Annotated in this window: 48 protein-coding genes and 2 tRNA genes (2 of these 50 only partly in view); 23 read left to right on the forward strand and 27 right to left on the reverse strand. The window is 71.8% G+C overall.

Features of this window, described 5'->3' with window-relative positions; translation table 11 throughout:
* From H297_RS0130175 to H297_RS0130190, 4 genes are all read left to right on the forward strand, one after another.
* Positions 1 to 1,576: the 3' portion of a pyruvate dehydrogenase gene (locus H297_RS0130175; RefSeq protein ID WP_027740097.1), read on the forward strand. 167 nt of this gene lie to the left of the window's left edge; 1,576 of the gene's 1,743 nt are visible here — the last part of the coding sequence; its start codon lies off the left edge, out of view; the stop codon is at positions 1,574 to 1,576.
* A gap of 133 nt (positions 1,577 to 1,709) precedes the next feature.
* Positions 1,710 to 3,623, forward strand: coding sequence for a DNA primase (gene dnaG / locus H297_RS0130180; protein WP_027740098.1), 1,914 nt, complete (start codon positions 1,710 to 1,712; stop codon positions 3,621 to 3,623).
* A gap of 176 nt (positions 3,624 to 3,799) precedes the next feature.
* Positions 3,800 to 5,056: an RNA polymerase sigma factor gene (locus tag H297_RS0130185; RefSeq protein ID WP_027740099.1), complete on the forward strand. Its 1,257-nt coding sequence runs from the start codon at positions 3,800 to 3,802 to the stop codon at positions 5,054 to 5,056.
* Positions 5,057 to 5,250: 194 nt separating this feature from the next.
* Complete coding sequence (locus tag H297_RS0130190) at positions 5,251 to 6,069, forward strand: serine protease (RefSeq protein WP_027740100.1); 819 nt, start codon at positions 5,251 to 5,253, stop codon at positions 6,067 to 6,069.
* Positions 6,070 to 6,127: 58 nt separating this feature from the next.
* Here H297_RS0130190 and H297_RS0130195 read toward each other — a convergent pair whose 3' ends face one another.
* The 3 genes from H297_RS0130195 to H297_RS0130205 all read right to left on the reverse strand — a co-directional run bounded on the left by H297_RS0130195 (position 6,128) and on the right by H297_RS0130205 (position 11,617).
* Entirely contained in the window at positions 6,128 to 8,044 is a 1,917-nt protein-coding gene (locus H297_RS0130195) for an ABC transporter ATP-binding protein (protein ID WP_027740101.1), read from the reverse strand.
* On the reverse strand, positions 8,044 to 9,777 hold the full coding sequence (locus H297_RS0130200; RefSeq protein WP_027740102.1) for an ABC transporter ATP-binding protein: 1,734 nt from the start codon (positions 9,775 to 9,777) through the stop codon (positions 8,044 to 8,046). The genes H297_RS0130195 and H297_RS0130200 overlap by 1 nt, the downstream gene beginning before the upstream one ends.
* Before the next feature lie 433 nt (positions 9,778 to 10,210).
* The gene (locus H297_RS0130205; protein WP_027740103.1) at positions 10,211 to 11,617 is read right to left on the reverse strand and encodes an FGGY family carbohydrate kinase; all 1,407 of its coding nucleotides are present in this window, start codon (positions 11,615 to 11,617) and stop codon (positions 10,211 to 10,213) included.
* Positions 11,618 to 11,932: 315 nt separating this feature from the next.
* Here H297_RS0130205 and H297_RS0130210 point away from each other — a divergent pair, with 315 nt between their 5' ends.
* Positions 11,933 to 13,021 (forward strand): aminotransferase class I/II-fold pyridoxal phosphate-dependent enzyme, encoded by a 1,089-nt coding sequence (locus H297_RS0130210; protein ID WP_078514879.1) that lies wholly within the window; start codon positions 11,933 to 11,935, stop codon positions 13,019 to 13,021.
* Positions 13,022 to 13,160: 139 nt separating this feature from the next.
* On the opposite strand, the gene H297_RS39215 is transcribed toward H297_RS0130210, so the two are convergent.
* The 6 genes from H297_RS39215 to H297_RS0130240 form a co-directional block, all read right to left on the reverse strand.
* Complete coding sequence (locus H297_RS39215; protein WP_027740105.1) at positions 13,161 to 13,694, reverse strand: hypothetical protein; 534 nt, start codon at positions 13,692 to 13,694, stop codon at positions 13,161 to 13,163.
* Positions 13,695 to 13,857: 163 nt separating this feature from the next.
* Positions 13,858 to 14,391 (reverse strand): hypothetical protein, encoded by a 534-nt coding sequence (locus H297_RS0130220; protein WP_051352294.1) that lies wholly within the window; start codon positions 14,389 to 14,391, stop codon positions 13,858 to 13,860.
* Between the two features lie 244 nt (positions 14,392 to 14,635).
* Positions 14,636 to 15,232, reverse strand: a complete 597-nt coding sequence (locus H297_RS0130225) for a Clp protease N-terminal domain-containing protein (protein ID WP_027740107.1) — start codon at positions 15,230 to 15,232, stop codon at positions 14,636 to 14,638.
* A gap of 5 nt (positions 15,233 to 15,237) precedes the next feature.
* Positions 15,238 to 15,471 carry a hypothetical protein gene (locus H297_RS0130230; protein WP_027740108.1) on the reverse strand — a complete coding sequence of 78 codons (234 nt, stop codon included), beginning with the start codon at positions 15,469 to 15,471 and terminating at the stop codon, positions 15,238 to 15,240.
* Positions 15,472 to 15,761: 290 nt separating this feature from the next.
* Positions 15,762 to 15,835, reverse strand: a tRNA-Ile gene (locus tag H297_RS0130235).
* A 281-nt stretch (positions 15,836 to 16,116) separates the two neighbouring features.
* Positions 16,117 to 16,189, reverse strand: a tRNA-Asn gene (locus H297_RS0130240).
* A gap of 211 nt (positions 16,190 to 16,400) precedes the next feature.
* On the opposite strand from H297_RS0130240, the gene H297_RS0130245 reads away from it, so the two are divergent.
* Positions 16,401 to 16,688 (forward strand): hypothetical protein, encoded by a 288-nt coding sequence (locus tag H297_RS0130245; RefSeq protein WP_027740109.1) that lies wholly within the window; start codon positions 16,401 to 16,403, stop codon positions 16,686 to 16,688.
* 162 nt (positions 16,689 to 16,850) lie between these two features.
* Here H297_RS0130245 and ligD read toward each other — a convergent pair whose 3' ends face one another.
* Positions 16,851 to 17,819 (reverse strand): non-homologous end-joining DNA ligase, encoded by a 969-nt coding sequence (ligD, locus tag H297_RS0130250; protein WP_027740110.1) that lies wholly within the window; start codon positions 17,817 to 17,819, stop codon positions 16,851 to 16,853.
* A 30-nt stretch (positions 17,820 to 17,849) separates the two neighbouring features.
* Between ligD and ku the strand changes: the two genes are divergently transcribed.
* The gene (ku, locus tag H297_RS0130255) at positions 17,850 to 18,941 is read left to right on the forward strand and encodes a non-homologous end joining protein Ku (RefSeq protein ID WP_027740111.1); all 1,092 of its coding nucleotides are present in this window, start codon (positions 17,850 to 17,852) and stop codon (positions 18,939 to 18,941) included.
* 44 nt (positions 18,942 to 18,985) lie between these two features.
* Here the strand turns inward: ku and H297_RS0130260 are convergent, their stop codons facing one another.
* Entirely contained in the window at positions 18,986 to 19,516 is a 531-nt protein-coding gene (locus H297_RS0130260) for a MarR family transcriptional regulator (protein WP_078514826.1), read from the reverse strand.
* An 88-nt stretch (positions 19,517 to 19,604) separates the two neighbouring features.
* Here H297_RS0130260 and H297_RS0130265 point away from each other — a divergent pair, with 88 nt between their 5' ends.
* The gene (locus tag H297_RS0130265; protein WP_027740113.1) at positions 19,605 to 20,654 is read left to right on the forward strand and encodes an MDR family NADP-dependent oxidoreductase; all 1,050 of its coding nucleotides are present in this window, start codon (positions 19,605 to 19,607) and stop codon (positions 20,652 to 20,654) included.
* A gap of 119 nt (positions 20,655 to 20,773) precedes the next feature.
* The gene (locus H297_RS0130270; RefSeq protein WP_027740114.1) at positions 20,774 to 21,202 is read left to right on the forward strand and encodes an organic hydroperoxide resistance protein; all 429 of its coding nucleotides are present in this window, start codon (positions 20,774 to 20,776) and stop codon (positions 21,200 to 21,202) included.
* 418 nt (positions 21,203 to 21,620) lie between these two features.
* Here the strand turns inward: H297_RS0130270 and H297_RS0130275 are convergent, their stop codons facing one another.
* On the reverse strand, positions 21,621 to 22,610 hold the full coding sequence (locus H297_RS0130275; RefSeq protein WP_027740115.1) for an SGNH/GDSL hydrolase family protein: 990 nt from the start codon (positions 22,608 to 22,610) through the stop codon (positions 21,621 to 21,623).
* A 305-nt stretch (positions 22,611 to 22,915) separates the two neighbouring features.
* Here H297_RS0130275 and H297_RS0130280 point away from each other — a divergent pair, with 305 nt between their 5' ends.
* Together H297_RS0130280 and H297_RS0130285 are read left to right on the forward strand one after the other, a co-directional pair.
* On the forward strand, positions 22,916 to 23,410 hold the full coding sequence (locus H297_RS0130280) for a DUF3145 domain-containing protein (RefSeq protein WP_027740116.1): 495 nt from the start codon (positions 22,916 to 22,918) through the stop codon (positions 23,408 to 23,410).
* A gap of 140 nt (positions 23,411 to 23,550) precedes the next feature.
* Positions 23,551 to 24,468, forward strand: coding sequence for an NAD(P)-dependent oxidoreductase (locus tag H297_RS0130285; protein ID WP_027740117.1), 918 nt, complete (start codon positions 23,551 to 23,553; stop codon positions 24,466 to 24,468).
* A 161-nt stretch (positions 24,469 to 24,629) separates the two neighbouring features.
* On the opposite strand, the gene H297_RS0130290 is transcribed toward H297_RS0130285, so the two are convergent.
* From H297_RS0130290 to H297_RS0130310, 5 genes are all read right to left on the reverse strand, one after another.
* Positions 24,630 to 25,895, reverse strand: coding sequence for a beta-ketoacyl-[acyl-carrier-protein] synthase family protein (locus H297_RS0130290; protein ID WP_027740118.1), 1,266 nt, complete (start codon positions 25,893 to 25,895; stop codon positions 24,630 to 24,632).
* A 185-nt stretch (positions 25,896 to 26,080) separates the two neighbouring features.
* Positions 26,081 to 26,329 (reverse strand): acyl carrier protein, encoded by a 249-nt coding sequence (locus H297_RS0130295; protein WP_027740119.1) that lies wholly within the window; start codon positions 26,327 to 26,329, stop codon positions 26,081 to 26,083.
* A gap of 72 nt (positions 26,330 to 26,401) precedes the next feature.
* On the reverse strand, positions 26,402 to 27,436 hold the full coding sequence (locus H297_RS0130300) for a ketoacyl-ACP synthase III (protein WP_027740120.1): 1,035 nt from the start codon (positions 27,434 to 27,436) through the stop codon (positions 26,402 to 26,404).
* A 22-nt stretch (positions 27,437 to 27,458) separates the two neighbouring features.
* Entirely contained in the window at positions 27,459 to 28,406 is a 948-nt protein-coding gene (locus H297_RS0130305) for an ACP S-malonyltransferase (RefSeq protein ID WP_027740121.1), read from the reverse strand.
* A 100-nt stretch (positions 28,407 to 28,506) separates the two neighbouring features.
* Positions 28,507 to 29,691, reverse strand: a complete 1,185-nt coding sequence (locus tag H297_RS0130310) for a helix-turn-helix domain-containing protein (protein WP_027740122.1) — start codon at positions 29,689 to 29,691, stop codon at positions 28,507 to 28,509.
* 113 nt (positions 29,692 to 29,804) lie between these two features.
* Here H297_RS0130310 and H297_RS0130315 point away from each other — a divergent pair, with 113 nt between their 5' ends.
* Positions 29,805 to 30,518 carry a pirin family protein gene (locus H297_RS0130315; protein WP_027740123.1) on the forward strand — a complete coding sequence of 238 codons (714 nt, stop codon included), beginning with the start codon at positions 29,805 to 29,807 and terminating at the stop codon, positions 30,516 to 30,518.
* Between the two features lie 24 nt (positions 30,519 to 30,542).
* On the opposite strand, the gene H297_RS0130320 is transcribed toward H297_RS0130315, so the two are convergent.
* Entirely contained in the window at positions 30,543 to 31,358 is an 816-nt protein-coding gene (locus H297_RS0130320; protein WP_027740124.1) for a serine hydrolase domain-containing protein, read from the reverse strand.
* Between the two features lie 121 nt (positions 31,359 to 31,479).
* On the opposite strand from H297_RS0130320, the gene H297_RS39220 reads away from it, so the two are divergent.
* On the forward strand, positions 31,480 to 32,055 hold the full coding sequence (locus tag H297_RS39220) for a MerR family transcriptional regulator (protein WP_051352317.1): 576 nt from the start codon (positions 31,480 to 31,482) through the stop codon (positions 32,053 to 32,055).
* Here the strand turns inward: H297_RS39220 and H297_RS0130330 are convergent.
* The 7 genes from H297_RS0130330 to H297_RS0130360 all read right to left on the reverse strand — a co-directional run bounded on the left by H297_RS0130330 (position 32,034) and on the right by H297_RS0130360 (position 40,462).
* Entirely contained in the window at positions 32,034 to 33,266 is a 1,233-nt protein-coding gene (locus H297_RS0130330; protein ID WP_027740125.1) for an acyltransferase family protein, read from the reverse strand. The two genes, H297_RS39220 and H297_RS0130330, sit on opposite strands and share 22 nt — an antisense overlap.
* A gap of 58 nt (positions 33,267 to 33,324) precedes the next feature.
* On the reverse strand, positions 33,325 to 34,512 hold the full coding sequence (locus tag H297_RS0130335; RefSeq protein WP_027740126.1) for an alpha/beta hydrolase: 1,188 nt from the start codon (positions 34,510 to 34,512) through the stop codon (positions 33,325 to 33,327).
* A 381-nt stretch (positions 34,513 to 34,893) separates the two neighbouring features.
* On the reverse strand, positions 34,894 to 35,631 hold the full coding sequence (locus tag H297_RS0130340; protein ID WP_051352295.1) for a response regulator transcription factor: 738 nt from the start codon (positions 35,629 to 35,631) through the stop codon (positions 34,894 to 34,896).
* Positions 35,628 to 37,193, reverse strand: coding sequence for a histidine kinase (locus H297_RS39225; protein WP_078514832.1), 1,566 nt, complete (start codon positions 37,191 to 37,193; stop codon positions 35,628 to 35,630). The genes H297_RS0130340 and H297_RS39225 overlap by 4 nt, the downstream gene beginning before the upstream one ends.
* Entirely contained in the window at positions 37,190 to 38,068 is an 879-nt protein-coding gene (locus tag H297_RS0130350; RefSeq protein WP_027740128.1) for a DUF4429 domain-containing protein, read from the reverse strand. Before H297_RS0130350 ends, H297_RS39225 begins: the two co-directional genes overlap by 4 nt.
* Before the next feature lie 138 nt (positions 38,069 to 38,206).
* Complete coding sequence (locus tag H297_RS39230; RefSeq protein ID WP_078514834.1) at positions 38,207 to 39,571, reverse strand: alpha/beta hydrolase; 1,365 nt, start codon at positions 39,569 to 39,571, stop codon at positions 38,207 to 38,209.
* Between the two features lie 255 nt (positions 39,572 to 39,826).
* Positions 39,827 to 40,462, reverse strand: coding sequence for a TetR family transcriptional regulator (locus H297_RS0130360; RefSeq protein ID WP_027740129.1), 636 nt, complete (start codon positions 40,460 to 40,462; stop codon positions 39,827 to 39,829).
* 141 nt (positions 40,463 to 40,603) lie between these two features.
* On the opposite strand from H297_RS0130360, the gene H297_RS0130365 reads away from it, so the two are divergent.
* On the forward strand, positions 40,604 to 42,220 hold the full coding sequence (locus H297_RS0130365) for an MFS transporter (protein ID WP_027740130.1): 1,617 nt from the start codon (positions 40,604 to 40,606) through the stop codon (positions 42,218 to 42,220).
* 540 nt (positions 42,221 to 42,760) lie between these two features.
* Positions 42,761 to 43,246 (forward strand): peptidase inhibitor family I36 protein, encoded by a 486-nt coding sequence (locus tag H297_RS0130370; protein ID WP_027740131.1) that lies wholly within the window; start codon positions 42,761 to 42,763, stop codon positions 43,244 to 43,246.
* A 160-nt stretch (positions 43,247 to 43,406) separates the two neighbouring features.
* Here H297_RS0130370 and aceE read toward each other — a convergent pair whose 3' ends face one another.
* Positions 43,407 to 46,151: a pyruvate dehydrogenase (acetyl-transferring), homodimeric type gene (aceE, locus tag H297_RS0130375; protein ID WP_027740132.1), complete on the reverse strand. Its 2,745-nt coding sequence runs from the start codon at positions 46,149 to 46,151 to the stop codon at positions 43,407 to 43,409.
* A 509-nt stretch (positions 46,152 to 46,660) separates the two neighbouring features.
* On the opposite strand from aceE, the gene H297_RS0130380 reads away from it, so the two are divergent.
* The 6 genes from H297_RS0130380 to H297_RS0130405 all read left to right on the forward strand — a co-directional run bounded on the left by H297_RS0130380 (position 46,661) and on the right by H297_RS0130405 (position 52,101).
* Complete coding sequence (locus tag H297_RS0130380) at positions 46,661 to 47,098, forward strand: DUF3052 domain-containing protein (protein WP_027740133.1); 438 nt, start codon at positions 46,661 to 46,663, stop codon at positions 47,096 to 47,098.
* Positions 47,099 to 47,886: 788 nt separating this feature from the next.
* Positions 47,887 to 48,345: a peroxiredoxin gene (locus H297_RS0130385; RefSeq protein ID WP_027740134.1), complete on the forward strand. Its 459-nt coding sequence runs from the start codon at positions 47,887 to 47,889 to the stop codon at positions 48,343 to 48,345.
* 257 nt (positions 48,346 to 48,602) lie between these two features.
* The gene (locus H297_RS0130390; RefSeq protein WP_027740135.1) at positions 48,603 to 49,178 is read left to right on the forward strand and encodes a TerD family protein; all 576 of its coding nucleotides are present in this window, start codon (positions 48,603 to 48,605) and stop codon (positions 49,176 to 49,178) included.
* A 202-nt stretch (positions 49,179 to 49,380) separates the two neighbouring features.
* On the forward strand, positions 49,381 to 49,959 hold the full coding sequence (locus tag H297_RS0130395) for a TerD family protein (RefSeq protein WP_027740136.1): 579 nt from the start codon (positions 49,381 to 49,383) through the stop codon (positions 49,957 to 49,959).
* A 99-nt stretch (positions 49,960 to 50,058) separates the two neighbouring features.
* Positions 50,059 to 51,213, forward strand: a complete 1,155-nt coding sequence (locus H297_RS0130400) for a DUF475 domain-containing protein (RefSeq protein WP_027740137.1) — start codon at positions 50,059 to 50,061, stop codon at positions 51,211 to 51,213.
* 129 nt (positions 51,214 to 51,342) lie between these two features.
* A complete protein-coding gene (locus H297_RS0130405; RefSeq protein ID WP_051352296.1) occupies positions 51,343 to 52,101 on the forward strand; it encodes a Tellurium resistance in 759 nt (252 codons plus the stop codon).
* 75 nt (positions 52,102 to 52,176) lie between these two features.
* On the opposite strand, the gene H297_RS0130410 is transcribed toward H297_RS0130405, so the two are convergent.
* Positions 52,177 to 53,448, reverse strand: coding sequence for a TerD family protein (locus H297_RS0130410; protein ID WP_027740139.1), 1,272 nt, complete (start codon positions 53,446 to 53,448; stop codon positions 52,177 to 52,179).
* Between the two features lie 263 nt (positions 53,449 to 53,711).
* Between H297_RS0130410 and H297_RS0130415 the strand changes: the two genes are divergently transcribed.
* Together H297_RS0130415 and H297_RS0130420 are read left to right on the forward strand one after the other, a co-directional pair.
* Positions 53,712 to 54,875, forward strand: coding sequence for an HpcH/HpaI aldolase/citrate lyase family protein (locus H297_RS0130415; RefSeq protein ID WP_027740140.1), 1,164 nt, complete (start codon positions 53,712 to 53,714; stop codon positions 54,873 to 54,875).
* A 113-nt stretch (positions 54,876 to 54,988) separates the two neighbouring features.
* On the forward strand, positions 54,989 to 57,671 hold the 5' portion of the coding sequence (locus H297_RS0130420) for a phosphoribosyltransferase (protein ID WP_027740141.1). Its footprint extends 23 nt past the window's final position; 2,683 of the gene's 2,706 nt are visible here — the first part of the coding sequence; its start codon is at positions 54,989 to 54,991; its stop codon lies beyond the right edge, outside the window.

The raw sequence follows: 57,671 nt of genomic DNA on the forward strand, positions 1-57,671 counted from the left end.
CGCCGCCGGGGCGGAGGCCCAGCTCACGGGAAAGCTCGCCGCCTGCGCGGGCTCCTGCGGGCCGGGCAACCTGCACCTGATCAACGGGCTCTTCGACGCGCAGCGCTCGATGGCCCCCGTCCTCGCGCTGGCCTCCCACATCCCCAGCAGCGAGATCGGCACCCGCTTCTTCCAGGAGACCCACCCCGACCGGCTCTTCGTGGAGTGCAGCCACTACAGCGAGCTGATCTCCAGCGAGCAGCAGATGCCCCGCGTCCTCCAGACGGCCATCCAGCACGCCGTCGGCCAGCAGGGCGTCAGCGTCGTGGCACTCCCCGGCGACCTGGCCGCGCAGCCGGCGCCCGAGACCCCCGTCGAGCACGCGCTGGTCACCTCCCGGCCCAGCGTGCGGCCGGGGGACGCGGAGATCGACGCCCTGGTGCGGATGATCGACGAGTCGGACAAGGTCACCCTGTTCTGCGGGGCGGGCACGGCGGGCGCGCACGCGGAGGTCATGGAGTTCGCCGAGCGGATCAAGTCCCCGGTCGGACACGCGCTGCGGGGCAAGGAGTGGATCCAGTACGACAACCCGTACGACGTGGGGATGAGCGGCCTGCTGGGCTACGGCGCCGCCTACGAGGCCACCCACGAGTGCGACCTGCTGATCCTGCTGGGCACCGACTTCCCCTACAACGCGTTCCTGCCGAAGAACTGCAAGATCGTCCAGGTCGATGTGCGCCCCGAGCACCTGGGCCGGCGCACCCAGCTCGACCTGGCCGTGTGGGGTGACGTCCGCGAGACGCTGCGCTGTCTGACGCCGCGCGTGCCCGTCAAGACGGACCGCCGCTTCCTGGACCGGATGCTCAAGAAGCATGCCGAGGCCCTGGAGGGTGTCGTCAGCGCCTACACCCGCAAGGTGGAGAAGCACACCCCGATCCACCCCGAGTACGTCGCCTCCGTGCTGGACGAGGAGGCGTCCGACGATGCCGTCTTCACGGTGGACACCGGCATGTGCAACGTGTGGGCCGCCCGCTACATCACCCCCAACGGGAGGCGCCGGGTGATCGGCTCCTTCAGCCACGGGTCGATGGCCAACGCGGTGCCGCAGGCCATCGGCGCCCAGTTCCTGGACCGGGGCCGCCAGGTCGTCTCCATGTCCGGCGACGGCGGCTTCGCCATGCTGATGGGCGACTTCCTGACGCTGGTCCAGTACGACCTGCCGGTCAAGGTGGTGCTGTTCAACAACTCCTCGCTGGGCATGGTCGAGCTGGAGATGATGGTGGACGGCATGCCCGCGCACGGCACCAGCTACCGCGGCACGGACTTCGCGGCGCTGGCGCAGGCGGCGGGCGCCCACGCGGTCCGCGTCGAGAAGCCCAAGCACCTGCGCGGCGCTCTCAAGGACGTCCTCAAGCACAAGGGGCCCGCGCTGCTCGACGTGGTCACCGACCCGCACGCCCTGTCCCTCCCGCCCAAGATCACCCGCGAGCAGGTGAGCGGCTTCGCCCTCTCGGCCGGGAAGACGGTGCTGGACGGCGGCGTGGGCCGCATGGTGCAGATGGCCCGCTCCAACCTGCGCAATGTTCCGCGGCCTTGACCGCTCCCCGCGCCGCCCGGCTGCCTCGCCGGCCCACGGTCTGCGCCGCCTCGGGCCGGCACTCCCGGTGACGGCCCCGGCGGTCCGCGACCACCCGGCGCGGGCTGTCACCGGTGAGCCGTAGAATTCCCGCGTGGCTGGCAGGATCAATGACGAGGACGTGAAGGCGGTCCGGGACGCGGTCCCGATCGACTCCGTCGTCTCCGAGTACCTCCAGCTGCGCAACGCCGGCGGCGGCAATCTCAAGGGCCTGTGCCCGTTCCACGACGAGAAGTCCCCCTCCTTCCACGTCAGCCCCAGCAAGGGCCTGTACCACTGTTTCGGCTGCCAGGAGGGCGGGGACACCCTCGACTTCGTGATGAAGGTCGACCACCTGTCCTTCTCCGAGGCGGTGGAGCGGCTCGCGGGGCAGGCGGGCATCACGCTGCGCTACGAGGAGGGCGGCTACGGGCGCGCCTCGCAGCAGGGGGAGCGCACCCGCCTCGCGGAGGCCCACAAGGCCGCCGCCCGCTTCTACGCCGAGCAGCTCGACGGGCCGGAGGCCGAGATCGCCCGCAGGTTCCTCGCCGAGCGCGGTTTCGGTCAGGAGGCGGCCCAGCAGTTCGGGATCGGCTACTCCCCGGCGGGCTGGGACCACCTGGTGCGGTACCTGCGCGGGCAGGGGTTCACCGACAAGGAGCTGACGGTCTCCGGGCTCGCGCAGGAGGCCCGCAACGGGCGGCCGATCGACCGTTTCCGGGGCCGCCTGATGTGGCCGATCCGCGACATCACGGGCGATGTGGTCGGTTTCGGCGCCCGGAAGCTGCGGGAGGACGACCAGGGGCCGAAGTATCTGAACACCCCCGAGACGCCGCTCTACCGCAAGTCGCAGGTGCTCTACGGCATCGATCTGGCCAAGCGGGAGATCGCCAAGGCCAACCGTGCCGTGATCGTCGAGGGCTACACGGACGTGATGGCCTGCCACCTGGCAGGCGTCCCGACGGCCATCGCCACCTGCGGCACCGCCTTCGGCGGGGAGCACGTGAAGATCCTGCGCCGGGTGCTGATGGACAACGCCCAGTCGGAGGTGGTCTTCACCTTCGACGGCGACGCGGCGGGCCAGAAGGCGGCGCTGCGCGCGTTCGAGGACGACCAGAAGTTCGCGGCCCGCACCTGGATCGCCATCACGCCCGGCGGGATGGACCCGTGCGACCTGCGGCTGGCCGAGGGCGACGAGGCGGTGGCCAAGGTGGTCGAGAGCCGCACCCCGCTGTTCGACTTCGCCATGCGCTCGATCGTGGACCGGCACAATCTGGACACCGCGGAGGGCAGGTCGGCCGCGCTGGAGGAGGCCGCTCCGGTCGTCGTCCAGATCAAGGACCCCTCCATCCGGCGCGGCTACGCGGTGCGGCTGGCCGGCCTGCTGGGCATCGTGGACGAGGAGTTCGTGGTGCGCCGCGTCGCCCAGCTGGCCCGGTGGGCGCGCGAGCGCGGCCAGGCGCCCCCGCGTGCGTACCAGGGCTCGCGGGCGCGTGAAGCCCACGCGGTGCAGGCCCCGTTCGTGCCGCGCGGCCCCGCGCTGAACCTGCGCAGCCCGGCGCACCGGGTCGAGCGGGAGCTGTTGAAACTGGCGCTCCAGCGCCCGGAGCTGGTCTCGCCCGCCTTCGACGCCTACGGCGCGGACGAGTTCACCGCGCCGCCGTACGCGGTGGTGCGGCAGGCGCTGGAGGCGGCCGGCGGCGCCGAGGCGGGCATCTCCGACAGCGGCTACCTGGGCCGGGTGCGGGACGCGGCGCCGGACGACGCCGTACGGTCGCTGATCACCGAGCTGGCGGTCGAGCCGCTGCGCAGCTCCCGCAGCCGGGAGGTCGACGAGGCCTACGCGGGCGAGCAGTTGGTCGCCGTGCGCCGGGCCGCGGTGCTCTCCCGTATCACCGAGCTGGAGGGCACGGCCCGCCGGCTGGAGGCCCGCGGGGAGTACGAGCAGTCGGCGGGCGTGCGGCAGCAGATCTGGACGCTCCAGCAGTACGGCACGGCCCTGCGGGAGAGGGGCGCGGCGGCGCTCTGACCGTCGCGCGGGCCCGTGCGGGGCGGCAGCCGTGCCACTGGTGCCGCCTGTGCCCCTGCCGCCCCACCGCCCCGCCATGGTGCGTAGCGGCGCGTGCGCTGAGGGTCACATTCGGCGGAAAAACTGCGCGCACGCCTCTCGTGGCCGGGGTGTGTCCTGCCCCACACTGGTGAGCGGTGCCTGAGTCCTCGGAGCGGGGCGGTGTCGACCAGGACGGGTCGCGATCCCCCGCGGATCCGCACATTTCGTACGGGATGGAGCGCGGCCCGGCCGCAGCCGTCCCCGTCCCGCACGCCGCCCCCGAACCGGCAGCGATCACACTGGAGGTCGCCCCCGTGCAGACCCGGACCCTGAACGCGGCGCCCCTCGCCGCACCGGCAACCCCCCTCGATCCGCGTCCCGTTCCGCTCGTCACGCCCCCTTCGCCGCCGGCCCCCTCGACGGAGGCCGGGTCCGAGCCGGGTGATGCGTCCGAGGGCGGACAGGAGCAGCCCGCCGCCCGCCCGGAGCCGGCGGCCACCGGAGCCTCGGCCGACCTCTTCCGCCAGTACCTGCGCGAGATCGGCCGCATTCCGCTGCTGACCGCGGCCGAGGAGGTGGAGCTGGCACGCCGGGTGGAGGCCGGGCTCTTCGCCGAGGAGAAGCTGGGCAGCACCCCCGAGCTCGACAGCCGGCTCGCCCTGGACCTCGACCGGCTGGTGGTGCTGGGCCGCCTCGCCAAGCGGAAGCTGATAGAGGCCAACCTGCGCCTGGTCGTCTCCGTCGCCAAGCGCTACGTCGGCCGCGGGCTGACCATGCTCGACCTCGTCCAGGAGGGCAACCTGGGCCTGATCCGCGCGGTCGAGAAGTTCGACTACGCGCGGGGCTACAAGTTCTCGACGTACGCGACGTGGTGGATCCGCCAGGCGATGTCCCGCGCTTTGGCCGACCAGGCACGCACGATCCGGGTGCCGGTGCACGTGGTCGAGCTGATCAACCGGGTGGTGCGGGTGCAGCGCCGGCTGCTGCAGGAGCGCGGCTACGAGCCGACCTCCGAAGAGGTCGCCGCCCAGCTCGACCTGACGCCGGAGCGGGTCGGTGAGGTCCTGCGGCTCGCCCAGGAACCGGTCTCCCTGCACGCGCCGGTGGGCGAGGAGGACGACGTCAACCTCGGCGACCTGATCGAGGACGGGGACGCCCCCTCCCCGGTGGAGTCGGCGGCATTCCTGCTGCTGCGTGAGCATCTGGAGGCGGTGCTCTCCACGTTGGGGGAGCGCGAACGCAAGGTCGTCCAGTTGCGGTACGGGCTGATCGACGGCAGGCCGCGCACGCTGGAGGAGATCGGCAGCCTCTTCGGCGTGACCCGGGAGCGGATACGACAGATCGAGTCGAAGACCCTCACCAAGCTGCGGGAGCACGCGTTCGCCGACCAGTTGCGGGGCTACCTGGACTGACGAAGGGGCGGGGCCCGGAGCCTTGGTCCGGGCCCCCGGATCAACAGCCGTACGCGATACAGGAGTCGCCTCCCGTGCGGGGCATGAGGGCACCCTTGCCAGCCTGTTCGATTCCTCTCCATAATCACGGGATCTGCTTGGCATGCGCCCGTCATCGCGGGTGCGCCGCGCAACCCCCCACGAGAGGAAGCACGTTGAGGAACCCCACCAAGCACCTCAAGCACCTCAAGAGAGTCACCGCCGTCGGCGCCGTGGCGCTCGCCGCCTTCAGCCTCACCCCCGCGGCAGCCTCCGCGCTGCCCGCCGGCCGGCCCGGCGGCGACGGCGAACCGGGCGCCACCGTCGTCGGCGGCACCAAGGCCGAGCAGGGCGAGTTCCCGTTCATGGTGCGGCTGTCCATGGGGTGCGGCGGCTCGCTGCTCGAACAGGACGTCGTGCTGACCGCCGCCCACTGCGTCGACGGCAGCGGCCCGGACACCAGCATCACCGCCACCGGCGGCGTCGTCGACCTCCAGGACCCGGCCGCCGTCACGGCCAAGTCCACCGAGGTCCTCCAGGCACCTGGCTACGACGGCAACGGCAAGGACTGGGCCCTCATCAAGCTGGACAAGCCCATCGACCAGCCCACCCTGGCCATCGCCGAGGACGACGCCTACAACAAGGGCGACTTCACCATCGCCGGCTGGGGTGCCGACCAGGAGGGCGGCGACCAGCAGCGCTACCTGCTCAAGGCCGAGGTGCCCTTCGTGGACGACGCCACCTGCAAGGGCGCCTACCCCGACCTGGTCGAGGGCGAGGAGCTGTGCGCCGGCAAGCTGGACACCGGCGGCGTGGACACCTGCCAGGGCGACTCCGGCGGCCCGATGTTCCGCAAGGACGACGCCGGCGAGTGGGTCCAGGTGGGCATCGTGAGCTGGGGCGACGGATGCGCACGGCCGGGCAAGCCCGGTGTCTACACCGAGGTCAGCACGTTCGCCTCGGACATCCAGGCGGCCGCCGGCGAACTCGGCTGACCCCTCCGCCTCCCGGCCGGGGCCCTCGCTGGCAGGGCCCCGGCTCGCGGCGCACGCGTCAGTCCACCTCCGCCACCGCCTGGGCGAACTGGGACCGGTACAGCCGCGCGTAGGCGCCGTCCGCCGCCAGCAGGCTGCGGTGGTCGCCCTGTTCGACGATCGCACCGTTCTCCATCACCAGGATGACGTCGGCGTCCCGGACCGTGGACAGCCGGTGGGCGATCACGAAGCTGGTGCGTTCGGAGGCGAGACGTTCCATCGCGCGCTGGATCAGCACCTCGGTGCGGGTGTCCACGGAACTGGTCGCCTCGTCCAGCACCAGGATCACCGGGTCCGAGAGGAAGGCACGGGCGATCGTGACGAGCTGCTTCTCGCCCGCGCTGACGGTGTTGCCCTCGTCGTCGAGCACCGTGTCGTACCCGTCCGGCAGGGTGCGGATGAAACGGTCCGCGTGCGCGGCCCGCGCCGCCTCCTCGACCTGCTCACGGGTGGCCGAGCGGGCGCCGTAGGCGATGTTCTCCGCGATGGTGCCGCCGAACAGCCAGGTGTCCTGCAACACCATGCCGATACCGGCCCGCAGCTCCTGGCGGGACATGGCGGCGATGTCGGTGCCGTCCAGCAGGATGCGGCCCCCGCGCACCTCGTAGAACCGCAGCAGCAGGTTGACCAGCGTGGTCTTGCCGGCCCCCGTGGGCCCGACGATGGCCACCGTCTGCCCGGGCTCCACCGCCAGCGACAGGTTGTCGATCAGCGGCTTGTCCTCGGCGTAGCGGAAGGAGACGTCCCGCAGCTCCACTCGGCCCCGCAGCCTCGCCGGCCGCTCGGCGTGGGCCTCGTCGGGGTCGGGGGACTGCTCCTTCGCGTCCAGCAGTTCGAAGACCCGCTCGGCGGAGGCCACCCCGGACTGGATGAGGTTGGCCATGGAGGCGACCTGGGTGAGCGGCTGGCTGAACTGCCGCGAGTACTGCACGAACGCCTGCACGTCACCGATCGACAGCGTCCCGGAGGCGACCCGCAACCCGCCGACCACCGCGACCAGGACGTAGTTGAGGTTGCCGACGAACATCATCGCGGGCTGCATGATGCCGCTGATGAACTGGGCCATGAACCCGGCCCGGTACAGCTTCTCGTTCTGCTCGGCGAAGACCTCGGCCGACTCCCGCTGCCGCCCGAACACCTTCACCAGCGAGTGGCCGGTGTACATCTCCTCGATGTGGGCGTTCAGCGCGCCCGTGGACTTCCACTGGGCGACGAACTGCGGCTGCGCGCGCTTGCCCACCCGGGTGGCCACCAGCCACGACAGCGGCACCGTGATCAGGGCCACCAGCGCCAGCAGCGGCGAGATCCAGAACATCACACCGAGGACGGCGACGATCGTCAGCAGCGAGTTGACGAGCTGACCCATCGTCTGCTGGAGGGTCTGGCCCAGGTTGTCGATGTCGTTGGTCACCCGGGAGAGCACTTCGCCGCGCGACTGCTTGTCGAAGTAGGACAGCGGAAGCCGCGACAGCTTCTCCTCGACCTGCTCGCGCATCCGGAAGACGGTGCGGCTGATGGCGCGCACCGATATCCGCCCGCCCCACAGCAGCAGCAGTCCGGCGGTCGCATACACGGTGACGGCCAGCAGCAGGACCTCGCCGACAGCGGTGAAGTCGATGCCCTGGCCGGGGGTGAAGTCCATTCCCGAGAGCATGTCCGCGGTCCCCGCGTCCCCGCGGTGGCGCAGCCCTTGGAGGGACTGCTCCTTGGTGAGACCGTCGGGCAGCTTGCCGCCGACGAAACCGCCGAAGACCAGATCGGTCGCCCGGCCCAGGATCTTCGGGCCGATCGCGTTCAGGGCCACGCTGACCACCACGAGGGCCAGCATGGACAGCAGGTGCCCGCGCTCCGGCCGGAACTGCCGCAGCAGCCGCTTGCCGGAGCCCGCGAAGTCCAGCGACCTGCGGGGCGGTGCCCCCGCTCCGGGTCCACTCATCAGGCGGCCTCGCTCTCGGTCAACTGGGACAGCACGATCTCCCGGTAGGTCTCGTTGGTCTCCATCAGCTCCTCGTGCCGCCCGGCGCCCACCACGCGGCCCTCGTCCAGGACGAGGATGCGGTCGGCGTCCCGGATGGTCGCCACCCGCTGGGCGACGATCACCACCGTCGCCTCGGCCGTCTCCCGTCCCAACGCACTCCGCAGCGCCGCGTCGGTGGCGTAGTCGAGCGCGGAGAACGAGTCGTCGAACAGGTAGATCTCCGGCCGGTGCACCAGCACCCGGGCGATCGCCAGCCGCTGCCGCTGCCCGCCGGACACGTTGTTGCCGCCCTGCGCGACGGGTGCCTCCAGCCCGCCCTCCATGCGCTCCACGAAGTCCCTGGCCTGCGCCACCTCCAGCGCGTGCCACAGCTCCTCGTCGCTCGCCTCCGGCCGGCCGTAGCGCAGATTGGAGGCCACGGTGCCGGAGAAGAGGTAGGGGCGCTGCGGTACGAGGCCGACGGTGGCCGCCAGCAGGTCCGCGTCGAGGGTGCGTACGTCCTCGCCGTCGACGAGTACCTGGCCCTCGGTGGCGTCGAACAGCCGGGGGATCAGCCCGACCAGAGTCGTCTTTCCGCTGCCCGTCGAGCCGATGACCGCCGTCGTCTCCCCGGGCCGCGCCACCAGATCGACGCCCTGCAGCACGGGTGCCTCGGCGCCCGGGAAACCGAACCCGGCCCCGCGCAGCTCCAGATGGCCGTGGCGCCGCAACTGCCGTACGGGCGCGGCGGGCGGGACGACGCTGGACCCGGTGTCGAGGACTTCCTGGATGCGTTCGGCACACACCTCGGCGCGCGGCACCATCATGAACATGAAGGTGGCCATCATCACCGACATGACGATCTGCATCAGGTAGGAGAGGAACGCGGTCAGCGCGCCGATCTCCATGTCCCCGCTGTCGATACGGTGCGCCCCGAACCAGACCACCGCGACGCTGGAGACGTTCACCACGGTCATCACGACGGGGAACATCAACGCCATGAGCTGGCCGGTCCGTACCTGCACACCGGTCAGGTCGCTGTTGGCCCCGTGGAAGCGGCGCTGCTCGAAGTCGTCCCGGACGAAGGCGCGGATCACCCTCACCCCGGTGATCTGTTCGCGCAGGATGCGGTTCACCTGGTCCAGCCGCTGCTGCATCGTGCGGAACAGCGGGCGCATCCGGCGCACGATCAGCGACACGGTGATGCCCAGCACGGGCACCACACCCAGCAGCACTGCCGACAGTGGCACGTCCTGGCCGAGCGCCATGAAGACACCGCCGAAGCACATGATCGGCGCGGTGACCATCAGCGTGAACGCCATCAGCGTCACCATCTGCACCTGCAGCACGTCGTTGGTGGTGCGGGTGATCAGGGAGGGGGCCCCGAAGTGACCGACCTCGCGGGCCGAGAAGGCCTGTACGCGGTCGAAGACACCCGCCCGGATGTCCCGGCCGAGCGCGGCGGCGGTGCGAGCGCCCAGGTAGACGGCGCCGACGTTGCAGACGACCTGCACCACCGAGACGGCCAGCATCAGACCGCCGTGCCGCAGGATGTAGCCGGTGTCGCCGCTCACGACACCGTTGTCGATGACGTCCGCGTTGAGCGTGGGCAGGTAGAGCGTGGCGCCCGTCTGTATGAGCTGGAGGAGGACGAGGAGCGCGATCGGCCGCCGGTAGCGGCGCAATCGGGCCCGGAGTAGGCGGATCAGCACACGGAATTCCTCGTGATCAGTCAGGGAGACGGACGGCAGGGGTGGTCGGAATCGGAGCGGCGGCAGGGGAGAGGGAAGACAGAAGTGGGCAGTCCTACAAGTGCGTGCCCGGTACACGCCTTCCGTTTCTGATTGTCCCCGTCCTCCCCCGGCCCGAGACACGGCAGGAACCCGGCCGTACGGTGCGCCGGAACCGCCCGCATTGCCGTGCGGCTCCCGCGTGGCGGTGCGACCCCTGTGAGCGGATTGCGCTCTCGCGGACGGGGCGTGCATCTGGGCGGCCGTGCGCCCCTGCGGGACCCGCGCGCTCCCGTGCAGTCCGTACGCTCCTGCGAGTTCCGTGCGCGCTCCGCCCACCCCTCGCCGACCCCGCGAGGGAAGCGGGGCAGTGAGGGAAAGGGCCGGTCGAGGGGGCTGGGCGGACGGAGGAGCCCTACGCCGGCAGGGCGCCCGGGTACATCTCCTCGCGCACCGTGACGTACTGCTGCCGCACGGCCTGCCCCACGGCGCGGTCCTCGCCCACCTCGAACACCTGGCAGGCGGCGGCGGGCCACTGCGGCGGGTGGCCGGAGCCCGACAGCGCCCAGGCCGCCTGCCGGGCGGCACCGAGCGCCGCGTAGTCGGCCGGCTCGGGCACCACCACCTGTGCGTCCAGCAGCGCGGGCGCCGCGGACCGTACGGCCGGCAGATTCGCGGCCTGCCCCAGCAGGAAGACCCGGCGCACCGACACCCCGCGCACCCGCAGCACCTCCAGCGCGTCGGCCAGCCCGCACAGCATGCCCTCCACGGCGGCCCGCGCCAGGAACTGCGGCTTCATGCTCTCCCGCCGCAACCCGTGCAGGGAGCCCGCGGTGTGGGGCAGTGGCGGCGTCCGCTCGCCCTCCAGATACGGGAGCAGCACCAGGCCCGAGGAGCCGGGGGTGGACTCCGCCGCCAGCTTCGAGACCCCCTCCAGATCGGTGCCCAGCATCTCCGCGGCGCCGCGCAGCGCCCGGGTCGCGTTGAGGGTGCGGACCACGGGCAGGTACATGCCGGTCGCGTCCGCGTACGAGGTGATGGTGCCGGTCGGGTCGCCCAGCGCCTCGTGGTGGACGACGCAGACCGACCCCGTGGCGCCCAGCGAGATGACGGCGTCCCCCAGTCCGAGCCCCAGCCCGAACGCGGCCGCCATCGTCTGCCCCGTGCCCGCGGAGATCAACAGGCCCTCGGGTGTGTACCCCGCGGGCTGCGAGGGGCTGACGACCTCCGGAAGCCGCGCCGGGTGGCCCAGCGCGAGCTCCACCAGGTCGGGCCGGTAGGACTCGGTCGCCGCCGACCAGTAGCCGGTGCCCGAGGCGTCCCCCCGGTCGGTCACCCGCCGCTCGGGGCGCCCCAGGAGCTGCCAGACCAGCCAGTCGTGCGGCTGCATCACCTCGGCCACCCGCCTGGCCGCCTCCGGCTGTTCGCGGGCCAGCCAGCGCAGCTTGGAGACCGGGTGCGAGGCCTGCGGCACCGTGCCCACGGCCTGCGCCCACTCCTCACGGCCGCCCAGTGCGTCCACCAGATCGGCCGCCGCCGTCTGCACCCGCTGGTCGTTGCCCAGCAGCGCGGGACCGGCCGGTGCGCCGGTCTCGTCGAGTGCGACGAGGCCCTGCTGCTGTCCGGAGACACCGATGGCCTGCACATCGCTGAGCTGTCCACCGCCCGCCGCCTCGCCGAGGGAGAGCAGCCAGGACTGCGGGTCGTCACGCTCCCCGGGGTGCGCGGCGTGGCCGTGGCGGAGGACCGCGCCGGTCTCCGCGTCGCAGACGACGATGCTTGTGTACTCGGCCGAGCTGTCCAGTCCGGCGACTATCCCCATGGCCGGAATGATGCCTCATAGGTACCCGTACCGGACCGGGTACCCCGGCACCGTGACCCACGCCTCACCGCACGCGTCCGCCGTCTCCCGCGGGCCCGCCGCCCCGGGTCCCCCGGCCGCGGCGGGGCCCGACCTGCACTGTGGCGGCGTACCCACGTTCGTACCGTCGCGCATCCGGCGGGGGCGTCCTAGCGTGGGGAGGTGACCTCGCAGACAGCCCCCGAGCCGCCCCGGCCCGGCGCCGGGCCCGCCGCCGTGCGCCCGCCCGACCCGCTGCGCCGGCTGGCTCTCGACGCGCTGCGCCGCCGCACCAGCATGAAGTGGCGCACCTACGACCCGGATGTGCTGCCGCTGTGGGTGGCCGAGATGGACGTGCCGTTGGCGGAGCCGGTCGCCGAGGCGCTGGTCGATGCGGTGCGGCTCGGCGACACCGGCTACCCGTCCGGCACCGGCTACGCGGACGCGCTTGCGGACTTCGCCCGGCGGCGCTGGAACTGGGAGCTGCCGGTGGCGCGGACCGCACTCGTACCGGACGTGATGCTCGGCGTCGTGGAAGTGCTCAAGCTCGTCACCGGGCCCGGCGACGCGGTGGTGGTCAACCCGCCCGTCTACCCGCCCTTCTACCAGTTCGTGACGCACCTGGACCGCCGGGTGGTCGAGGCCCCGCTGAGCGGTGCCGGGCGGCTCGATCCGGTCACGCTGGAAGCCGCCTTCACGCGGGCCACCGACGGCGGGCGCCGCGCGGCCTACCTGCTGTGCAGCCCGCACAATCCGACCGGCACCGTGCACACCGCCGACGAACTCGCCGACGTCGCCGCATGCGCCGGCGCGCACGGCGTGCGGGTGGTCGCGGACGAGATCCACGCGCCGCTGGTGCTTCCCGGCGCACACCACGTGCCCTACCTCTCGGTGCCCGGCAGCGCACGTGACTTCTCCCTCATGTCCGCGTCCAAGGCCTGGAACCTGGCCGGTCTCAAGGCCGCACTGGCCGTCGCGGGCAGCGACGCGGCCGGCGAACTGGCCGCCATGCCCGAGGAGGTCGGGCACGGCCCGAGCCACGTGGGAGCCCTCGCCCATGCCGCGGCGCTGTGGCACGCCACCGACTGGCTCGACAGCCTCCTGGACGGGCTCGACCGCAACCGGCGACTGCTGGCCGGACTGCTGGCCGAGCACCTGCCGGGCGTCGGCCACCGTCCCGCCGAGGGCACCTTCCTGGCCTGGCTCGACTGCCGTGCCCTCGGGCTGGGCGACGACCCGGCCGCCGTCTTCCTCGAACGCGGCCGGGTGGCCTTGAACTCCGGTACGGCATTCGGCACCGGGGGAGCGGGCCACGTCCGGCTGAACACGGCCACCTCGCCCGAGATCCTGGAGGAGGCGGTACGCCGCATGGCCTCGTCGCTGTGAGCCCCTTGCCCCGGCCCGGCCCGGCCCGTCCTGCCCGGCGCGGTCGGGACGGGGCCCGCACGCGGACGCCGCGGACCCGTGACCGCGCGGTGCGGTCACGGGTCCGCGGCGTCCGACCAAAGGCGGCAGGCGCTTCGCCTCAGCAGCGCTTCGAGGAGTACGCGAAGTGCTGCGCGGTGTCGCCCGGGGCGCGTACGACCCCGCGGGCCGCGGTGCAGTGGCGCACGGTGTCCGCCGGGTGCGACCAGAAGGACTCCTGCGAGGTGCGGTCCCACGTGCGCAGACCGACCAGCTTCTTCGTGCGGAAGTCGTACACGGCGATGTTGGTGGACCAGTGGGGGTGCTTCTTGCGGAAGCTCTCCCACACGTACAGGTAGCCGTAGTTGCGGTTGCAGCGCGGCGAGTAGAACTGCTTCACCGACGCGATCGTCTCGCCCTTGCGCTTGACGTAGCCGGTGGAGCCGATCTGGTAGGCGTCGGTGCACACGCGGGCCTGCCGGGCGGCGTCCTTGAAGGGGCTGTCCTCGGGGGCCTCGCTCATGCTCGTCTGCGCGCGGTCGCTGCCCGGGGCGGGCGCCGGACCGGAGCCGGCCTGCGCGGCACCGGCGGGCAGCAGTGCCAGCGCGCAGGCGGCCGCGACGAGAGCGCCCTTGACGGGCGGAAGGGTACGCATGGATCTCCTCCTTGAGGGAGAACGTGATCTTCCGGTCATAAACGCCCGGATCGGTCATCACGGTAGGATCCGTCGGTACCCGGCGGTGGGACGCGCGCGCCACGGCGGGTCGTACGACCGGGGTCCGGCACCGCCAACGCGGCGCCGGACCCCGGACCTTGGTTCAGCAGCGCTTCTGGGTGGAAGCCTCGTAGGCCTGCGGTGAACCCGCCGGACGCAGGGAGCCCACGGCGGAGGTGCACGCGTCGACCGTGTTCGCGCCCTCGGTCCAGAACTCCTGCTGCTTGGTGGCCTTCCACGCCTGGCCCGCGTGCACCGCGTCGTCTTCGTAGCTGTAGATGCCCAGCGTCACGTCGTAGGGCGCGGCGGTCTTGTGGAAGCTCTCCCACACCCACAGGTAGGCGTAGTTCTCCTTGCACTTCTTCGAGTAGAACTGTTTCACCGAAGCAAGGGTTTCCGAGCCTCGCTTGACGAGTGCGCGGTCGCCGATCTGGACCGCGTCGTCACAGACGCCCGCGGCCTTCGCCAGCTTGCTCGCCGGGTTCCCCTCGGGAGAGGGGGCCGTCGTACGGGTCAGCTTCTGGGCCGAGGGCCCGGTGGCCGGGCCGCTGCCCGCGTACGCCGCGCCGGCGGGCAGCAGGACCAGTGCCGTGGTCGCGGCAACCAGCGCACCCTTGGAGAAGCGGTTGGAACGCATGGTGATTTTCCCCCTCTTTCAGGAACAACAGTGTGGTCGGTGACATCCGCCGAATCGGGCCTCATCAGAGTCATCGGTGGCATCCGAGGTATGAGGGTGATGCGCCGGATACCCAGTACGACACGTCGGCTGCGCCGGGGGTTGTACGCCTCGACGGCGCCGTACGGGGGAAGTTGACCTGTCGTCAGCAACTCTGGCCCCACCTGTCACTGCCGCCCCGGGCCGGGAGGGGGGAGGGACCGCCTCAGGCGGCGTCGGCCCGCAGATCCCTGAGCACCTGCGCCCGTACGTCATCCGGGTCGATCCCGAGCCGCGTGAAGAGGGTGCGCGAGAGGGCGTCACCGGAGCCCAGCGCGCCGAGCACGATGTGCTCCACACCGATGCGCCGGTCCTTGCGGGCCAACGCCTCGCGAAGGGCGTCCTTCAGCACGCCCTTCGCCCGGGCCGTGAAGGGGATGTGCCGAGAGAAGGCGCGCTGCTCCCTCGCGCGCCCCCGTCGTGAACCGCGCGCATCCGGCGGTCCGTCGAGCGCCCCCTCGCCGAAGGCGGACTCCGCGTGCCGGCGGATCTCCTCCAGATCGATCCCGAGCGCACGGAGCGCCTCCGCGTCCTTCGGTCCGAGATCGTCCTGGGTGCCGGTCACCACACCCGCGACCGCCTCCCGGCAGGAGGCCGCCGTGACTCCGTTCCTGCGGAGTGTGGAGGCGCCGGGCTGCTCCGGCAGATGCAGCGCCGCGAGCAGCAGGTGCTCCGTGCCGATCCACTCGTGCCCGAGCGCACCGGCCTCCTCCTGTGCGCGGATCACCACTTCCCGCGCTCCCCTGCTGAACCGTTCGAACACCGTCGCTACCTCCCTGTCCGCTTGGCGTACTTCTTGTGCACTGCCTGTCTGCTGACGCCGAGGGCTGCCCCGATCTCGTCCCAGGACCAGCCGGCCCGCCGGGCGCTGTCGACCTGGAGCGCCTCCAGCCGCTCGGTGAGCCGCCGCAACGCGGCGACGGCCCGCAGGCCGACCGCCGGATCACGGTCGAGCGCGGCCCGAGCGGTATGCAGTGTTTCGTCAGCTTCCGTACCAGCCATGGTGTCAACGTAGGCTGACAGGCAAGCCATGTCAACCCTTATTGACAACAGGGATGGCAGGCGTGCCGAGGGTGAGCGGAACGGTGAAGGGGTCACCCTGTGCGGCGTGCACGGTGCACGCCTTGGTCACGTGTGCGGTGTCTCGACGCGGCCCTCGGTGCGATGAGGCCACGAAAGAGTGAGCGCGGGCCCACGTCGCAGGGGGCGTGAGGAAGTGCGAAGGGGCGCCCCACGAGAGGAGCGCCCCTGTCGGAAAGCCGGCTCGGAACGGTTGCCGAGCCGCGCTGAGGTGGGGCGGGTGGGACTCGAACCCACGGCCGACGGATTATGAGTCCGCTGCTCTAACCGGCTGAGCTACCGCCCCGTAACGGCGCACCGCGCACATCTGTGCGCGCCGTCTGCCGCAGCATAACCGTTCATAGGATCTGCCGCCCGCGCCGGGGGAGATCTACGCAGGTGAGGACCCCGAACCAGGGGGGATCGGTTCCCGGTCCGGGACAACTTCCCGGAAGAGAACAGGAAGACGGGACGGCAGGACGGAACGACAGCGGGGCGACGAGGCGGGCAGGGCCCGGGGCGCGGGGCCTTGCGAGGGCGGTCCCGGACAACGAAAAAGGGCCCCTCCAGGGGCCCTTTCGAGGGGTGCTCCCGCGACTGGACTCGAACCAGTAACCTGCCGGTTAACAGCCGGCTGCTCTGCCGATTGAGCTACACGGGACTGTCCCGCCGGTCGCGCTCCCGGTGGCCGGGGCGCTCCCTTGCGACGGGGAATACATTAGCGCATGCCAGGGGGTGCTCCGAAATCGGTAATGCCGCCGCCCATGTGCGGTACCCCTTGAGGCATCCCGGTGGCTGACGCCTCCGGGGTGGCCGGGAGAAGAACCGTGAAGCCGTAAGAGGCCGAGACAAGCCGAGAGAAGGGGCAAGCCATGCGCTACCGACTCACGTTCGTGACCGGACTGGCCGTCGGCTACGCGCTCGGTGCCCGCGCGGGGCGCGAGCGCTATGAGCAGATCAGGAAGGGCGTACGCAGGATCACGGAGAACCCCGCCGTGCGGAACGCGGGCGAGGCGGCAGCACTCAGCGGTCGGCAGGCCGCCTCCAAGGCGGCCGACGCCGTGCAGGACCGGCTGCCCTCCTCCCTCGGTGACCGCGTCCGCACCGTCCGCGACAGTCGGGCCCGCGTCGGCAGCGACTGGGGCTCCGAAGGCCACTAGTCCACCCGGTCCGCCCGGCCCCGCCGTGAGGCGTCTAGAGGGAGCCGGAGGGGGCGCCGCCCACCGGGTCGGCGCCCCCTCCGGCTGCCCGCACGGGGTGCCCGTCAGAAACGCCCTCTCTTCCTGCCTGCCCAGCCCGAAAGGGGGTGCGGGGGCCGTCCGCTACTCCGGGATCCGGCCGCGCCCACCACCGGCTGCCTTCCCGCTTCTGCTGCTCGTGCCGCCGGTACTCTTTCCGCCCTTGCCACTCGTGCCGCCGCCCTTCTTCGTCTCCGCCAGCAGCGGTGCCAGCAGGTCGCCCTGTTCGTCGATCCGCGCGGGAAGGTCGGAGGTGAGGAAGACCAGGTCCTTGGGCTTCTTCGCGGCGGCGAGCTCCTCCCAGGTCAGCGGCGTGGAGACGGTGGGCCGGTCCTTGGCGCGCAGGGTGTAGGGCGCGGCGGTCGTCTTGGCCTGATTGTTCTGGGACCAGTCGACGAAGACCTTGCCGCCGCGCAGGTCCTTGGCCATCTTGCTGACCGCCTGCTCGGGCATGTCCGCCTCGGCCTCCTGGGCGAGCTTCTTCGCGTACGCCGAGACCTTGTCGGAGGGCGTGCGTTCGATGGGGGCGATCAGGTGCAGGCCCTTCGAGCCGGAGGTCTTGGGCAGCAGGGTGATGCCGTCCTCGCCGGCGCGCTCGCGCAGCCAGTCGGCGACGGCGCGGCAGTCCAGGATGTCGGCCCCCTCGCCGGGGTCGAGGTCGAAGACCAGACGGTCGGCCCGGGCCTGGTGGCCGGACTGCCACTGGGGGGTGTGCAGCTCCAGCGCGGCGAGGTTCGCCGCCCACACCAGCGTCGCCTCGTCCTGGATGAGCACCTGGTGCAGCGGCTCCTTGCTGACGACGTCGATCTTGCGCGTCGTCACCCAGCTGGGCGTCCCCGGCGGCACGTGCTTGGTGAAGAACTTCTCGCCCTCCACGCCGTCCGGATAGCGGAGGAAGGAGAGGGGGCGTCCGTCGAGGTGAGGCAGGACGGTGTCGGCGATCGAGGCGTAGTAGTGGATCGCCTCGCCCTTGGTGAAACCCGTCGCCGGATAGAGCACCTTGTCGAGGTTGCTGAGGGCCAGCCGGTGGCCCCCGATCTCCGTGTGCGGCATAACCTGAGAGTCCCATAGAAGGGACAAAGTATGCGTTCAATCTGGAAAGGGACCATCTCCTTCGGGCTGGTCTCGATCCCGATCAAGGTGGTGTCCGCCACCGAGAACCACAGTGTCTCCTTCCACCAGGTGCACATGGAAGACGGGGGCCGCATCCGCTACCGCAAGGTGTGCGAGCTGGACGAGGAGGAGGTCCCGCGCGAGGAGATCGGCCGCGGTTTCGAGACCGAGGAGGGCCGCACCGTCCTCCTCACCGACGACGACATGGCGGCGCTCCCGCTGCCCACGGCCAAGACCGTGGAGATCCTCGGCTTCGTCCCCGCCGAGGAGATCGACCCCATCCAGCTGGACCGCTCCTACTTCCTGGCCGCCGACGGCAAGCGCGCCGACAAGCCCTATGTGCTGTTGCGTGAGGCGCTGAAGCGGTCGGGCAAGGTCGCCGTCGCCAAGCTGGCCCTGCGCGCGCGGGAGAGCCTGGGCATGCTGCGCGTGTACGAGGACGCGCTGGCGCTGCACACCATGCTGTGGCCCGACGAGATCCGCTCGGCCGGCGGCGTCGCCCCCGAGGAGCAGGTCACTGTGCGGGACCAGGAACTCGATCTGGCGGACACGCTGATGGAGACGCTGGGCGAACTCGACTGGAGCGACCTGCGCGACGAGTACCGGGAGGCGCTGGAGGAGCTCGTCCGGGCGAAGGCCGAGGGGGCCCAGCCGCCGCCCGAGGAGTTGCGCCGCAGGACGGAGGCGGGCGGCGGCAAGCTGGTGGACCTGATGTCCGTGCTGGAACGCAGCGTCCAGGAGGCCCGCGCCGGGAGCGAGGCGGGGGCCGACGGGGACGCGACCGTGCACGAGCTGGCCGAACACCGGAACGGGGAGCGGGCAGGCAGGAAGCCCGCGGCAGGGAAGACCGCCGCCAAGAAGAAGACGGCCTCGAAGACCGCGTCCAAGGCGGCCTCCAAGAAGACTGCCTCGAAGAAGGCTGCGGGCGACCAGACCGGCAGCAAGCAGAGCGGTGGCAGGACGGCCGCGACGAAACAGGCTGCCAAGAAGAGCACCGCGAAGAAGGGTGCCGCGAAGAAGACGGCCGCCAAGAAGGCCGACCGCCCCCGCAGGACCGCGTGAGCCGCACGGGGTCGCCCGTCGCCGGTGAGACTGGCCGGGTCAGGTCAGGCGTTGTCGTCCTGGGTGTCGTCGTCCGGGGCTTCGCTCAGCATGCGTCTGAGCAGATCACGCAGGAGGGCCCGCTCCGCCATGGTCAGCCCCTGGAGCGGCTGCCCCGCGAAACCGAGCTCGCCCCGGAGCCGGGCCGCCGTGCCCCTGCCCTCGTCGGTGGCGGCCGCGAGCTTGACCCGGCGGTCGGCGGGGTCGGGCCGCCGTTCGACCAGCCCGCGGGTCTCCAGGCGGTCGACGATGCCCGTCACGTTCGACGGCTCGCACTTCAGCCGCTGGGCCAGCCGCCGCATGGGGGTGGGCTCCCGGGCGAGCAGGGTGAGCACCCGCGCCTGCGCCCCGGTCAGTGCCTCGGCGGAGGCGGCGAGCTCGTACTCCTGGTGGTAGCGCGCCACCACCGTGCCGATCAGCTCGGCCACCTCGACGGTGAGCGCGTCCTGGGCCCTGCCGGTGCGGTGCCCGCCCCCCGTCGTCCCGACGCCGTCGGCGTCCCCAGCCCTCTCGCCTCCGCGGCCGTCTGCTGCCATACCGCCAGTCTAGCGCAATGCTTGACAACATGAAATATGCAGGAGCATGGTTGTTTCAGCACCTGAAGCATCGAGGGAAGGCGCCATCGTGACCGCATCCGCATCCCCCGCCCCGAATCCGGCCGGGATCCCGGCGACGGGCCGTGCCTGGCATCTGACGGCACGTCCGCAGGGCTGGCCGACGCCGGACGACTTCGCGTTGCGGGACGAGCCCGTCACCGAGCCCGCGGACGGACAGATCCTGGTGCGGAACATCCATCTGTCCGTCGACCCGTACATGCGCGGCAGGATGAGCGACGCCAAGTCCTACGCTGCACCGTACGAGCTCGACGAGCCGATGACCGGCGGCGCCGTCGGTGTCGTCCTCGCCTCGCGCGCGGACGGCTTCTCACCCGGTGACCACGTCCTGCACGAGCTGGGCTGGCGCGAGTACGCCACGCTCGACGGCCGGCGCGCCACGAAGGTGGACCCGGACGCCGCACCGCTCTCCACCTACCTCGGCGTCCTGGGCATGCCCGGCCTGACCGCCTACGCAGGCCTGGTACGGGTCGCCGGCTTCCAGCCGGGCGACACCGTCTTCGTCTCCGGTGCGGCCGGCGCCGTCGGCAGCGAGGTGGGGCAGATCGCCAGGCTCAAGGGCGCCTCGCGGGTCGTCGGCTCGGCCGGCTCCGACGAGAAGGTCGAGCTGCTCACGGGGGAGTACGGCTTCGACGCGGCGCTCAACTACAAGAACGGCCCGGTCGCCGACCAGCTCAAGGAGGCCGCACCGGACGGCATCGACGTCTACTTCGACAACGTGGGCGGCGAGCATCTGGAGGCCGCCATCGGTGCCTTGAACCTGCACGGGCGCATCGCCGTGTGCGGCATGATCTCCCAGTACAACGCCACCGAACCGACCCCCGCCCCGCGCAACCTGTCCCAGATCATCGCCAAGCGCTTCCGCATGCAGGGGCTCCTCGTCCGTGATCACCAGGATCTCCAGCCGGAGTTCGTGCGGGAGGTCTCCGCGTGGGTGCGCTCAGGAGAGCTGAAGTACCGCGAGACGGTCGTCGAGGGTGTCGAGAACGCCCTGGACGCCTTCCTGGGCCTGCTGCGCGGCGAGAACGTCGGAAAGATGATCGTCACCCTCGGTGAGTGAGAGCGGTACCGCCGGGGCTGACTGCCTCACCCGACAGGGGGACCGCATACGCTGGTCACCGCACCGACGGGAACCTGGGCGCGAGTTCCCCCGGTTGCGCCACCAACAGGAGGACATACATGGCAATCCAGCCCATCGACGTCAAGTACACCGCCGTCGCCACCGCGGAGAACGGCCGTGACGGCCGCGTCGCCAGCGACGACGGTCAGCTCGACGTCGTCGTCAACCCGCCCAAGGCGATGGGTGGCAGCGGCGCGGGCACCAACCCCGAGCAGCTCTTCGCGGCGGGCTACAGCGCCTGCTTCCAGGGTGCGCTCGGTGTCGTGGCCCGCAAGGAGGGTGCCGACATCTCCGGCTCGACCGTCACCGCGGAGGTCGGCATCGGCAACACCCCCGAGGGCGGCTTCGGTCTCACCGTCGCACTGAAGGCCTCCATCCCGAACGTGGACGAGGCCACGGCCAAGGACCTGCTGGAGAAGGCCCACCAGGTCTGCCCGTACTCCAACGCGACCCGCGGCAACCTTGAGGTCACGCTGCACGTCGCCTGACGTCCCGTGCCCGGCCTCCGGGGCGGCGCGCTGCGTGGGCGCGCCCCCTGGAGACCGGGCCAGGGGCAGGCGGGGCCCGGTCTCTGTCGGCCGGCCTCGGCCGGAGACGGGGCTATCGGACGCGTCGGAGGACAGCACCCTCCCGTCGTCGCCCGCCATGCCGGATGCCCCCGCTCCGTCGCCGGTCCCCAACGGATGCTCTCCGTCGACCACCTGTGCAAGGTGCGGGCCGGTCACCGCGCGGGCGAGGGCCGTCTGGCGTTGGAGCGGGCCTGGAAGGCATCGCCGCCCGAGTCCCCGGCGCCGCGCCGTTACGCTCCCGTTCGTCAACTGCCGGTAGTGTCCAGCCCCTTCGCACGGCCTTCGCAGGCGGGGGCGGACACCTTACGGGGACCCGGCCGGCTACGAGGACGCCCGGTCAGGTGCGCGGACGGGTGTCGGGACGCTCGGCGGTGATCTGGTCGTAGGCGAGCCGGGCGAGGCTGCGCTGACCCTGCCTGCTGGGGTGGAACCAGTCCCAGCTGCTCAGCTCGGCGGCGGTGAAGCGGTAGCCGAAGACGGCACCGTTGTCGTAGCGGCAGCGCAGGTCCTTGGCGCACTCCTGCTTCAGGACGTCGTTGTAGGCCACCACCCGGTCGTACACCTGTTGCCGCCGCTGCTGGTCGGCCGTGTCCGTCGACCGCGGGTCCTTGAGCATCGACTGGCAGATGCCCAGGCTCCAGATCCGCTGCGTCATGGGGTTCTGGCGGCCCTGCTGCCAGAGCCGTTTGAGGTCGGGGATGCTGGAGACGTAGACCTGTGTTTTGGGCGAGGCGGCACGCAGGGCGTGCAGCGACTCGCGGAAGTCGGTGCGGAAGTCCGCCACGTCGGTCATCTGGCCCACGGTGGGCCGGCAGGCGTCGTTGGCGCCGCTCATGACCGTCACCATGTCGGGTTTCCGTGCGGCGGCCTTGCGCATCTGCTGCGGCAGGTCGGCGACGACGGCGCCGCTGACGGCGTAGTTCCAGCTCTTTCCCTGCGGGTCGCTCGACAGCCGCCGGGCGAGGCTTTCGACGCCGTCCGCCGTTCCGGTGGCCCAGGAGACCCGGGTGCAGTCGGACAGCAGGGAACAGGCGTCGAATCCGCGGGTGATGGAGTCGCCGACGGCGGCCAGCGAGTCGGGAGAGCGGTCCCAGACGCGGTGCGGTGCAGGTTCGTTGTGGGCGCGGTGGGGGCGCGAGGAGCCGTCGGTGCGCTGCGCGCCCGGCCTCTTGCCTCCGTCCGACCCGCTGCCGCATGCGACGGCCAGGACGAGCCCGGCAACGATCACCAGGGCGAAAGCGCAGATCGCAGCCGTGCGGGAGCGCCGTGAGCGCGGAAGACGGGGCCGCGGGGGACGCGCGTCCCCCGCCTGGTGGCTGTCCGGCATGCGACCCCCTGTTTCGCTGGTGCCCTACCGACGGTACGTCACCCCTCGCGCGCCGCCGCGCGGTAGCTTGTGCCGTGGCCGGTGAAGTCGGAACGACCCCGGGCACAGCAACGGATAAATATTACCTCGCGTCACAACCTGTCCCTTTCGGGGAGAATTGGGCGCGGTGGTGTTTACTATTCGTAACCTCGGGAGCTGGTAGGGAAGTGACCGGTGGTGCAAAATGTCAGGCGCTCTTCCGGCGCGTGACCGATAGGTGATCGAGGCCGCCCGGTGGCGACCCTCGCAGCGCACTGGAGGTCCCGGTGACGACACGCGGAGTTCTGTACGTCCACTCGGCGCCCCGCGCCCTGTGCCCCCACGTCGAGTGGGCTGTCGCGGGCGTGTTGGGCGCCCGCGTCAACCTCGACTGGATCAGACAGCCGGCCTCGCCCGGCACCTGGCGTGCCGAGTTCTCCTGGCAGGGCGATCCCGGCACCGCATCCAAGCTCGCCTCCGCTTTGCGCGGCTGGCACCTGCTCCGCTTCGAGGTGACGGCCGAGCCATGCCCCACGGCGGAGGGCGAGCGCTACAGCTCCACGCCCGATCTCGGCATCTTCCACGCCGTCACCGGCATGCACGGCGACATCCTCATCCCCGAGGACCGGTTGCGCGCCGCCGTCGCCCGGGCCGGGCGGGGCGAGAGCGATCTGGAGGCCGAGATCGCCAAGCTGCTGGGCAAGCCGTGGGACGACGAGCTGGAGCCGTTCCGCTACGCGGGCGAGGGCGCTCCGGTCCGCTGGCTGCACCAGGTGGTCTGACCGCCACGCCCTCCGTGCCGGCAGCCCGGATCGCACGGCCACGGCCCGGTCCGCCCTCAGCGCGCCGGGGGCGCGCAGCGCCGCCCGGGCCCCGCGCGCCGCTTGTCCGGGGACGCGCCTTGAGCCTCTACGGTGCCCGCATGTCTGACGAAACGTCTGCTGTGACCACCGTCGCCGTTCTCGGCACCGGGACCATGGGCTCGGCCATGGCGCGCACCCTCTCCTCCGCCGGACTCGTGGTCCGCGCCTGGAACCGCACGCGCGAGCGGGCCGAGCCGCTGGCCGCCGACGGCGTCACCGTCGCACGCGACGCGGCCGAGGCGGTCCGCGGTGCCGACGCCGTCCTCACCGCCCTGTACGACGGTCCCGCTGTTCTGGCGGCCATGCGCGCCGCGGCACCGGGGCTGTCCGAGGGCACCGTGTGGCTCCAGAGCAGCACGGTCGGCCCCGACGGACTCGTGCCCCTCGCCGAGTTCGCCGCGGAACAGGGGCTGCACCTGCTGGACGCGCCCGTACTGGGCACCAGGGGCCCTGCCGAGGCCGGGGAGCTGACCGTCCTGGTGGCGGGCCCGTCCGCCCTCCGCCCGCGCGTCGCGCCCGCCCTCGACGCGATCGGCGCCGGCACCCGCTGGCTGGCGGAGGAGCCGGGCGCGGCCAGCCGGCTGAAACTCGTGCTCAACAACTGGGTGCTCACCCTCGTCAACGGCACCGCAGAGACCCTCGCGCTGGCCGAAGGCCTCGGTGCGGACCCGCACGAGGTGCTCGGCACGCTGGCTGGCGGCCCGCTGGACGTTCCCTACCTCCATGCGAAGGCCAGGTCGATCATGGAGGGGGCCTACGAGGCTGCGTTCCCGCTCTCGGGCGCCCGTAAGGACGCCGAGCTGATCTGCCGCGCGGCCCGGAAGGCGGGGGTGCGGCTGGACGCCACCCCGGCGCTCACCGAGCGGCTGCGGCGCGCCGAGGAGCAGGGCCACGGCGCGGACGACGCGGCTGCCTCGTACTTCGCCTCGTTCGAGGCCTCCGACTACGGCAGAGGCGACGCCCGCGGCTCGGCCTGAGTCCGGCCATGGCCGAGGGCGAGCTGCCTGGACGCGGAGGCGCAGGGATGGGGGAGGCGGCGCCGCATGGATGCCCATGGGCGGGGGAAACGGAGCGGAGAGATGTAAGGGGCGGCCCCCTATGGAGGCCGCCCCTTACCTGGGACCGGTGGACGCGGTGCTCAGGCCGTACGGAAGGCCAGCACCACGTTGTGGCCGCCGAAGCCGAAGGAGTTGTTCAGCGCGGCGATCCGGCCGGTGGCCGGCAGGTCGCGCGCGGTGTCGCGCACGATGTCGCCGTCGGCCTCCGGGTCCAGGTTCTCGATGTTGATCGTCGGCGGGGCCGTGCGGTGGTACAGCGCCAGCAGCGTGGCCACCGTCTCGACGCCGCCGGCCCCGCCCAGCAGGTGGCCGGTCATCGACTTGGTGGCCGAGATGCCCATGTGGTCCACCTCGTCGCCGAAGACCTTGCGCAGCGCCTTCAGCTCCGCCAGGTCGCCCTGCGGGGTGGAGGTCGCGTGCGCGTTGATGTGCATGATCTCGGCCGGGTCGAGGTCGTTGCGGGAGACCAGGTTCTGCAGTGCGCACGCGATGCCGTTGCCGGAGGGCTCCGGCTGCACGATGTCGTGGCTGTCGGCGGACACGCCCTGGCCCACGGCCTCCGCGTAGACGCGGGCGCCCCGGCGCCGGGCGTGCTCGGCCGACTCCAGGACGATCACGCCCGCGCCCTCGCCGAGCACGAAGCCGTTGCGGTCGACGTCGAAGGGGCGGGAGGCACCCTGCGGGTCCTCGTTGTTCTTCGACATCGCCATCATGTTGGCGAACGCGGCGACCGGCAGCGGGTGGATGGCGGCCTCGGTGCCGCCGGCGATCACGATGTCGGCCCGGCCGCTGCGGATCATCTCGATCGCGTAGCCGACCGCCTCCGAGCCGGAGGCGCAGGCGCTGACCGGAGTGTGCACACCGGCCCGTGCGTTGACCTCCAGGCCCACGTTGGCCGAGGGGCCGTTCGGCATCAGCATCGGCACGGTGTGCGGGGAGACGCGGCGGGCGCCCTTCTCCTTGAGCACGTCGTACTGGCCGAGCAGGGTGGTGACCCCGCCGATACCGGAGGCCACGACGGCACCGAGCCGGTCCGGGTCCACGGCGGCACCCTCGCCCGCGCGGGCGGTGAAACCGGCGTCGGCCCACGCCTGGCGGGCGGCGATCAGCGCGAACTGCGCCGAGCGGTCCAGCCGCCGCGCCTGCGGGCGGGGGATGCTCTGACCGGGGTCGACGGCGGCCCGGGCGGCGATCTGCACGGGCAGGTCGGCGGACCACTCCTCTTCGAGGTGTGCGACACCGGACCGCCCGGCGACGAGCCCTTCCCAGGTCGATGCGCTGTCGCCACCCAGCGGTGTGGTTGCGCCGATACCGGTGACGACCACGGATTCATTGGTCGCGTTCACTGGATTTCTCTCCACGGTAGGGGTGACTCGTTTGAGCCACCCGGCAGCCGGGTGGCGACAAACGCGTCAACGGGGTTTCTCTCAGCTCTGCCGCACACGGCAGGTGCGCTGCGTGCAGCAGGTGTGCTGCGTGCTGTGCTGCGTCAGGCAGCGTCAGGTGGCGTCGGGCCGTGCTGCCGCCTGCGTCAGCTCTGGTGCTCCAGGATGTAGTTGGTCGCGTCCCCGACGGTCTTGAGGTTCTTGACGTCGTCGTCCGGGATCTTCACGCCGAACTTCTCCTCGGCGGCGACGACCACCTCGACCATGGACAGCGAGTCCACGTCCAGGTCGTCGGTGAAGGACTTGTCGACCTGCACGTCCTCGGTCGGGATACCGGCGATCTCGTTGACGATCTCGGCGAGGCCCGAGACGATCTCTTCCTTGGTGGCGGCCATTGCGGCGCTCCTTCGTGTGTGCGGTGAGTCCGCAGCGCCCGACCCTGTCGTACGGGGCTGCTCGGATCTTGACTAGGGGAGGGTAACGACCGTCGCGGCGTAGGCGAGACCCGACCCGAAGCCGATGACCAGCGCGGTGTCGCCGCTCTTCGCCTTCCCCGTCGCCAGCAGCCGCTCCATCGCCAGGGGGATGGAGGCGGCCGAGGTGTTGCCCGTGGTCTCCACGTCACGGGCGACCGTGACGTGATCGGGCAGCTTGAGAGTCTTGACCATCGAGTCGATGATCCGCATGTTCGCCTGGTGCGGGATGAAGACGTCGAGGTCTTCGGCCGCGATCCCGGCGGCGTCCAGTGCCTGCTGTGCGACCTTCGCCATCTCGAAGACGGCCCACCTGAAGACCGTCTGGCCCTCCTGGCGCAGCGCGGGGAACTTCAGCGACCCGTCCGCGGCGAGCGGCAGCTGCGACACGTCGCCGACCCGGAAGTCGTCCCAGGCCACCGTCTGCGAGATGACGTCCCGCTTGTCGCCCTCCGAGCCCCAGATGGAGGGCCCGATGGCCGGTTCGTCGGAGGGGCCGACGACGACGGCACCGGCGCCGTCCCCGAACAGGAACGCCGTCGAGCGGTCCGTCAGGTCCGTCAGGTCCGAGAGCCGCTCCACGCCGACCACCAGCACGTACTCGGCGCTGCCTTCGACGACCAGGCCCTTGGCGAGGGTGAGCCCGTAACCGAAGCCCGCGCAGCCCGCGTTCACGTCGAAGGCCGCGGCCTTGTCGGTGCCCAACCGGTCGGCGATCTCCGTGGCGATGGCCGGGGTCTGCTTGAAGTGCGAGACGGTGGAGACGATGACCGCACCCACCTGCGCGGCGGCGATCCCCGCGTCCGCGACCGCCTTGCCCGCCGCCTCCAGCGTCATCTCGGCGACGGTCTCCTCCGGGCCCGCCCAGTGCCGGGTCGCGATACCCGAACGGGAGCGGATCCACTCGTCGGAGGAGTCGATGTGTTTGAGGATCTCCTCGTTCGGTACGACGCGGGTCGGACGGTATCCGCCGACACCGAGAATGCGCGCGTAGGGGGAGCCCTGCGCGGGCTTGATCTTCGCGGTCATGCTTCTCGGGACTCCTTGGAGGTCAGGCGGAGGTGTGCGCGGCGAGCAGGTCCCGCGCCGCGGCAAGGTCCTCGGGCGACTTGAGCGCGAGCCTGGCCATGTCCGGCAGGGCACGCTTGGCCAGGCCGGTCAGGGTGCCGCCGGGGCACAGCTCGATCAGCGCCGTGGCGCCGAGCTCCTGGAAGGTGTCCATGCACAGGTCCCAGCGCACCGGCGCCGAGATCTGCTGGACGAGCCGGCGCACGATCTCCGTCCCCCCGTCCACGACACGTCCGTCGTAGTTGGAGACGTAGCGGGTCAGCGGCGCAGCCGGTGTGATGCCCTCGCAGGCCGCCTCCATGGCGGGCAGGGCGCCGGCCATGTGCTCGGTGTGGAAGGCGCCGGCGACCTTCAGCGCCACGACCCGGGCCTTGTCCGGGCGGTCCTCGGCGAGGGCGGCCAACTGCTCCGCGGTACCCGCCGCCACGATCTGTCCTGCGCCGTTCATGTTGGCGGGGGTCAGCCCGAGCTTGTCCAGGTGTGCGGTCACCGCCTCCGGGTCGCCGCCGAGCACCGCCGACATGCCGGTCTCCTGTGCGGTGGCGGCCTCGGCCATCGCCGTGCCGCGGGCCCGGACCACGCGCAGCGCCTCGACCGGGGTGAGGACCCCGGTCAGCGCGGCGGCGGCCAGCTCACCCACGCTGTGTCCGGCGAACGCGCCGATGTCCGCGGCCCTGCCGGGAGCGTCCTGGGTGGGCTCGCCCTCCAGCAGCTCGTACGCCGACACCAGTGCGGTGGCGACCAGCAGCGGCTGGGCGACGGCCGTGTCACGGATCGCGTCGGCGTCGGCCTCGGTGCCGTAGTGCACCAGGTCGAGATCGATGGCGGTGGACCACTGGGCGAGCCGGTCGGCGACGCCGGGCAGTTCCAGCCAGGGGGTCAGCAGGCCGGGCTTTTGGGCACCTTGGCCGGGAGCGACGAGTACGAGCACCCTTTCACTCTCTCCTGTGGACAGCGGTTTCGGCCGGTGGGGACCGAGACGAAGAACGGTGAGGGTAATTGTGGACCCTCGACAAAAGACGCCCGTAAGCTTACGGCCGGCTGTCGGACTCGGCGAGACGCCCCAGGATCAGGGCGATACGCAGCGTGAAGGCGGAGCGCACATCCGACGGCGACCAGCCGGTGACGTCCGTCACACGTCGCAGCCGGTAGCGGACGGTGTTGGGGTGCACGAACAGCATCCGCGCGGCCCCTTCCAGACTACTGGCCTGTTCCAGATAGACGCTCAGCGTCTCCAGCAGCGCGGATCCGGCCTCCTCCAGTGGTCTGTAGATCTCCTCCACCAACAGGTTCCGCGCCACCGGGTCACCGGCCATGGCGCGCTCCGGGAGGAGATCGTCGGCCAGCACCGGGCGCGGGGCGTCGGGCCAGGCCGCACACGCTTTCAGGCCCGCCATCGCGGCCTGCGCGGAGCGTGTCGCCGCCAGCAGGTCGCCCACCACGGGGCCTGCCACCACAGGGCCCGCGGCGAACGGGCCGATCAGCGACTTGGCCGCCTTGAGGGGGTCGTCGGAGCCGCCCGCGATCACCACCAGCCGACTGCCCAGCACTCCGGTGAGGACCTGGAGCTTGGCGTGCCGGGAGGCCCGCCGGATCGCCTCGACCGTCAACTCGCTGTCCCCGTCGGGCGCGGTGCCCAGCACCACGGCGACGTGCTCGGGAGAGTTCCAGCCCAGCGCCGCGGCCCGTGAGACGGCACCCTCGTCGGCCTCCCCGGACAGGACGGCATTGACCACCAGCGACTCCAGGCGCGCGTCCCAGGCGCCGCGCGCCTCGGCCGCCTGTGCGTACACCTGCGCCGTGGCGAAGGCGATCTCCCGCGCGTACACCAGCAGCGCCTCGCGCAGCACTGCCTCGTCACCGGGCGCGGCAACCTCGTCGATGGCGGCCTCGACGACCTCGATGGTGGTACGCACCATCTCCACCGTCTGCCGCAGCGTGATCGCGCGGGTCAGCTCCCGCGGCGCCGTGCCGAAGACGTCGGTGCTGATGGCCTGCGGGGTCTCCGGGTGCCGGAACCATTCGGTGAAGGCCGCGATGCCCGCCTGCGCGACCAGGCCGATCCAGGAGCGGTTCTCCGGCGGCATCGCGCGGTACCAGGGCAGTTGCTCGTCCATGCGCGCGATGGCCGCGGCGGCGAGCTTCCCGGAGGACTGCTCCAGCCTGCGCAGGGTTGCCAGGTGCGGGTGCTGGGGTGGGTCTGTGGCTTCGGGCACGGGACAAGCCTGCCTTACCGGATGTGCGGGCCGGGCCCGGGGGCGGAGCGCGCTCGTCCATCAGCGCCCCCTCTCGCGGGCCGGCACCCTGCGGCACGTCTACGGTGGGGCCCATGGCACAGGTGGTGTGGCGGGCGGCGGACCGGTACCGGGGCGGCGCGCCGGAGGCCGGGATCGACACCCGGCACGCCTTCTCCTTCTCCGGGTTCTACGACCCCGACAACGTCGGCTTCGGGCTGCTGGTGGCCTGCAACGAGGAACGCCTCGCCCCCGGCGCCGGCTTCGAGGAACACCCGCACCGGGACGTCGAGATCGTCACCTGGGTGCTGGAGGGCGAACTGGAACACCGGGACTCGGCCGGGCACGACGCGGTGGTGCGTCCCGGAGACGTGCAGCGGCTCGGCGCGGGCAGCGGTGTGCGGCACATCGAGCGCAACGCCGGGGAAGGGCCGCTGCGTTTCGTGCAGATGTGGCTGGTGCCCGGCGCGTTCGGCACGGCACCCGAGTACGAGACCGTGCGGGGCATCGCGGACAACACGCCCTTCGCGCTGCCGCGTACCGAGGCGGTACTGCATGTGCGGCGGCCCGTCGACGGGGAACGCACGGCAGTGCCGGACGCCGCCTTCGGGTACGTCCACGTGGCGCGCGGCACCGCGGTGCTGAGCAAGGATCCCGCCTCCCAGGACGCGTCTGCCGCGAACGGGACGCTGCTGCGGGAGGGCGACGCCGCCCGGCTGACCGACCCGCGAGGATGGGAGCTGCGCGCCCAGGGAGGCGGAGCGGAACTGCTGCTGTGGGAGATGCACGCGGAGCCCCGCTACGGCTGAGCCCCGCGGCGCCGGCAGGGGTGATCAGCCGCGCAGTTCGGCCAGCACCGCGTCGGTGAACGGGGTCCACACCTCGCTCGCCCACGGGCCGAAAGCACGGTCGGTGAGGACCGCACAGGCCGCGCCCGCCTCCGGGTCCACCCACAGGAACGTGCCGGACTGGCCGAAGTGCCCGAAGGTGCGCGGCGAGGACGTCCGACCCGTCCAGTGCGGCGACTTGCCGCCACGGATCTCGAAGCCCAGCCCCCAGTCGTTCGGCTTCTGGTGGCCGTACCCGGGCAGCACGCCGTTGAGTCCGGGGAAGACGACCGAGGTGGCCTCCCGTACCGTCGAGGGGGCCAGCAGCGTGGGGGACTGGAGTTCGGCCGCGAACCGCGCCAGGTCCGCGCAGGTGGAGACCGCGTCCTTGGCAGCGGAGCCGTCCAGTGCGGTGGACGCCATCCCCAGCGGATCCAGCACACCCTCCCGCAGATACTGCGGGAACGGGATCTCGGCGGCCTTGGACAGGTGGTCGGCCAGCGTCTCGAACCCCGCGTTGGAGTAGATCCGCCGGGTGCCCGGCTCAGCTGTCGCGCGCTGCTCGTCGAAGGCCAGCCCGGAGGTGTGGGCCAGCAGATGCCGCACCGTCGATCCCTCGGGCCCGGCCGGCTCGTCCAGTTCGACGGCACCCTCCTCCAGGGCCATCAGCGCGGCGTACGCGGACAGCAGCTTGGTGACGGAGGCCAGCGCGAAACGCTGCCCCTGGGGGCCGTGCGTCCCGGCCACGCTGCCGTCCGCCCGTACGACGGCCGCCGCCGCGCTGGGCACCGGCCAGGTCTCGATCATCCGCAGGCTCTCCATGCGCACGAGCCTAACGGCAGCACTCCGGCACCGAGTTTGGCCTCCCTTTCGCCCTTGCTTGGAGCGCACTCCAACTCCGTAGCGTTCACTTGTGAGCGTGACGGAGACGAAGACGGAGAACGTGCCCACCGAGGACCCGGCCGGGCCCGCACGGTGCGCCGCAGCCGGCGGGCCCCACCCCCGGCCGGACGGACAGGACAGGTACACCATCAGCGAGGTGGCCGGCTTCACCGGCCTGTCCGCCTACACGCTGCGCTGGTACGAACGGATCGGCCTGATGCCGCATGTGGACAGGAACCACACGGGGCAGCGGCGCTTCTCCAACCGCGATCTGAACTGGCTGGAACTGGTCGGCAAACTGCGCCTCACCGGGATGCCCGTCGCCGACATGGTGCGCTACGCCGAGATGGTCCGCGAGGGCGAGCGGACCTTTGCCGAGCGCAGGGCCTTGCTGGAGGCCACCCGCAGGGACGTGCTGACGCGTATCGCGGAGCTGCGCGAGACCCTGGAGGTCCTCGACTACAAGATCGGCGTCTACTCGGGCGTTCCCGAGGCCCGGCCCGCGGCCTCCAGCGTGGCGGACGATGCGGCAGTAGGCCGGCCCGCTGCGGCGGCGGGCCGGGCTCCTGTGGCAGAGAGCGGCCCGCACGCGGAGGACAGGGGAACGTCGGTGGCTCAGACCACGGCGAGCGCGTAGAGCGCGCACAGCGCGAACACAGCGGCGAGCGCACCCGCCGCCGCGCGTGCCGCCCGGCCCGCGCGGTGCCAGGGGACCTCAAGACGGCGCGTGAAGCGGCTCAGAGCGACGAACACGAGCGCGAACAGCGGCAGCCACGCCAGCCGGGCCGCCACCCAGGCGAGCGAGTCGGGTGCCGCCGTCAGGCCGTCCACCACACCGCCCGCCCGCGCGGTGGGCACGGCCGTTGCCAGCATCGCCGTCTGGTGCCAGCACAGGATAGTCATGGCCGAAAGATTCACCGCCACCACGGGCGTCCACAGCGCCGGGCGCCGCAGCAGGCGCGCGAGGCGCCCGTGCAGCAGCACCGCGGCGCCGCACTGTGCGGCAGCCAGAGCCGGCACCAGCAGCGAGGGCGGATGCGCGTTGGTACGCGTTCGGCCGGGTACGCCCACCATGGAGGCGGGGTAGTCGAAGGCGAGCAGCAGCACGGCGAACAGCCCGACTCCTCCGGCCAGCAGCAGCCACCCGCACGCCCGCCGCAGTCGGCCCACCGCCCAGCACACACCGAGCTGGTAGGCGAACAGCCAGCCCGGCAGCAGGTTCGCCAGACCGGTCCAGGAGGGCACCTGCTGCGCGTGCGGCCCGTAGCGCAGGAAGTCGACGAGGGCCACCGTCGCCAGCAGCGGCAGCGCCGTCCAGGCGCCCCACCTGCGGGCGGCGCGCAGGCACCACGGGGTGAGCGCGGTGACGCCCGCGTAGATGCCGACGAACCACAGCGGCTGGACGACCAGCACGACTGCCGTACGCAGTGTCTGGCCGGGCACCCCCAGCGCGGCCAGCACCGGCAGCAGCGCGGCCCACACGGCGGCGACGCCCAGTACGGGCCGCCCCAGCCGTGCCAGCCGCCCCCGCAGCCACCGCGGTCGCCCCTCTTCCGCGCTCCGCCCGGTCGCACGGTGCAGCGACAGCGCGGAGGAGTACCCGCCCACCAGGAAGAAGAGCCCCAGCAGTTGCAGCAGCCAGCTCAGGGGCGCGAAGAAGTCCAGCGTCGAGAGGGGGCTCGCGTTGTGCAGTGCTCCGTCGTCGCCCAGCGTGAACCCGCCGAGCAGCCAGTGCCCCAGGGGGACCGCCAGCAACGCGAGCGCCCGTAACCCGTCCACGGCGCGGTCACGGTGGGCGGGAGTGCGCTGTTCGACGGTGCGCGTGCCGGTACGCACGGCGGTGCGGATGCGGTGCGGGAGGGAGCGTGGAAACGGTGCGGGGCAGGGCGCTGCGGGCGGTCCGGTTTCAGTGGACACGGGCGCACTCCTGCGACGAGGGTGCGCAGCGCACCGAGTCGTACGTACGCAGGGCGATGGCGGCGAAGTTGTCGCGTGAGTCGGTGCCCGGACTCAGGTAGCCGCCGTGCCCTCCGGCCTGCGAAGCGGTCACCACCCGGGCGCCGAAATCGCGCTCTGCGGGGTCGGCGCCGTGGCCCAGCCCCAGGAGCCGCACGTGGGGCACGCGGCCGATCCAGTCGCGGGGAGACCGTGCCGCCCACACCGGCACGTCGGTGTGCAGCGCGGCGACGGAGCCGGCCCGCATCCCGGGCGACCCGAAGACGACCAGCCCGGCCGCCTCTTCCCGGCTCAGCCGGGGCGCCGCCAGGCCGCAGACCACCGAGCCGTAGCTGTGGCAGAACACCGCGGGCGCGGCCACTCCGGCCCGTTCCAGCCCGTGCAGGAACCGCACCAGCCGTGGCGCACCGGCCTCCGCCAACCGCCCGGTCGCCGCGTCCGGGCCCAGCCCCACGGGAGTGGTGTAGCCGACCCACGCGACGACGGCCACCCGCGTATGCGGCGCACGTGCAGCCATCCGGTCCCGCAGCGAACCGGCCATTCCCGCGGGCTTGCCGTACCGGTTGGCGCCCCCGCCGTCGAAGGTGTCGAGGTCGATGTCGGAGCCGGGCACCACGACCGCGGTGCGTTCGGCCCGCGCGAGGTCACCGAACACCTCGGCGACCTGCCCCCGGCCGCGCGGGTCGAAGGCGAGGATCTGCCGCCCGGGTGCGAGCAGTTCCCCGCACCGCTCGGCACCACGCCGCGCCACCCGGTGGTCCTCCCGCGTACCCGAGGGAGCGACGGCCCGCTTCTCCTCCCGCACCTGCTCCTGCTTGAGCGCCACCCGGTTCGCCTGATACCGCACTCCCAAGGGGACACCGTCCAGATTCCCCACCGTCGACGGATGTCGCCGCACCAGCGCCCGGCGGTCCCCCTCGTCCAGTCCCGCGAAGAACTGCGCGACTCGTTCGGGGCTCGCGGTTGCGGGGTCCGGCAGCGTGCGCCCCAGGGAGTGGTCGGCCCGCCAGGCCGCCGCCCCCGGCGGCGGCCCGGCGGGCGGGGTCTGTGCCGTACCGCTGGTGATGCCGGTCGTCCCGGCGAGGACGGCCGCGACGAGCGGTGCGGCGAGCAGAGCGCGCATACGGCGGCGCTTCATGGCAGATCTCCTCCCGGCGCCGCGCGTCCGGTGTCTCCGGCCGGCGGCGCGGGAAGAGTGCGGGCCCGGCTGTGCCCCCGACGTCACCCCCGGGAGCCAAACCGCCGGGCGCTACGGGGGTAGGGGGGCGGTACCCGGGTACGGGACGGCCTGTCCCGAGCGGGGTGGCCTGCTGGGTCGGGAGGTGTTTCCCGGCGTCGGCTGGTGGCAGCAGGACCGGTGGCGACCAGCACGGTGGCGACCGGACACAGGGTGGCCCGGGGCGGCGAGCGGTCACCGGTGGGTGCACTGGACGCCGGGGAGCGAGCGCTGGGGACCGGGAGGGTGTCGGTGTCGGACCGGTTGTCGGCAAACCGGGAGCGGGGGCCCCAGCGCGCGGGGTTACTGCTCCCCGGGGGCGACGAGCCCCGACTCGTACGCGAAGACGACCGCCTGCGCGCGGTCCCGCAGACCGAGCTTGGCGAAGATGCGGCTCACATGGGTCTTCACCGTCTGCTCCGCGAGGACGAGGGAGGCGGCGATCTCCTGGTTGGACTGTCCGCGCGCCACCAGTTCCAGCACCTCGGTCTCGCGTTCGGTGAGTTCCGTGAGCCGGAGCTGAGGCGACGAGGCGCGCTCCTTGCGGGTGGCGGGACGCGCCGAGCGCTGCCGGGCGAACTCCGCGATGAGCCGCCGGGTCACCGAGGGCGCCAGCAGGGCCTCGCCCTCGGCGACCACGCGTACCGCGGCGATGAGGTCCGCGGGCGGCGCGTCCTTGAGGAGGAACCCGCTCGCCCCCAGCCGCAAGGCCTCGTAGACGTAGTCGTCCACGTCGAACGTGGTCAGCATCAGCACTTTGGGCCGGTGGGTGACGCCGCGCGGCGGATCGAGAAGGTGCTGTGCGGCCTCCAGACCGTTCAGGCGGGGCATCCGCACGTCCATCAGGACGACGTCGGGGTGCGCGTTGCGGCACACGTCGACGCCCGCCGCACCGTCTGCGGCCTCGCCCACGACGTCGATGTCGCTCTGCGCGGCCAGCAGCGCGGCGAAACCCGCCCGGACCATGGCCTGGTCGTCGACGATGACCACGCGGGTCACCCGGGATGCCGGATAGGTGCCGGGAGCGCCGGTGCCGTTCATGCGGAGGGTGTGTCCTTCGTGTCCGTCGTGGTGGTGCCCTGCGGGGGTTCGGCCGGGTCAACGCCTCCCGCAGCGGGAGGCGCACCTGTTGCGCGTATGCCGTCCGGCTCCGTGGCCACCCGGGGCGGTGGTCGCAGCGGCAGCCGGGCGGCGACGCGGAAGCCGCCGTCCGGCAGCGGGCCGACGTCGAGCGCCCCGCCGACCAGCCGCACCCGTTCGCGCATGCCCACCAGGCCGTGCCCGGTCCCGGCAGTCTCCAGCGGGGCACCCTGCGGCAGTGGGGAGGGCCCGTTGACGACCAGGACGGACAGGCAGGGCCCTTCGGGGCCACCCTCCCCGTCGGCCCCGTGCGCCCTGCGAACCCTCCGAGTCCTGCGGGTTTCCTTTTTCCCGCGGGTCGTCTCTTCGCGCTCCGGTGCAGTGGTCACCGAGATCCGGGTGGGCGCTCCGGGGGCGTGCCGGACCACGTTCGCCAGTGCTTCCTGGACGATGCGGTACACCGAGAGGGTGACCGTCTGGGCGGGCGCGGAGACCTCGTCCCGTCCGCCGGCCTCGCCGCTCCTGCCGCTGTCTTCCTCCGGCTGCTCGCCGTCCTCCACAGCGGGCACGTCCATGTGCAGTTCGGCGGGCACTCCGGCCCGTACGGTGGCCTCGACGAGCTGGTCCAGCTGTTCCAGCCCCGGCTGGGGCGCCCGCTCGCCCTGGGCGCTCTCGCTGCGCAGCACGCCCAGCAGGCGCCGCATCTCGGTCAGCGACTCGCGGGCCGTGGCGGCGATGGTGCCGAACTCCTCGCACGCCTGCGGCGGCATCTCCGCGATCCGGTACGGGGCGCTGTCGGCCTGGACGCTGATGACCGACATGTGGTGCGCGACGACGTCGTGCAGCTCGCGTGCGATGCGGGTGCGCTCTTCCAGCAGGGTCCGCCGGGCGCGTTCGGTCTCGCTGATGGTCTCCTGTTCGGCCAGCCGGCGCTGCGCCTCGGCACGCTCCCGCAAGGCGGCACCGAGGAGCAGCGTGGCACCGCTGAGGACGATCAGCAGGACGTTCGTCCCGTCGCTGTGCGCCGGCGAGAGGAACCCCAGGGCGAGGGAGACGACGAGGGTGGTCAGCCAGACGGCCAGCAGGGTGCGGCGGCTCTCCCGCAGGCCGAGCGCCAGGCACAGCACCAGGTAGCCCACCATCGCCATGGGCGTCCACGGCCACGGGTGGCCCGCGGTGTGGCCGGCAGCCAGCAGCATCAGCGCGCCGACGGTGTCGGCGGTGAAGATGACCCACCAGGCGTGCAGCGGCCGGGTCACGGCCAGCAGCAGCGGCGCCGCCTGTGTCACCCCCAGCACCCCGGCCCAGCTTCCTTGGAGGCCGAAGTCGTCGGAGAGGACCTGCGCGGTGGACGGCAGCAGTACGAGGGTGAAGCCGCATGCCACCACGTAGGGCAGTCGGCGCACCCACCGGGAGGAGGCGTGCGCCAGCAGGGATTCCCGGGAGGGCGCGGGGGTGGCCAGAGCCGTGCCCAGGGAGCGCAGCTCGTCGCCGAGCCGGGACACGAGGGCGTGTGTGCTCACAGTTCCGCCAGCAACTGAGCTTTCTTGGCGGTGAACTCCTCGTCGGTCAGGAGGCCGGCGTCGTGCAGCTCCCCGAGGTGACGGATGCGCTCGGCCACGTCGGCCGGATCGGAGCGCGGCGGAGGGGCCGCGGTGGCGGCCCCGCAGACGCCTTCCAGCGCCATGACGGGCTCGGCGGCGCGCACCGCCTCCAGGACCGCGGCGGCGAACGGCAGCGACTCGTAGACGGGACCGTAACCGAGGCCGAACACCACGGAGGCCGGGTCCTGGTCGGCCTCCGCGAGCACCTCGGCCCCGCGCAGGCGCAGCCGCAGGTGGCCGCTGAGCCCTTCCGGGGAGCGCCACTCGACGCCCTCCAGCTCGCCCACGGGGAAGAACTGGTCGCCTGCCTTCCACTTGGCGGTGGAGGCACCGGTCCAGAACCAGCGGAAGGCGACGACCTGGCCGTCGAAGGAGGCCTTGCCGTCGTACGCCTTGAAGCTCTGCGGTGCGGGCGGTGCGGCCACCAGGTACTGCTCGGCGGGTGTCGCGGCCCCCTCCGGCAGCACGGCGCGCAGCTCCGTCGCGTAGTAGTCGGCGAGCGTCTCGCGCTCGGCGGGCAGCACCAGGCGGTAGGGGTCGCTGCCGTCCTTGAGCTGCCCGGCTGCCGCGTCCAGCAGGGGATCGGCTCCCGGGCGGGGCACGGCACGCAGCACGACGGTGCCGCGCTTGCTGCCGGGGGCAAGCTCGACGGCGCTCAGCGCCTCGTACGGAATGCGCCGCTCTCCGAGCACCTGAAAGAGCTTGGGTGTGCGGATTCCCCGTTCGAAGCGGATGAGCACGGAGTCCGAATCGAACTCCCAGGTGGAGTGGTTTCCAGCCAGTACGTCACCCATGTGGGCCATCGTATGCGGCGGCTGCCCGCGCGTCCCCCCTCTGCTGGTCTCGGGCGCGCTACGCGCGGTGATCCGGTGCGCGGCGGCTTCCGTGAGGGGCGTGTGCTCGGGGCGGTACCGCCGCACGGCGCGGGCGTCTCAGCGCTGCTCGGCGGCACGGCGCGAGGCGGTGCCGCCCGTCGAAGCGTGCTGGTGGGAGGCGTTGTGCTCGCCTGCGGACTGCGCGGAGGTACTGCGGGCGGAGGCGCGCGGCCGGGGGATGAGGGAGCAGTCCGGGTCGGACCCGGCGCAGGTGATCTCGTCGTAGGAGCCGGTCCCGACGGCGGCCAGATTGGCGAGGCTGCGGGTGTGCGGGACGAAGTATCCGGTGTGGCCGACCGAGCCGGCGGAGGACATGCGCCGGGCGCCGAAACCGGTCGAGACCGGATCGGCTCCGTGCCCCAGGCCCCCGACATCCATGTGAGGGACGTCCGCGATCCAGTCGTCGCGGTCCCGCATGGCCCACACATGCGCTCGGGTGCCCAGCGCCGAGGCGGTGTCGGCGCGCATTCCCGGGCTGCCCGCCACGGCGATGTCGGTGACGGCGCTCGGCAGTTCGTCCGCGGCCAGACCGCAGACCACGGAGCCGTAGCTGTGGCAGACGAGCGAGACCTTGGGAGCGGACCCTGCGGAGGTGACCGGAAGTGCTCGCACGAGCCGGTTCAGTCGTACGGCGCCCTGCTGGGCGAGCTCGCCGGACGCCGCATCGACGCCGAGCCCGACGGGTGCCGTGTAGTCGGCCCATGCGATGGTCGCGGTGCGTACGCCGGATGCGCTCGTGCGCTCCTGGCGTTGCAGGGACGCCGCCATGCCGACGGGCGCCGAGTACTGCTTGGCGGACTTCTCGAAGGTCAGCAGCTCGGTGTCGACACCGGGCACGACGACGGAGACGCGCTGGGCGTGTGCCAGGTCCCCGAAGACCTCGGCGGCGTGTCCGCGGCCGGTGGGGTCGAAAGCGAGGATCTGCCGGCCGCCCTGCAGCATCGAGGCGAAGCGGTGCATCCGCTGTCCGGCGTCCTGGCGGCCCTCGTCCGTCAGCCGCTGGTCCGTCATCCGCTTGCGCTCCACCGCCCGGGCCTGCTCCAGCGCCCGGTGGTTGGCGCGGTACCGCAGGTCCAGGGGCGCACCCGCGAGGTTGCCGACCACCAGGGGGTAGCGGTGGGCGAGCGCGCGCCGCTGCGCCGTGTCGAGGGCGGCGAAGTACCGGGCGATCCGTGTCGCGGACGCGTCCGGGTCCGGCAGCGGGTGGCCCGCCACGGAGCCCTTCTCCCAGGCCAGCAGGGCAGCCGCGCGGGGGCCGTCGTCCTGGTGGTGCCTGCGCACCGCTGTCCACCCGGTCGTCACCAGCAGGACGAGGACGACCGCGAGGGCGAGCAGCGCCCGCCAGCCCGCGCTGCCCGGGGCTCCCGACGGGGGGAGTCCTGATCCGGACAACGGGTTGCCGAACGCGGAGAAGTAAGTCACTGGGGCGACACCTTAAAAGATGCCTGCCGGGAGACCGGACCCACACCGGCTCCGGGTGAGTCATCTCACGTTTCATAACGGGTGTTCGGGCAGTGCGGCTGATCTCCATGGGAAAGCGGTCACCCTGCGCAACTAAGAGAGGCAGAGCCGCGGTGCCGTGACGGGGAGGCTCACGCAGTCGCACCGGACGGCTCTCGCAGCCCCGGACGGACGGATGCCGGGAGCCGTTGCAGGGGAAGGCCGTCGAGGGAAGGGCTACGCGCGGTGCGGTCGGCCCCAGTCGGCGGTGAGGGCGGGGCCCAGTTGCGCCACGTACTCGCGGGTGACCTCGCGCGCGGTCTCCAGGGACGCGCCGTCGCGCATGCCCCACTGCCGGGCTGCCGCACGCATCACTCCGGTGAATGCCGCCACCAGGACGCGGGGCCGCGAATCCGTCTGCGGGTCCACTCCCGTACGCCGGGCGATCTCCTGGACGAGCTTCTCCTCCATCAGCAGCGAATGCCGCAGGTGTGCGGCCAGCAAGGAGGGTGTCGTCTCGACGACCTGGCACATCTTCAGGTGCAGGTCCAGCGGGACGACCTCCTCGACGGAGCTGCCGACGGCGTCCCAGACGTCGTCGAGGGTGCGCCGCAGGAACTCCAGCGGCGGCTGGTCCCACGGGCTGTCGGACACCGCCTCGTAGAAACACGCCTCGACCATGTCCTGTACGAAGAGCGCGACTTCCTCCTTGTTGGCGAAGTAGCGGAAGAAGGTGCGCTGGGAGACATCGACGGCTTCGGCGATCTGGTCGACGGTGGTGCTGTCGTACCCCTGCGTGACGAAGAGTTCGTGGGCCGCCACCACCAGGGCGTCCCGTGTGCGCTGTTTCTTCCGTTCACGCAGACCCGTCAAGGACCCTTCCTCTCCTGTGCCGGACTTCCACTGCCGTGCCGGACTCCGGCGGTCCGCTCACGATACGTGAGCGCGGATTGACATTTACCGGCTAATAATTTGGTTTGTCAATTGTCAGCGGCTGTCATTAGTCTCGCGCCCATGAGCACCCAGACCAGCACCGTCGCGCACGGCGCGCCGGATCCAGCAGGCCCCGAAGGCGGAGGGGCAAGCACCCGAAAGGGGCTGCGCGGGCATCCGTGGCTGACCCTCGTCACCGTCGCCTTCGGCGTCACCATGGTCGCCCTCGACGGCACCATCGTCGCCATCGCCAACCCCGCCATCCAAAAGGACCTGGGCGCTTCGCTGTCCGACGTCCAGTGGATCACCAACGGCTACCTGCTTGCGCTCGCCGTCGCGCTGATCACCGCCGGCAAGCTCGGTGACCGCTTCGGCCACCGCCAGACCTTCCTCGTCGGCGTCGTCGGCTTCGCCGCCGCCTCCGCGGTCATCGGCATCTCCGGCAGTGTGGGGCTCGTCGTCACCTTCCGCGTGTTCCAGGGCATATTCGGGGCGCTGCTGATGCCTGCGGCCCTCGGTCTGCTGCGTGCCTCGTTCCCGGCCGAGCGGCTGAACGCGGCCATCGGCATCTGGGGCGCGGTCATCGGCGCCTCCACGGCTGCCGGTCCCATCGTCGGCGGTCTGCTGGTCGAGCACGTCAACTGGGAATCCGTCTTCTTCATCAACATCCCCGTCGGCGCTCTCGCCCTGGTGATGGGTCTGCTGCTCCTGCTCGACCGGCGCGCGGAGAACGCTCCCCGCTCCTTCGACCTGCCCGGCGTGGTCCTGCTCTCCGTGGCGATGTTCTGCCTCGTCTGGGCCATCATCAAGGCCCCGGAGTGGCACTGGGGCGACCCCAAGACGATCGGCTTCCTGGCTGTCTCGCTGCTGGCGTTCGTCGCCTTCGGCTTCTGGGAGACCCGCGCCACGGAACCGCTCCTGCCCATGAGCCTGTTCCGTTCCGTCCCGCTGACCGCAGGAACCGTGCTGATGGTGCTCATGGCCTTCGGCTTCATGGGCGGCATCTTCTTCGTCACCTTCTACCTGCAGAACGTCAACGGCCTCTCCCCGGTGGACAGCGGACTGCGGCTGCTGCCGCTGACGGCCATGATGATCGTGGCCTCGCCGGTGGCGGGCGCCGTCATCACGAAGCTGGGCCCGCGCATCCCGCTGGTCGCCGCCATGGTGCTGGCCGCCGTCGCGATGTTCGGCCTCTCCACGCTGGACGCCGACAGCGGCATGGGCATCACCTCGGTCTGGTTCGCCGTCCTCGGCCTGGGGCTCGCACCCGTCATGGTCGGCGCCACCGAGGTGATCGTCGGCAACGCGCCGCTTCAGCACGCAGGTGTCGCCGGCGGCCTCCAGCAGGCCGCCATGCAGGTCGGCGGCAGTCTGGGCACGGCCGTGCTCGGCGCCGTGATGGCCTCCCGCGTGGGCAGCGAACTGCCGCAGAAGTGGGCCGAGGCCAAGCTGCCGCCCCTCCCCGCGCAGCAGGAGGCGGGCTTGAAGAAGGCCGCCGAGGTGGGCCTGGCCCCGCCCGCGCCCAAGGGCACCCCCGCGCGGATGACCGAGGCGATCGAGCACGTGGTGCACGACTCCTTCATCTCCGGCATGGGTCTCGCCTTCATCTGCGCCGGCATCGTCTCGGTGCTCGCTGCCGGTGTCGCGATCTTCACCTCCCGCGGCTCGAACGACGCGGGGCCTTCGGTCCACATCTGACGCCGTACCCGGCCGCCGCGAAGGCCACCGTCACCGCCACGCCCCGCACCTCCCGGTGCGGGGCGTCGTGCAGTGGTGCGGGCGCGCTGCTGACGCGGCGGTACGGGGAGGACGTGGCGGCCCGCGTTCGACGGGAGAGCTCGCACGGGGCGCCCGGGGGCTTGGTGACGGGGCGCCTCGCGTGTGAGGTGCGCTCAGCGTCTCGGCGCGGGTGCGTTAGCGGTCTGACAGGGCTGCCCGGTGGGGCGTGGCGGCGTCCCGGTGGGTCGAGGACGGTGGACAACTCAGGGGTTGTGGATAACTCCGCCACCTGTCCTGGTGAACCGGGCCGTTTGCTCTTGGCGGCCTCTCCGCGGTGCCCACATGCTGATCACACGCCGGGCGATCGGATGCCCGGCCATGAGGGGGGGAGTGGTCAGCATGCGAGGCATGCGCGAAGTGCGGGGTACGCACAGTGGGCGGGGCGCACAGGACGTGCGGGGCCCGAAGAGTTGGCCAGGCCTGACGGGCCGAGGCGGTCTCAGGACGAGGGCGGTCGCGGTGACCGCCGCTGCGCTGGCGGTGGCCGCTCTCACGGCGGCCGCCCAACCGATCGGCGCGGTGCCGACGGTGGCGAAGGCGCCCGACACCAGGGCGGCCGACACCAGGGCGGCCGATGCCAAGGCCGCCGACAGCAAGGCCGCTCACGCGAAGGCGTCCTCCGCGCGGTCGTCGGCGGCACCGGACCGGCGGAGCGCGCGTCAGGAACTGGGTAAGTGCGGGACGGGCGAGCTGTGCCTGTGGGGCGGAACCCGCTTCCACGGCAAGCAGCAGACCTACGAACTGCGCAAGGTCGACATCGAAAGCTGCACACCGCTGCCGGGCGGGGCCGCTGCCACCTCGGCGGCCAACCGCACGGGCCGCCCGGTCACGCTCTACCAGAGCGAGGAGTGCGCGGAGACGGCGGAGTTCAACACCTACCCGTCGGGCTCCTGGACGCCGGAACTGCCGTACAAGGCACGCGCGTTCAAGGTCTGGGAACACTGAGATGCGCCCCGCGCGCACGCGGAACCCGGCGGGTGCCGCCGCTCCGCACCTGCGTGCGGCCGGGTGCCGTCCCGTGGCGGGAGGCACCCGGCCGCACGGCCGGAACCGCTTCAGGTGGTGGCACCGCAAGCGGGCCGGCACCCGGCATCGGGAAGCCGGCTCAGGCGTCGCCGCCGGCCGTGCCCGGATCCGCCGCCACCTCCAGCAGCCGGTACCGGTCGATGGCCTGCTTGAGGGCGGAGCGGTCGACCTTCCCTTCCCTGGCCAGCTCGGTCAGCACCCCCAGCACGATCGACTGGGCGTCGATGTGGAAGAAGCGCCGCGCCGCACCACGGGTGTCGGCGAAGCCGAACCCGTCCGCACCCAGCGACTGGTAGGTGCCCGGCACCCAGCGGGCGATCTGGTCCGGCACGCCCCGCATCCAGTCGGAGACCGCGACCTTGGGCCCCTCGGCGCCCTGCAGCGCGCGGGTGACATAGGGGACGCCCTGCTCCTCCTCCGGGTGCAGCAGATTGTGCTCCTCGATGGCGACCGCGTCGCGCCGCAGTTCGTTCCACGACGTGGCCGACCACACGTCGGCCTTCACGTCCCACTCGTCGGCCAGGACGCGCTGCGCCTCCAGCGCCCAGGGCATGGCCACGCCCGAGGCGAGGATCTGCGCGGCATGGGAGCCCCGCTCGCCCGCCCGGTAGCGGTAGAGCCCCTTGAGGATGCCCTCCACGTCCACGTTCTCCGGCTCGGCCGGCTGCTGGATCGGCTCGTTGTAGACGGTCAGGTAGTAGAAGACGTCCTCGCCCTGCGGATGCTCCTCGCTGGAGCCGTACATCCGCCGCAACCCGTCCTGGACGATGTGGGCGATCTCGAAGCCGAACGCCGGGTCGTAGGCAACCACCGCCGGGTTGGTCGAGGCCAGCAGCTGCGAGTGACCGTCGGCGTGCTGCAGGCCCTCGCCGGTGAGGGTGGTGCGACCGGCGGTGGCACCCAGCACGAAGCCGCGGGCGAGCTGGTCACCCATCTGCCAGAACTGGTCACCGGTCCGCTGGAAACCGAACATCGAGTAGAAGACGTAGATCGGGATGAGCGGCTCGCCGTGGGTGGCATAGGCCGACCCTGCGGCGATGGCCGCCGCGGTGCAGCCCGCCTCGGAGATGCCGTCGTGCAGCATCTGACCGGTGGGCGACTCCTTGTAGGCGAGCAGCAGTTCGCGGTCCACGGACTCGTAGAGCTGCCCCAGCGGGTTGTAGATCTTCGCCGAGGGGAAGAAGGAGTCCATTCCGAACGTGCGGTACTCGTCCGGCGCGATCGGCACGAACCGTTTGCCGATCTCCTTGTCGCGCATCAGGTCCTTCAACAGCCGTACGAACGCCATCGTGGTGGCGATCTGCTGCTGACCGGACCCCTTCTTCAGGGTCGCGTAGGCCTTGTCGTCCGGAAGCCTCAGCGGCTTGGCGCGGTTGATCCGCGTAGGCACGTAGCCACCGCACTCCTTGCGGCGGTCGTGCATGTACTGGATCTCCTCCGAGTCGCGGCCCGGGTGGTAATAGGGCGGCAGCCCGGACTCCAGCTCCTTGTCGGGGATCGGCAGGTGCAGCCGGTCGCGGAAGCCCTTGAGATCGTCGACCGTCAGCTTCTTCATCTGGTGCGTGGCGTTGCGGCCCTCGAAGTTGGGGCCCAGCGTCCATCCCTTGATCGTCTGCGCCAGGATGACGGTCGGCTGTCCCTTGTGCTCGGCCGCGGCCTTGTAGGCGGCATAGACCTTGCGGTGGTCGTGGCCGCCGCGGCCCAGGTGCAGCAGCTGATCGTCGGTCATGTTCTCGACCATCGTGCGCAGCCGCTGGTCACCGCCGAAGAAGTGCTCGCGGATGTAGGCGCCGCTCTCCGTGGCGTACGTCTGGAACTGGCCGTCGGGAGTGGTGTTGAGCTTGTTGACCAGCACACCGTCCCGGTCCTGGGCCAGCAGCGGGTCCCAGGAGCGGTCCCACACCAGCTTGATCACGTTCCAGCCCGCGCCCCGGAAATAGGACTCCAGCTCCTGCATGACCTTGCCGTTGCCGCGGACGGGCCCGTCGAGGCGCTGAAGGTTGCAGTTGATGACGAAGGTGAGGTTGTCCAACCCCTCCCGGGCCGGCAGGGAGAGCTGGCCGAGCGACTCGGGCTCGTCCATCTCGCCGTCACCGAGAAACGCCCACACCCGCGACTTGGAGGTGTCGGCGATGCCCCTCGCCTCCATGTAGCGGTTCATCCGCGCCTGGTGGATGGCGCCGATCGGACCGAGCCCCATGGAGACGGTGGGGAACTCCCAGAAGTCCGGCATCGAGCGCGGATGCGGATAGCTGGAGAGCCCGTTCGGGCCCTTGCTCTTCTCCTGCCGGAACCCGTCCAGCTGCTCCTCGGTGAGCCGGTCGAGCAGGTAGGCGCGGGCATAGATGCCGGGGGAGGCGTGCCCCTGGAAGAAGACCTGGTCGCCGCCGTCCCCCTCGTCCTTGCCCCGGAAGAAGTGGTTGAAGCCCACGTCGTAGAGCGAGGCGGAGGAGGCGAAGGTGGCGATGTGGCCGCCGACGCCGATGCCGGGCCGTTGGGCGCGCGAGACCATGACGGCCGCGTTCCAGCGGGTCGCGTTGAGGACCTTGCGCTCGATCTCCTCGTTACCGGGGAAGAAGGGCTCGTCCTTGGTCGCGATGGTGTTGACGTAGTCCGTGCTGCGCATCTCCGGCACGGACACCCGCTGCTCGCGGGCGCGCTCGATGAGCCGGAGCATGAGGTAGCGGGCGCGTTCCCGGCCACGCTCGTCGACGGCTGCGTCGAGCGAGTCGAGCCACTCCTGCGTCTCTTCGGGGTCGAAGTCCGGGACCTGGCTGGGAAGGCCGCCAATGATGATCGGGGTGCGATCGGATCCGGAAGCCACGCTGTTCCTTCGCTGTGTGGGTCGGGTGGTGCTCTGCGAGCTGGACGGCGGCGCACACCGTGCTCTCCTGCCGGAGGGAGCCTCGCGGCGCCTCCATCGTGTACCGCCGGTGCTGTGACGTCATCTGTACCGAGTGGTAACCCGGCTCGTCGTCGAAGTAGGCGAAGGCCGGGCTGCACGGAGGTGACGAGACGGGTGAAACCGTCACCTTACGCCCCGCGGGGTTGCGGGCCCGCTCTCCGCTCCCACCACCCCAAACGTTCGTTCGGCCCCGGGTGCATCCCCTACGGCTCCCCCGCCTCAGCCGGGGCAAACCTGGCGGATCGCGGCGTCCGCAATGTGGCCTGAACCACTCTCGATCAGGCATTGTGGGATGAGACGTCAACGTTTGGGCGGGATCGACGGTCGGGTACTTGCGTGATCCGGCCCGCCCGTGTGGACTACGGCCCATGCCTCGCGTACGCGCGTGGTGCAACCCCATATTCGCAAGACACGACTGGAGGCAATCCGTGAGCGCGACCGCGGACCACGCGGAGGAGCGGACCAACCCCGCCGCAAGGCTGGGTTTCCAGCCCGGACAGGTGGTCCAGGAGATCGGCTACGACGACGACGTCGACCAGGAGCTCCGCGAGTCCATCGAGGAGATCACCGGCACGGAGCTGGTCGACGAGGATTACGGCGATGTGGCCGACGCCGTGGTGCTGTGGTTCCGCGACGAGGACGGTGATCTGACGGACGCGCTGGTGGACGCGATCACGATGATCGACGAGGGTGCCCCCGTCTGGCTGCTCACCCCGAAGACGGGGCGCGAGGGCTACGTGGAGCCCAGCGAGATCGGTGAGGCGTCCAAGACCGCGGGGCTCTCCCAGACGAAGAGCTTCAACGCCGCCAAGGACTGGACGGGCAGTCGCCTGGTCACCCCGAAGGGCGCTCCGAACAAGCGCTGATCAGTCACTGACAGTGTGCCGGTGCGGTGCATCGTGTTGTTGCATCCCATGTCGCCGTATCGCCACGCTGTCGCCGTGCGGGTCCGGGCCCCGCGCTCCGTGCCGTCCGTGCAGGGAGTAGCGGGAGCCAGGCGGCCCGCCTCCTGAGACGCCCCCTGCGCGCCAGGCTCCGCTGCGGGGGGCTTTTGTCGGCCCGTGTCGGTGCGGGCCTGGCCTCCCTCCCCGCATCCGCACTCGGCGCCCTGCCTCGCGGTACACGCCCGAGGCCACCACGGGGGCGGTTCCCCGCGCCTGCGGCACGGCCGGAACCCCGACCGAGTGACGAGTCCGCCCCGGCAGCTCCTGCGGGGGCCCGGTCTCCTGCGGGCTCTCGTGGAAGGGACAGGCGGCTGCTGGGCGTCCTCCTTCCGGCCTGGGCCCCATGGCGTCGGGGGCTCGACCTGTTCTCCTGCCTTCAGCTCGCCCTGCGCTGCCGGGTGCGCGTGCCCTCTTCCGCCCGGGGCTCCCGGGGGCTGCCTTCCGCTCAGGCCCAGGGCTCCGAGGCCGCTCGTCGGCGGGGCCCGGGGGAGTGCACCGCCGCGCTCCGGACGATCCACGGCGGGCCCGCGACCGGCCGGGCCGGTGCGCGGGTGACGATCAGTGGCCAGGACCGAGCGGCACGTGCCCATGACCGGTCGGGACCCTCGGCGTGGTCGGCGTTCGTGGCGGGACAGGACCGGGGCGGGCCCGGTGGGAGGGCGGTCATAGGGTGGGAGCGTCTTTGTCCCGCTTACCGAAGGGATCGCGACATGGCGATCGAGGCCGGCACCAAGGCCCCCGACATCGAGCTCAAGGACCAGCACGGCCAGACCGTGCGGCTCTCCGACTTCCAGGGCAAGAAGAACGTCGTCCTGCTCTTCTACCCGTTCGCTTTCACCGGGGTGTGCACCGGCGAGCTGTGCGCCCTGCGGGACGAGCTGCCGAAGTTCGTCAACGACGACGTGCAGCTGCTGGCCGTCTCCAACGACTCCCCCTTCGCGCTGCGGGTCTTCGCGGAGCAGGAGGGTCTGGAGTACCCGCTGCTGTCGGACTTCTGGCCGCACGGTGAGGCCTCGCGAGCCTTCAGCGTCTTCGACGAGGAGAAGGGCTGCGCGGTGCGCGGCACCTTCATCATCGACAAGGAGGGCGTCGTGCGCTGGACCGTCGTCAACGGTCTGCCCGATGCGCGGGACCTCGACGACTACGTCAAGGCTCTCGAGAACCTCTGATCGCGGCTGTCACCGAGCGTGGCGGTCGCGGTGGTGCGGAGTCGCACGCGGGCGTGCACCGTTGCGTACGGCCGCCGTCCCGCCGCGCCGGGGCAGCGCCTCCCGGCGCCCCCGGTGACGCACGGAACAACCCCGGATCCCCTCCGTAAGAGGGCTGTGTCCCGGGGAACCGCTCACTAGGATCGAATCGTTGATCTGACGGCAATCCGAAACGGGGGCACGCAGTGCTCCTCACGAACAACTGACCAGGAGGACTCGTGGGAGTCAGCCTCAGCAAGGGCGGCAACGTCTCGCTGACCAAGGAGGCACCGAACCTGACGGCGGTCATCGTCGGTCTGGGCTGGGACGCGCGTACGACCACCGGCGCCGACTTCGACCTCGACGCAAGCGCCCTGCTGACGAACGCCGAGGGCAAGGTCGGATCCGACCAGAACTTCGTGTTCTTCAACAACCTCAAGAGCCCCGACGGCTCGGTGGAGCACACCGGGGACAACCTCACCGGTGAGGGCGAGGGGGACGACGAGGTCATCAAGGTGAACCTCGCCGGGGTCCCCGCGGACGTGGAGAAGATCGTCTTCCCGGTCTCCATCTACGAGGCGGAGAGCCGCCAGCAGAGCTTCGGCCAGGTGCGCAACGCCTACATCCGCGTCGTGAACCAGGCGGACAACAACGAGCTGGCGCGCTACGACCTCAGCGAGGACGCGTCGACGGAGACCGCCATGGTCTTCGGGGAGCTCTACCGGCACGGTGCCGAGTGGAAGTTCCGCGCCATCGGCCAGGGCTACGCGTCGGGTCTGCGCGGCATCGCGCAGGACTTCGGGGTGAACGTCTGAAGGACACCCGGAAGGGCATGTCGCGCCCCGCGGCCCACGAGTGGACGGGCCGGCGGGGCGCTTCTGCCAGGAACCGGCAGCCACGGGCGCCGCAGACTTCCGTAACCGGGAGGTGTGCGGCGCCTGGTGGCACGGACACACTGGAGGCAGCGCGGCGCGCACCGGTACCGGTCGCGTCGCCAGCCGGAGAGGATCACCGAACATGAGCGTGACGCTCGCCAAGGGGGGGAACGTCTCCCTCTCGAAGGCCGCACCGAACCTGACCCAGGTGCAGATCGGCCTGGGCTGGAAGGCCCGTTCCACGACGGGTGCCGACTTCGATCTCGACGCGAGCGCCCTGCTGTGTTCCGGCGGCCGTGTCCTGGGCGACGAGTACTTCATCTTCTACAACAACCTCAAGAGCCCCGAGGGTTCCGTCGAACACACCGGTGACGAGCTGGTCGGCGGCACCGGCGGCGGGGACGACGAGACGGTGCTGGTGGACCTCTCCCTGGTTCCTGCACAGGTCGACAAGGTCGTCTTTCCCGTCTCGATCTACGATGCGGAGAACCGGCACCAGACCTTCGGCCAGGTGACCGACGCCTACATCCGGGTCGTCAACCAGCAGGACGGGGTCGAACTGGCCCGCTACGACCTGACGGAGGACGCTTCCTCGGAGACGGCGATGATCTTCGGTGAGCTCTACCGCTATAACGGGGAGTGGAAATTCCGTGCAGTCGGCCAGGGGTATGCATCGGGGTTGCGGGGCATCGCTCTAGACTTCGGCGTCAATGTCGCCTGAGCACCACTGACGTCTCCGGCGCCCCGCGGCGTCACAGTCGGCTCAGGCGACACGACGCCTTGTGAACACATGTAGACCGGATACCGGATTGGGAAGCCAGTGCTCCTGAAAACCTTTGGCTGGTCCTTCGGCGTAACCGTCGTCGGGCTTGCCGCAGCGGCGTTCTTCTGGGGGTGGGAGGCGTTCGCCCTCGTGGCGATCCTGTCCATCCTGGAGATCTCGTTGTCGTTCGACAATGCGGTCGTCAACGCCGGCGTGCTGAAGAAGATGAATGCCTTCTGGCAGAAGATCTTCCTCACTGTCGGCGTTCTGATCGCGGTATTCGGCATGCGGTTGGTCTTCCCGGTCATCATTGTCGCCATCAGCGCCAAAGTCGGGCCGATCGAAGCCGTGCAGGTCGCGTTGGACAACCCGGACCGCTACGAGCAGTTGGTCACGGACGCGCATCCGGCCATCGCCGCGTTCGGCGGGATGTTCCTGCTGATGATCTTCCTCGACTTCATCTTCGACGAGCGCGAGCACAAGTGGGTGGGCTGGCTGGAGCGCCCCCTCTCGCGGCTCGGCAAGATCGACGGACTGTCCATCTGCGTCGCTCTGATCGCGCTGCTGGTCACGGCCACCACCTTGGCCACAGCAGCCCACCAGCACGGCGGCGCGCACGCCGACAAGTCCGGCACCGTCCTGCTCTCCGGCATCGCGGGCCTGATCACCTATCTGATCGTCGGCGGCCTGTCCGGACACTTCGAGGACAAGCTCGAAGAGGAGGAGGAGCGCGAGCAGGAGGAAGAGGAGGCCGCCAAGCGCGCGGGCAAGCAGCCCTCGGCCGTGGGCCTGGCGGGCAAGGCCGCGTTCTTCATGTTCCTCTACCTGGAGGTACTGGACGCGTCGTTCTCCTTCGACGGCGTCATCGGCGCCTTCGCGATCACCAACCACATCTTCTGGATGGCTCTCGGCCTGGGCATCGGCGCGATGTACGTGCGGTCGCTCACCGTCTACCTGGTGCGCCAGGGCACGCTGGACGACTACGTCTACCTGGAGCACGGCGCCCACTACGCCATCGGCGCCCTGTCGATCATCCTGCTGGTCACCGTCAAGTTCCAGATCAACGAGGTGGTGACCGGCCTGATCGGTGTCGTACTGATCGCCTTGTCCTTCTGGTCCTCGGTGCGTCGCAACCGCGCTCTGGCGGCTGAGGGGGGAGAAGACGGCGAGGGGGACGAGAGCGAACAATCCGAGGTCACCTCTCGCGTGTGACCGCCTGAAGAACGAGGAACGCTCCCAGCGGGGCGGCTTCGCGGCACGCGGAATCCCACACGGGTACCGCGGCGACCCCGGAGCCGCCCCGCGGCGGTCAGTGGCGTAGAGCATGAGTGGGGGTGCGGGATGGTCTCCCTGTGGGAGAACTGGCGGCGTGGCGTGGGCATGTCCCGGCGGGGACCGAAGTTCGACACGGTCGGCGGTCCTTCGACGTACGCGGTCGAGCTGACCAAGCGGCACTCCGAGCTGTCGCTGACGAAACAGGGCGCCGACACGGGCAGCATGCGGGTCAACCTGTCGTGGCGGATGCGCAGTTCGGACCTGGACGGGCGCGTGCGCCCTGCGGCCTCGCTGCGGCACCCGCTGCGGGCCCTCAAGCCGGACGTGGTGCAGGCCCACACCCAGGGGGTCGTCAATGTCGACCTGGACCTGGCATGCATGTACGAACTGGTGGACGGCAGCAAGGGCGTCGTCCAGCCGCTCGGCAACTTCCTGGGCGACTGGAACGCGCCGCCCTACGTCAAGCTCACCGGTGACGACCGGTTCGGCTCCCCGTCGGGGGAGACCATCTACGTCAACCTCGACCACAAGAACGAGCTCAAGCGGCTGCTGTTCTTCGTCTACATCTACGACGGCACCCCTGCGTTCGACCGTACGCACGCCATCGTCTCGATCTTCCCCAGCAACGGGCCCCGCGTCGAGGTGGGCCTGGACGAGCGGGCGCCGCAGGCGCGTTCGTGCGCGGTGCTGCTCATGGAGAACGTCAAGGGGGAGCTGAAGGTGCGCCGCGAAGTGCGCTACGTGTACGGCTTCCAGGCTGAGCTCGACCGGCTCTACGGCTGGGGCCTGCAGTGGGGCCGGGGCTACAAGACGCAGCAGGTCTGAGACGGGTACCCGGCAGCGGCAGTTTCACCGCGTGGGCCCCGGCCGGTACGCACCGGCCGGGGCCCACGCGGTGTGTCAGCGCTGGCTGAGGAACTGCGGCCCCTGCGGCGGCAGGGCGAACGCCGGGTCGGGCTGCGGATAGCCGTAGGTGGGCTGCGGGTATCCGTACGCGGGCTGGGTCGTCGGGGGGTGCTGGGGCGGCTGGGGGTAGCCGTAGCCGGGCTGGTGGGCCGGCGGCACCGGTAGCCCGACGGGGCCCTGCGGGCCGACCCCTTGGGGGCCCGCGCCGTACGGGCCGGACAGGGGCGCGCCCCGGGGCGGTGCGGGCACCGTGGCGGCGGCCGCCGCCACCCCCGCCGGGTCCGGCTGCGGGGTGGGCTGGGGCGGCGGGGCGGGTTCGGGCCCGGGCGCGGGCCCCGGACCCGGTGTGGGCCCCGGGGGCGGACCGGGCGGCACCGGATCGGGACGCGGACCGGGGCCGGGCGGTCCGGGCGGCGGGCCGGGCTCCGGCGGGGGTCCCGGCTCCGGCTGCGGCTCGGGCGGCACCGGGTGCGGCGAGGGCTCCGGGTGCGGCTCGGGCGGCGGCTGCGGGACCGTCCCGGACGGTGGCCGCAGAGGGAAGTCGTCCGATCCGGTGGTGTCGGGCGCCGGCACATGGGCGACCGTCGTCGCGTCCGGGTCCGGGCGCGCCCCCTGGGACGCGCCGGACGCGGCGCGGCTCCCGGTCGCCTGTGCGCCGCCCTCCGCCTCGTCGACGGAGATGCCGAACTCGGTGGCGAGGCCGACCAGCCCGGTGTCGTAGCCCTGGCCGAGGGCGCGGAACTTCCATTCGTCGCCCCGCCGGTACAGCTCGCCGCAGACCATGGCGGTCTCCGCGCCGGTCTCCGGCTCGATGTCGAAGCGCGCCAGCAGCCCTGCGCCCCCTCCCGCGCCGTCCGTGCCGGCGTCCGCGCCCGCACCCGCGGCTGTGCCGGTGCTGGCGCCCGAGCCCGCGTCGTGCAGCAGCAGCCGCAGCTCGCGGACGTCGGCGAAGGTGCCGCTGTCGGCCGAGGCGGCCAGCAGTACGCGCTCGACGGAGCCGTCCAGCGCCGACAGATCCGCCTCGACGGTGTCCCGCAGCCCCTCCGGCTCGCGCTTCTTGGCCAGATGGCGCACCACCCCTGAGGGGTGCCGGGGCTGGTTGTAGAAGACGAAGTCGTCGTCGGTTCTCACGCGGCCGTCGGGGCCCAGCAGCAACGCCGAGGCGTCGACGTCGGGCACACCTGTACCTGGTGTCCAGCAGAGCACGGCGCGCACAGCCGTGGTCTCCAGCCGGATGTTCGATCCCTTCGTCATGGCGTGGGTCATGTCTTCATCCTGCCCCCGGACGGACGGCATCGACAACGCGGGACGGGCACCGGAGGTGCAGGGTGACCCGTACGTGTACACGGTGCGAACCGGGTGTGTACCCGGCGCGGAGCCCCCGCAGGAAAGCCGGCGCGGGGAACTTCTGACCGGCCCTCGTACGTACGATGAGCAGCCGCGCGGCCACCGCGACGGCCCTGCGGGAGGACCGCACCGGCCGACGGTGGCGCTCGCGCGGCACGCGAATCGGCGAGACGGGGACTTCCATGCGGCACTTTTGGCATCTGACGCCTGAGCGCCTCGGCGCGCTCTTCCACCGCCCGCCGGCCGAGTTCACGGCCCAGGCCCCGGCGAACGTGTTGGCCGTCGCGCTCGGCGCCACCCTCTACAGCCCCGCCACCCGGCCCACGCTGGCCGAGGACGTCCGCAAGCAGGCGGCCCGCGGCGTGGTGTCGATGGTGCTGTGCCTGGAGGACTCGATCGCGGACAGTGAGGTCTCCGCGGCGGAGGACAACCTCGTGTGCCAGCTCGGGGCGCTGGCGGCGGAAGCGGACGGGGAGCTTCCGCTACTGTTCGTCAGGGTGCGCGCGGCCGGTCAGATCACGTCGCTCGTGCACAGGCTGGGCCCGGCGGTGCGGCTGCTGTCGGGGTTCGTGCTGCCCAAGTTCACCGAGGACCGTTCCGTGCCCTTCCTGGAGGCGCTCGCCGAGGCCGAAGCCGACAGCGGGCAGCGGCTGTTCGCGATGCCGGTCCTGGAGTCGCCGGAGTTGCTCCACCGGGAGTCGCGCCCCGAGGCCCTGGCAGGCATCGCCCGCACCCTCGGCAAGTACCGGGAGCGGGTCCTGGCGCTGCGGCTGGGCGTCACCGACTTCTGCTCGGCGTACGGGCTGCGCCGGACGCCCGACATGACCGCCTACGACGTGCAGATCGTCGCTTCCGTCATCGGGGACGTGGTGAACGTGCTGGGCAGGGCCGACGGCACCGGGTTCATCGTCACCGGGCCCGTGTGGGAGTATTTCCGGCCGCAGGAGAGAATGTTCAAGCCACAGTTGCGGCAGAGCCCGTTCCGCAGCGGTCGCGCCGAGGAGATACGCACCGCACTGATCGAGCACGACATGGACGGCCTGCTGCGGGAGATCGCCCTCGACCGCGCCAACGGCCTGCTGGGCAAGACCTGTATCCACCCCTCGCACGTGGCTGCCGTGCACGCGCTCTCGGTCGTCAGCCACGAGGAGTTCTGCGACGCGACCGATGTGCTGCGCCCCGAGCGCGGCGGCGGCGGAGTCCTGCGCTCCGCCTACACGAACAAGATGAACGAGGTGAAACCGCACCGCGCCTGGGCCGAGCGCACGCTGCTGCGCGGCGAGGTCTTCGGGGTGGCGCGCGAGGGCGTGAGCTTCGTCGAACTGCTGGCGGCGGGAGTCAAGTGAACGGAAACGCACCGGGGCCGGGCATCGAGCGTGTACGCGGCGACGGCGGCCTCGGCCGGAACGACGGTGACAGTCGGCACCGCGCGGAGGCGCACGGCGGCCCCGACTCCGCCGTGTGGCCCGGCGCCTGGGTGACCGAGCGGCTCGGCGTGCACCTGGACGCGGGCCTGCACGAGCTGCTGGGCCTCGCCCTGCGGCGCAACCCGAAACGGGCACACCTGCTGGTCTCCACGGTCCTGGGCAAACACGTCCCGCAGCGCCCCACGGTGGTCCTGGGCGCGGGCCGCACGTTGGGCGCACGGGTGCGCGAGCTGCTCGGCGCCGACGCCGCCGCCCGCTCCGCCGTCCTGGGCTTCGCGGAGACAGCCACCGGGCTGGGTCTGACCGTCGCCCACGCCATGGGCAGCCGCCTCCCCGCCCTGCACTCCACCCGGCGGCCCGTCCCGGGCGTCCGGCGGTTCGGCGGCTTCGAGGAGGAGCACAGCCACGCCACCTCCCACCTGCTGCTCCCCGCGGACCCGCAGCAGTTGCGCACCGGCGGGCCCCTGGTCCTGGTCGACGACGAGCTGTCCACCGGCCGTACGGTGCGCAACACCCTCGCGGCACTCCACGCCGCGGCGCCCCGCGAGCGGTACGTGGTCGCCGCCCTGGTGGACACCCGGGGCGCGGCGGACGTGGCCGCACTGGAGAAGTTCGCCGCCGAGCTGGGCGCCCGCATCGACGTGGTGTCCCTCGCCGCGGGCCGGGTCGCCCTCCCCGCAGACGTACTGGAGCGAGGCCGCGCCCTGGTCGAGGCGCACGGGAACGGTTACTCGGCCACCCCGGCGCCCGGCGTCCAGGGGGCCCGCCGCCCGGATGCCGACGTGAGCACAGGGGCGGGCGCCGACACCGGTACGGACACCCGTACCGGCACAGGCACCGGAACCCGCCCGAGCACCGGTGCGTCCGTCGCTTCCGGTGCCGTACGCCGTGTGGAGCTCGGCTGGCCGGAGGGGCTGCCGGACGGCGGCCGGCACGGCTTCGGACCGCGCGAACAGGTCCGCCTGCACGCCGCGCTGCCCGCGATGGCCGACCGCGTGCTGTCGGCGCTGGGCCTGCCCGAGGAGTCGTCATCGGCACCGGTGGCCCGCGTCCTCGTTCTCGGCACGGAGGAGTTGATGTACGCCCCGCTGCTCCTCGCGTGCGCGCTGGAGGAGCGCACCCGGCCGGGCGAGTCAGCCGAGCGGACCGCGGACGGGCCGGGCGCCCGTGCCGAGATCCGCTTCTCCACCACGACCCGCTCGCCGGTCCTTGCGCTCGACGACCCGGGCTACGCGATCCGCACCGCCCTGCGCTTCCCCGCCCACGACCTACCCCAGTCCTCCCGGCCCTCCCACCCCGACGCCCCCGGGCACGAGCACCACTCCGAGGCGCCCGAGCGCGGCAACCGGTCCGAGGCGCCCGAGCATGCGGACCGTCCCGGCGTGCCCCGGCCGCGCGGCCGACGGGAGAGCGGCGAGGAGCGGTACGCCTACAACGTCGCGGGGCAGGGCTTCGACGCGGTCGTCGCCGTCGTCGACAGCGAGGGCGACACCCCGGCGCTGCACGCGCCCGGCGGCCTGCTCGACCAGCTCGTCCGATGCGTGCCGACCGTGCTGCTGGCGGTGGTCCCGGCCCACACGCCGTCCCCGACCCCGCCGCAGCCGCCCGCTCCCCTGCACGGCCCGGCCTTCTCCTCCTACGCCTCCGGGGATGTCGCCTGGCTGTTGCAGGACCTCTCCGACGTGGCGTTGGAAGCGCCCACCGAGGAGCGCGAGGAGGCCATCCAGGCGGGCGGCGCCCACTACGCGGAGTCGCTGCCCGTCGAGTACCAGCCCTCCGCGGCCTACCAGCAGCTCTTCCACAGCGCGCTGGAGACCTCCGCCGAGCGGCTCGCCCGTGCCGTCGGCACCGTCACCGAGACGGTGCTCGCCGAGCGGGGCCCGCGCCCGGTGCTGGTCTCGCTGGCCCGTGCGGGCACGCCCGTCGGGGTGCTGATGCGCCGGTGGGCCCGTCAGGTGCACGGCCTTGATCTGCCGCACTACGCCGTCTCCATCGTGCGTGGCCGTGGCATCGACGTGGGCGCGCTCGCCCACCTGGCCGCGCATCACGATCCTGCCGAGGTCGTGTTCGTGGACGGCTGGACCGGGAAGGGCGCCATCACCCGCGAGCTGGCGGAGGCGCTCGCCCCGCACCCGCAGTTCGATCCCGGGCTCGCCGTCCTCGCCGACCCCGGCTCCTGCGTGCGCACCTACGGCACGCGCGAGGACTTCCTGATCCCCTCCGCCTGCCTCAACTCGACCGTCTCGGGGCTGATATCCCGCACCGTGCTCCGCGCCGACCTGGTGGGTCCGCACGACTTCCACGGCGCCAAGTTCTACCGCGAACTGGCCGCCGCCGACCTCTCGCGGCTGTTCGTGGACACGGTCGCCGAGCGGTTCCCCGCCGTCCGCGCCGCCGCCCTGCAGGACGCCGCGGGTCTGGCCGACAGCGCCGACCGTGCCCCCACCTGGGCGGGCTGGCGAGCCGTCGAACGCATCAGCGAGGCGTACGGCATCGGTGACGTCAACCTGATCAAGCCGGGCGTCGGCGAGACGACCCGCGTCCTGCTGCGCCGCGTCCCCTGGCGGATCCTGGCCCGCCGCGGAGCCGGTACCGACCTCGACCACGTGCGGCTGCTTGCCGAGCAGCGCGGGGTCCCCGTCGAGGAGACCGACGACCTGCCCTACACCTGCGTCGGTCTCATCCACCCCCGCTACACGCGCGGCGCCACCGGTG

This window comes from Streptomyces sp. CNT360 (assembly GCF_000424785.1).

What these genes read in the sequence shown, in the direction of transcription:
- H297_RS0130270 (WP_027740114.1), top strand. Translation starts at nt 20,774, where the DNA reads ATGGCAATCCAGCCCATCGACGTCAAGTACACCGCCGTCGCCACCGCG.
- H297_RS0130245 (WP_027740109.1), top strand. Translation starts at nt 16,401, where the DNA reads ATGCGCTACCGACTCACGTTCGTGACCGGACTGGCCGTCGGCTACGCG.
- H297_RS0130295 (WP_027740119.1), bottom strand. Translation starts at nt 26,329, where the DNA reads ATGGCCGCCACCAAGGAAGAGATCGTCTCGGGCCTCGCCGAGATCGTC.
- H297_RS39215 (WP_027740105.1), bottom strand. Translation starts at nt 13,694, where the DNA reads ATGCGTACCCTTCCGCCCGTCAAGGGCGCTCTCGTCGCGGCCGCCTGC.
- H297_RS0130385 (WP_027740134.1), top strand. Translation starts at nt 47,887, where the DNA reads ATGGCGATCGAGGCCGGCACCAAGGCCCCCGACATCGAGCTCAAGGAC.
- H297_RS0130405 (WP_051352296.1), top strand. Translation starts at nt 51,343, where the DNA reads ATGGTCTCCCTGTGGGAGAACTGGCGGCGTGGCGTGGGCATGTCCCGG.
- H297_RS0130260 (WP_078514826.1), bottom strand. Translation starts at nt 19,516, where the DNA reads ATGGCAGCAGACGGCCGCGGAGGCGAGAGGGCTGGGGACGCCGACGGC.
- H297_RS0130220 (WP_051352294.1), bottom strand. Translation starts at nt 14,391, where the DNA reads ATGCGTTCCAACCGCTTCTCCAAGGGTGCGCTGGTTGCCGCGACCACG.
- H297_RS0130350 (WP_027740128.1), bottom strand. Translation starts at nt 38,068, where the DNA reads ATGGGTGACGTACTGGCTGGAAACCACTCCACCTGGGAGTTCGATTCG.
- H297_RS0130415 (WP_027740140.1), top strand. Translation starts at nt 53,712, where the DNA reads ATGCGGCACTTTTGGCATCTGACGCCTGAGCGCCTCGGCGCGCTCTTC.
- H297_RS0130285 (WP_027740117.1), top strand. Translation starts at nt 23,551, where the DNA reads ATGTCTGACGAAACGTCTGCTGTGACCACCGTCGCCGTTCTCGGCACC.
- H297_RS0130195 (WP_027740101.1), bottom strand. Translation starts at nt 8,044, where the DNA reads ATGAGTGGACCCGGAGCGGGGGCACCGCCCCGCAGGTCGCTGGACTTC.
- H297_RS0130300 (WP_027740120.1), bottom strand. Translation starts at nt 27,436, where the DNA reads ATGACCGCGAAGATCAAGCCCGCGCAGGGCTCCCCCTACGCGCGCATT.
- H297_RS0130410 (WP_027740139.1), bottom strand. Translation starts at nt 53,448, where the DNA reads ATGACCCACGCCATGACGAAGGGATCGAACATCCGGCTGGAGACCACG.
- H297_RS0130210 (WP_078514879.1), top strand. Translation starts at nt 11,933, where the DNA reads ATGAAGTGGCGCACCTACGACCCGGATGTGCTGCCGCTGTGGGTGGCC.
- H297_RS0130205 (WP_027740103.1), bottom strand. Translation starts at nt 11,617, where the DNA reads ATGGGGATAGTCGCCGGACTGGACAGCTCGGCCGAGTACACAAGCATC.
- H297_RS0130320 (WP_027740124.1), bottom strand. Translation starts at nt 31,358, where the DNA reads ATGGAGAGCCTGCGGATGATCGAGACCTGGCCGGTGCCCAGCGCGGCG.
- H297_RS0130230 (WP_027740108.1), bottom strand. Translation starts at nt 15,471, where the DNA reads ATGGCTGGTACGGAAGCTGACGAAACACTGCATACCGCTCGGGCCGCG.
- H297_RS0130365 (WP_027740130.1), top strand. Translation starts at nt 40,604, where the DNA reads ATGAGCACCCAGACCAGCACCGTCGCGCACGGCGCGCCGGATCCAGCA.
- H297_RS0130340 (WP_051352295.1), bottom strand. Translation starts at nt 35,631, where the DNA reads ATGAACGGCACCGGCGCTCCCGGCACCTATCCGGCATCCCGGGTGACC.
- ku (WP_027740111.1), top strand. Translation starts at nt 17,850, where the DNA reads ATGCGTTCAATCTGGAAAGGGACCATCTCCTTCGGGCTGGTCTCGATC.
- H297_RS0130315 (WP_027740123.1), top strand. Translation starts at nt 29,805, where the DNA reads ATGGCACAGGTGGTGTGGCGGGCGGCGGACCGGTACCGGGGCGGCGCG.
- H297_RS0130275 (WP_027740115.1), bottom strand. Translation starts at nt 22,610, where the DNA reads ATGCCGGACAGCCACCAGGCGGGGGACGCGCGTCCCCCGCGGCCCCGT.
- H297_RS0130335 (WP_027740126.1), bottom strand. Translation starts at nt 34,512, where the DNA reads ATGAAGCGCCGCCGTATGCGCGCTCTGCTCGCCGCACCGCTCGTCGCG.
- H297_RS0130395 (WP_027740136.1), top strand. Translation starts at nt 49,381, where the DNA reads ATGAGCGTGACGCTCGCCAAGGGGGGGAACGTCTCCCTCTCGAAGGCC.
- ligD (WP_027740110.1), bottom strand. Translation starts at nt 17,819, where the DNA reads ATGCCGCACACGGAGATCGGGGGCCACCGGCTGGCCCTCAGCAACCTC.